We start from the raw sequence: 57671 nt of genomic DNA, 5'->3' as shown, positions 1-57671 counted from the left end.
CAACGAAATCGTGCTGCACACCGATACACACCTGCTGCCCAAGCAAAAGCTCGCCTGGGCCAGTTGGAATTACCGGCTCGGGGCCGCCGGGCACACGCGAGCCACCGTCACCTATGACATGAACATCCTGCAAGGGATCCAGAGCGACACCACGTTCTGCGTCAGCCTCAACCAGAGCGCCGGCATCAGCCCGTTCAAAGTGCTCGCCAAATACACCTATGCCCACCCGCAATTCAGCCTCAAGGCCGTGGCCGCGCAAGGACGCTGGGAAGAGTTGAACGGCGCGCAGCACACGTATTATTGCGGCGCCTACTGGGCCAACGGCTTTCACGAAGACGGGGTGGTCAGCGCCTTGCGCGTGGCCCGATCGTTGGGTGAAACCTTGTGAACAGCGCCCTCTACAGCGGCTGGATCGCCCATCGGCGGTTTGCTCCAAGAGCCCATCAATTCCGCTATCGGATCGGGCTGCTGTACCTGGACCTCGACGAACAGGAGGCCGTGCTCGGTTTGTCGCCGTTGTCGGGCGATAGCCGCTTCGCGCCCTTTTCGTTCCGCGAAAGCGACTACCTGAAAGCCTTCACCGGCACCGGCCAGCGTTTGATCGACGCGGTACGCCAGCAGGTCGGCCAGGTGCTCGGCCATGAGCCCCAAGGCACGATCTGCCTGCTGACCCAGCCCCGCAGTTGGGGCCTGGCGTTCAACCCGGTGAGTTTTTTCTATTGCCACGAAGCCGATGGCCAACTGGCGGCGATTCTCTGCGAAGTCACCAACACCCCGTGGCGCGAGCGTTATCACTACGTGTTGCCGGCCCGAGCCGTCGAAGGGCTACAGAGTCAGCATCAGCATTTCGCCGTGGCCAAGGCGTTTCATGTCTCGCCGTTTCTGCCGCGGGATCTGGAATACCGCATGAGCTTCAGCCCTGCCGCGCAAAAGCTCGGCGTGCACATGGCGGACTGGCAAGGCGAACTGAAACTGTTCGACGCCACGCTCAACCTGCAACGGGAAGCGCTGGACCGCTACAGCCTGCACCGTTACTTGCGGTGCTTTCCGTGGATGACCGCGAAAACCTGCCTGGCGATCTATTGGCAGGCCGTGCGCCTGTTGCTCAAACGTACACCGATTTTTGCTCATCAGGCTGCCGATGGCAGCGTCCAGACCGCCATCGATATCCCACAGGATCGCCGCCATGAAATCCTCTAGCGTTACGGCCAAAGCCAACCTGCTCAGCACCAACGGCTGGTCCGGCTCGCTGCTGCGTCGCGGTGTCCTGCGGCAACTGGCGCACCTTAAGCACGGGCAATTGGTGGTGATCGAGGACGGCGAACGGCACGTCTTCGGCACGCCCGGCGGCCATCTGCTGGGCGAGATTCATGTCCTGGATGCGGCGGTCTGGGGGCTGGTGGCGAGCAACGGTTCGATTGGTGCCGGTGAAGCGTTCATCCACGGTTACTGGACCTCGCCGGACCTGACGGCGGTGGTCCGGGTGTTCGTCAGCAATCTTGAGGTGCTGGATGCACTGGAAGGTGGCCTGGCCAAACTCGGCAGACCTTTCGTGCAGGGCCTGCACTGGCTCAATCGCAATACTCGCAAGGGTTCGCAGAAAAATATCGCGGCGCATTACGACCTGGGCAACGACCTGTTCGAACAGTTTCTCGACCCGACGATGATGTATTCGGCGGCGCAATTCCTCAGCCCCGATGACACCCTGGAACAGGCGCAGTTAAACAAGCTCGAACGGATTTGTCAGAAACTCGACCTCAAGCCGAGCGATCACTTGCTGGAAATCGGCACCGGTTGGGGCAGCATGGCGCTCTACGCCGCGCAGCATTACGGCTGCAAAGTCACCACCACCACACTGTCAAAAGAACAGTACGCCTTCACCGCACAACGGATCGAAGCCCTGGGTTTACAAGACCAGGTCACTTTGCTGCTGTCGGATTACCGCGACCTCACCGGTCAGTACGACAAACTGGTTTCCATCGAGATGATCGAAGCCGTCGGCCATCGCTTCCTGCCGACCTATTTCAAGCAATGCGCGCACCTGCTCAAGAGCAACGGCTTGATGCTGTTGCAGGCGATCACCATCCGCGAACAGCGCTACGAACAGGCCAGGAACAGCGTCGACTTTATCCAGCGCTACATCTTCCCCGGCGGTGCGTTGCCCTGCGTGCAGAAGATGCTGGAGATCGTCAGCCGCGACACCGACATGAACCTGCTGCACATGGAGGACTTCGGCCTGCACTACGCCCGGACCCTGCGCCTGTGGCATGAGAATTTTCGCCACGCCCACGGCCGCTTGAGCGAATTGGGCTACGACGATGCGTTCCTGCGGTTATGGGAGTTTTACCTGTGCTACTGCGAGGGCGGCTTCCTGGAGCGCACCATCGGCACCGCACAATTGCTGCTGGCCAAACCGGCTGCGATGCCGGCGCCCCTGCTCGGCCGATTCGATGCTTGAACGTCTGGCCAATGCCGCGCTGTTTCAACTCGGCTGGTTCGCCTGCGTGGTGGGCGGCAACAGTCTGTGGCTGTTGGTGGCATTGGCGGTACTGGTGATTCATCTGCTGTGGATAAGTCGTTGGGGCGATGAAGGCCGATTGATCCTCAGCGTGGTGTTATTGGGCACCACGGTAGACAGTTCATTGCGCTGGCTGGGCGTGTTCGATTTCACCGACGTCGCACCATTGATTCCGCTGTGGCTGATGCTGTTGTGGGCGCTGCTGGCGACCACCTTGCGCCACTGCCTGCTGTGGAGCGCCAATCCGTGGTGGCTGGCCAGCGTGTTGGGCGCGGTCGGCGGACCGTTGTCGTATTACGCCGGCAGCCAACTGGCGGGGGTGCAGTTTCCCTACGGCCAACTGCCCACGCTGCTGGGCATCGGACTGCTCTGGGCGCTGCTGTTTCCGACGCTGCACTTCATGGCCCAGCGGCTGGCGGCGGAAGACCGCGACTGAGCGTCCGTCAGGCCTTTCACACAGCGACGGCTCACTGCCTTACACTGCGCCCCATGAAAACCATCCCCCACACGCAAATCGCCGAACCGGCGGTCACTTGCTCGACGTGCTCGGCCTGCTGCTGCCAGCTCGAAGTCATGCTGATCACCGAAACCGGCGTGCCCGAACGTTTTATCGATACCGATGACTGGGGCGGGGAAGTCATGTTGCGTCTGGATGACGGCTGGTGCGCGGCGCTGGATCGCAACACGATGATGTGCACCATCTACGAAAAACGCCCACTGATTTGTCGCGAGTTCGAGACGGGGTCGCCGGAGTGCATGGAAGAGCGGCAGGGGATTGTGTCGGTTTACCGGTAAAACTGCATCGACTGAAATTACGCCTTCGCGGGCAAGTCGGATCGCCGCCCGCTCGCTCCTACAGGTTCGTGTCATACGCAATATCGCGAACGACGCAAAACCTGTAGGAGCGAGCGGGCGGCGATCCGACTTGCCCGCGAAGCTTTTGACCTTACAACGGCATCGTGTAGTGCAGCGAGTAGCTTTCCACACCGTCGTTGTTGCTGTTCAGACCGGCATTGGAATAGTGCGTCGCCCGAATCCCGACTTCATGTCCGCCGGCAAAGCGCAGGCCGAAGCCGAAACGGTCTTCGAATTGAAAGGCCTGGCCAATGTTGTTGTCTTCCAGCCGGGTATTGGAGAACAACGCCACGCCGATCCCCGCCTCCACATACGGCTTGACGGTTTGCCCGGCAAACTCGTAGACAAATACAGGCGCGAAGGAAACGCTGCTGGTGCTGGAGGTCTTGTCGCCGTCCCAATAGGTATAAGCGCCACTCCAGTAACCAGTCACTCGACCGACGTCACTTTGCAGCCAGCTCTTGTCCCAGTCCAATTGCATGCCCAACCGGTAGGTCATGGTCGAATCGCTGGTCTGACCGACCCCGAACTCCACGCCCGCCGCCTGTGCGGTCAAACTTTGCCCCATCAACGCGGCCGCAATCGCAGCCAAACAGAATAGTCGCTTCATTAGAAACATCCTTTTCCGAACGATTTCGTATGGTTTCTTTTTTGTTGCTCACAGACAGAGCTATAGAAGTCGACGCTTAATCAGAAGTTCACCCCAATTACTCGCATGCCCCGGCTTTTTTTCTAGTCCTTGAAGCTTTGCACAATGCCAGCCGAATTCCACAATACCGGCAGGATATTTCTGAAATGTTCCGGATCGGCACTCGTCCAGAATTGCGCGGCGCGAACGGGTCCCTCAGCGAGCAATTCGCGCTCGGCCAACAGACGTTGCAGTTGCCGCGCCACCGCGGCGCCCGTGTCGATCAGGCTGATAGTCTCTGGGATCATCTGCCTAAGCATCGGCTTTAGAAAGGGGTAATGCGTGCAGCCGAGGATTATCGTGTCGGCGCCTGCCGCCAGCAGCGGTTCGACGTAGCCCTGGAGCAGTTGGCGCAGGGTCGCGCTGTGCAAATCGCCGCTTTCAATCAGCTCCACCAGCCCGGGACAAGGCTGGGTGATCACCCGCACATCCGTGGCAAAGCGGTCGAGCAACGCCGCAAACTTGGCACTCTGCAAGGTGCCGGTGGTGGCGAGGACGCCGACCACGCCACTGCGGGTGGCCGCGGCGGCGGGTTTAACCGCCGGCTCCATACCGACAATGGGCCACTCGGGATAATCGCGACGCAGATTGGCCACGCCAGCGACGGTGGCCGTGTTGCAAGCCAGCACCAACGCCTTGGCGCCCTGCTGCTGGAAAAAACCGGCGATGGCGCTGCAGCGTTGCTGGATGAATTCCGGGGTTTTCTCGCCGTAGGGGATATTCCCGCAATCGGCGACGTACAGCAGCGACTCGTTGGGCAGCAAACGCTGGATCTCGGCCAGCACCGAAAGCCCACCGACGCCGGAGTCGAACACGCCAATCGGCGCTTCACGCATGGGCCGTACCACAGACGCTGCAACCCGGATCACGCTTGACCCGCAACTCGCGAAAGCGCGTGCCCAAGGCGTCGATCAACAACAAGCGCCCTACCAGCGGCTCGCCGAAACCGGCCAGCAACTTCAGGGCTTCGAGGGCTTGCAAGCTACCGACCAGGCCCACCAGCGGGCCGATCACCCCGGCTTCGCTGCACGTCAATTCGGCTTCGCTGCCGTGCCCGTATAAACAGTGGTAGCACGGACTTTCAGCACGTCGCGGATCAAACACCGACAACTGCCCTTCCAGGCGAATCGCCGCGCCGCTGACCAAGGGTTTGCGCGCAGCCACACACGCAGCGTTGACCGCCTCGCGGGTGGAGAAATTGTCGGAACAGTCCAGCACCAGATCCACTGCAGCAACCGCTGCGGCCAGGGAATCTTCATCCAGCGCCGCACGATGGGCGACCAGATGAATCTCGGGATTGATTGCGCTCAAACGGCGGATCGCCGAATCGACTTTGCTCACGCCGACGCTGTCGGTGTCGTGAATAATCTGGCGTTGCAGGTTGGTCAGGTCGACCGTGTCGAAGTCCGCCAGATGCAACTCACCGACACCGGCCGCTGCCAGGTACAGCGCCACCGGCGAGCCAAGGCCGCCGAGGCCGACGATCAGCACACGGCTTTCTTTCAGCCGTAATTGGCCGTCGATGTCGACGTGTTGCAACAGAATCTGTCGGCTGTAGCGCAACAACTCCTGATCATTCAGCACGGCAGGCGCCCCAGGCTGATGCGTTCGTGACCGCCCAGATCGGTGCGGCTGTGGACGTGTTCAAAACCGCGGGTCAGCAGCAAATCGCGCACCGCGTCGGCTTGGTCGTAACCGTGTTCAAGCATCAACCAGCCGCCGGCGTCGAGGTAGTCCGGGGCCTGGGCGACGATCAAACGCAGATCGTCGAGCCCGTCGACACCGGCGACCAGAGCACTGGCCGGCTCGAAACGCACATCGCCTTCCACCAGATGCGGATCGGCCGAGGCAATGTACGGCGGGTTGCTGATGATCAGTTGAAAACGCTGGCCTTCCAGAGCGCTGAACCAATGGCTGCTCAGCACCGTGGCGTTGTTCAGGTGCAGACGCTGGCGATTGCGCTCGGCCAATGCCACGGCTTCGATCACGCGATCCACGGCGGTGACGTGCCACGCTGGCCGTTCGCTGGCCAGGGCCAACGCAATGGCGCCGCTGCCGGTGCCGAGGTCGAGGACCTTGGCCGGAGTCGCGGGCAACAGGTCCAGCGCGGTTTCCACCAGCAATTCGGTGTCCGGGCGCGGGATCAGCGTGTGTGGCGCGACTTCCAGGTCAAGCTTCCAGAAACCCTGCTGGCCGAGGATGTACGCCACCGGCTCACCGCCACGACGGCGCTGCAAATAGCTGGCAAAGGTCAGCGCCGCTTCGCTCGGCACGATGCGCTCGGGCCAGGTGTGCAGGAAGCTGCGGGACTTGCCCAACGCCGCCGCCAGCAACAGTTCGGCATCCAGGCGCGCCGTCGGCGAGTCGGGTAGGTCTGCTGCACGCAACAAACTGGCAATGATCGTCATTTACTCACCTATCGCCGCCAATTGGTCGGCCTGGTATTCGGCCAACAACGGCTCGATCACTGCATCGACACCACCGGCGAGGATTTCGTCGAGGGAATACAGCGTCAGGTTGACCCGGTGGTCGGTGACCCGGCCCTGGGCAAAGTTGTAGGTGCGGATGCGCTCGGAGCGATCACCCGACCCCACCAGCAGTTTACGCTCGCTGGCGATGGCATTCGCCGCGGCGGTGGTCTGCTGGTCGTTGAGTTTGGCCGACAGCCAGGACATCGCCCGGGCGCGGTTCTTGTGCTGGGAACGTTCTTCCTGGCACTCCACGACAATACCGGTGGGCAAGTGCGTGATGCGAATCGCCGAGTCGGTCTTGTTGACGTGCTGGCCGCCGGCCCCGGACGACTTGTAAGTGTCGATGCGCAGGTCGGACGGGTTGATCTCGATCGCTTCCTGCTCGTCCGGCTCGGGCAACACGGCCACGGTGCAGGCCGAGGTGTGGATGCGGCCCTGGGATTCGGTGGCCGGCACCCGTTGCACGCGGTGGGCGCCGGATTCGAATTTCAGCTTGCCGTAGACGCTGTCGCCTTCGACCCGGGCGATGACTTCCTTGAAGCCGCCGTGCTCGCCGATGTTCTCCGAGAGGATCTCCACCCGCCAGCCACGCCGCTCGGCGTACCGCGAGTACATGCGGAACAGGTCGCCGGAGAAAATCGCCGCCTCGTCGCCGCCGGTGCCGGCGCGGATTTCGAGGAACACGTTGCGCCCGTCGTTCGGGTCCTTGGGCAGCAACATGCGTTGCAGCCGGCCTTCGATTTCGATCAGTTGCTCTTTGGCTTCGCGCACTTCTTCCACGGCCATTTCGCGCATGTCCGGGTCGCTGTCCTTGAGCAGTGCCTGGGCGCCTTCGAGGTCGCCTTGCACTTTGAGCAGCTGTTTATAGGTTTCGACAATCGGTTCGACTTCCGCGTATTCCTTGGAATAGGCGCGGAATTTGGTCTGGTCGGAAATGACTTCGCCATCGCCAAGCAGAGCGGTCAATTCCTCGAAACGGTCCTGGAGGATGTCCAGCTTATTGAGCAGTGACGCTTTCATTGCGGTCTTTTATCCGAGCTATCCGACGAGCCCTCACCGAGGGCAAAGAGTTCCTGGGCCATGGCCAGCGCATCGAGGCGGCCTTCGGCAGTCAACTTTTTCAACTGCACGCTGGGGGCGTGCAGCAATTTATTAGTCAGGCCGCGCGCCAGTTGCACCAACACGTCTTCGGCGCTGCTGCCGTTGGCCAGCATGCGCTGGGCCTTTTGCAATTCTTCGTCACGCATGCGCTCGCTTTGCTGACGATAGGCCTTGAGCACATCCACCGCCGCCAGTTCGCGCAGGCGCACCATGAAGTCGTCGGCGCCGATCGCCACCATCTCTTCCGCCGCCTGGGCAGCGCCTTGGCGGCTCTTGAGGTTTTCGGCGACCACTTCGTGCAGATCGTCGACGCTATACAGGTAGACGTCGTCCAGCTCGCCGACTTCAGGCTCGATGTCCCGGGGGACGGCGATGTCCACCATGAAGATCGGCTTGTGCTTGCGCAGCTTCAGGGCACTTTCCACCGCGCCTTTACCCAGGATCGGCAATTGGCTGGCGGTGGAGCTGATGACGATGTCGCTGCGCACCAGCTCGGCCGGGATGTCCGACAGCAACACCGCGTGGGCGCCGAACTGTTCGGCGAGGATGCTCGCGCGTTCCAGCGTGCGGTTGGCGACGACGATGCGCTTCACGCCCAATTCGTGCAGATGGCGGGCGACCAGGGTGATGGTCTCGCCGGCGCCGATCAGCAAGGCCTGGCTGCGTTGCAAGTCGCTGAAAATCTGCTTGGCCAGGCTGACCGCGGCAAACGCCACGGACACCGGGTTTTCACCGATGGCGGTGTCGGTGCGCACTTGCTTGGCGGCGTTGAACGTGGCCTGGAACAGCCTGCCGAGCAGCGGACCGATGGTGCCCGCCTCACGCGCCACGGCGTAGGCCGATTTCATCTGGCCAAGAATCTGCGGTTCGCCCAACACCAGGGAATCGAGCCCGGAGGCGACCCGCATCATGTGACGAACTGCCGCATCATCTTCGTGCACATAAGCGCTCGCGCGCAGCTCATCGAGGCTCAAATGGTGATAATCGGCCAGCCAGCGCAGGATGATGTCCGCCGAAAGGTGGTCCTGCTCTATATAAAGCTCACTGCGATTGCAGGTGGAAAGGATCGCAGCTTCGCGGCTGTCGGTGAGTCGGCAGAGCTGTTGCAAGGCCTCCACCAACTGCTCAGGGGTAAAGGCCACGCGCTCGCGGACGTCTACTGAAGCAGTCTTGTGGTTAATACCGAGTGCAAGAAAGGCCATTCAAGGTCGCTGATAGTGACGTGAAGCCGGCAATTGTCCTACTTCGACACTGACAGAACAACTACCGCCGACTATTGTCCCAATCACTTGCCTCTATAAAGGCATCAATTGAGACTCGGTTATGTTTGGCCGAAGGCTTGTGTCATGATGATCCGACCGCAGGTTAGTCGTCCTTCTCCTATATGAATAGATCTTCCGCGTTGCTCCTCGCTTTTGTCTTCCTCAGCGGCTGCCAGGCTATGGCGCCCGTTTCGTCGGACGGCACGCCGCCGACTGAAGACAGCACTCCGGCCCCTGAAAAGCCCAAGGTCTACAGCTCCTTCAGTGAAGAAACCATCTTCAGTCTGTTGAGTGCCGAACTGGCTGGCCAACGCAATCGTTTCGACATTGCGCTGGACAACTACGTGACCCAGGCCATCAACACTCAGGATCCGGGCATCTCCGAACGGGCCTTCCGCATCGCCGAATACCTGGGCGCCGATCAGGCGGCCCTGGATACCGCGCTGATCTGGGCGAGAAACGCCCCGGACGACCTCGAAGCTCAACGGGCCGCCGCCGTGCAACTGGCGCGTGCCGGGCGTTACGACGACTCCATGGTCTATATGGAGAAAGTCCTGCTGGGCAAGGGCGATACGCATTTCGACTTTCTCGCCCTGTCTGCGGCTGACACCGATCAGGACACGCGCAACGGTCTGATGAAAAGTTTTGACCGTTTGTTGCAGCGCCATCCGAAGAACAGCCAGCTGATTTTCGGCAAGGCGTTGTTGATGCAACAGGACGGCGACTCGAAAGGCGCGCTGACCCTGCTCGAAGACAATCCGCCGGACGCCGGCGAAATCGCCCCGATCCTGCTGCGCGCGCGCCTGCTGCAAACGCTCAACCGTGGCGATGAAGCCCTGCCGCTGCTGCAAAAAAGCATCAAGAAATACCCGGACGACAAACGCCTGCGCCTGACTTACGCGCGGATGTTGGTCGAGCAGGACCGCATGGACGACGCCAAGGTCGAGTTCTCCAGCCTGGTTCAGCAGTACCCGGAAGACGACGAATTGCGTTACTCCCTGGCGCTCGTGTGCCTGGAAGCCAAGGCCTGGGACGAGGCCAAGGGTTACCTGGAAGACTTGATCGCCCGGGAAAGCCACGTGGATTCGGCGCACCTGAACCTCGGCCGTATCGCTGAAGAGCGCAACGACCCGCAAGGCGCATTGATCGAGTACGCCCAGGTTGGCCCCGGCAACGATTACCTGCCGGCGCAATTGCGTCAGGCCGATATCCTGATGAACAACGGCAAGACCGCCGAAGCCCAGAGCAAACTGGTGGCCGAGCGCGACGCCCAACCCGATTACGCGATTCAGTTGTACCTGATCGAAGCCGAAACCCTGTCGGCCAACAACCAGGGCGACAAAGCCTGGGGCGTGCTGCACAAAGCCTTGCTGCAATACCCGGACGACCTGAATTTGCTCTACACCCGGGCCATGCTCGCGGAAAAACGCAATGACCTGGCGCAGATGGAAAAAGACTTGCGCCTGATCATCAAGCGCGACCCGGACAATGCCATGGCGCTGAACGCCCTCGGCTACACCCTGTCCGACCGCACCACCCGTTATGAAGAAGCCAAGGCGCTGATCGAGCATGCACACCAGCTCAATCCGGAAGACCCGGCGGTCCTCGACAGCCTCGGCTGGGTGAATTTCCGCCTGGGCAATCTCGATGAAGCCGAGCGTTTGCTGCGCCAGGCTCTGGAGCGTTTCCCCGATCAAGAAGTCGCTGCGCACCTGGGCGAAGTCCTGTGGGCCAACGGCAAGCAGCGGGAAGCCAAGCAAATCTGGGGCAAGTTCCTCAAGGACCAACCCGACAGCCCTACCCTGCGCGGCACCATCAAGCGCCTGACCGGATCAGAGACTCTTTAAGATTATGTTTTTGCGCCACGTTATCGTCTTCAGCTTCATCGCCCTGCTCGCCGGTTGCGCCGGTTTCGGTGCCCGTGAATCGGTCCAGGGCCAGGGTAATCCGGCCCAGTGGAACACCTACAAACAGCAGATGACTGCCCTCGACGGCTGGCAGATCAACGGCAAGATCGGCATTCGCGCCCCCAAGGATTCGGGCAGCGGCACGCTGTTCTGGCTGCAGCGACAGGATTACTACGACATCCGCCTCTCCGGCCCCCTGGGTCGCGGCGCTGCTCGCTTGACCGGCCGCCCGGGCAAAGTGTCGCTGGAAGTCGCCAATCAGGGCCGCTACGACGCTACGACGCCTGAAGCCCTGCTGGAAGAACAGCTGGGCTGGAAACTGCCGGTGTCCAACCTGGCCTGGTGGGTTCGCGGGCTCCCGGCCCCGGACAGCAAGAGTCGCCTGACCCTGGACGCCGACAGCCGCTTGGCCAACCTTGAACAGGATGGCTGGCAGGTCGAATACCTGAGCTACGCCGAACAAAACGGCTATTGGCTGCCCGAGCGGATCAAACTGCACGGCACCGACCTTGATGTCACGCTGGTGATCAAGGAATGGCAACCACGCAAACTGGGGCAGTGAACATGACTGCTGCGCGCTTGACGCTGCCCTCGCCGGCCAAACTCAATCTGATGCTGCACATTCTCGGGCGCCGTGAAGACGGCTATCACGAGTTGCAGACGATTTTTCAGTTTCTCGATTACGGTGATGAAATCACCTTCGCCGTGCGCGACGACGGTGTGATTCGTTTGCACACCGAATTCGACGGCGTGCCCCACGACAGCAATCTGATTGTGCGTGCCGCGAAAAAACTTCAGGCGCAATCGGGTTGTGCACTTGGCATCGATATCTGGATCGAAAAAATCCTGCCCATGGGTGGCGGCATTGGTGGCGGCAGCTCCAATGCCGCGACCACGTTGCTCGGCCTCAATCACCTGTGGCAGCTGGGCTGGGATGAAGATCGACTGGCTGTGCTGGGCCTGACACTGGGCGCTGACGTCCCGGTTTTCGTGCGAGGTCACGCGGCTTTTGCCGAGGGTGTCGGGGAGAAACTGACCCCTGTAGACCCCGAAGAACCGTGGTATCTGGTGCTCGTGCCGCAAGTATCTGTAAGTACAGCAGAAATTTTTTCAGATCCTTTGTTGACACGTAACTCTTCTCCCATTAAAGTGCGCCCCGTTCCCAAGGGAAACAGTCGAAATGACTGCTTGCCAGTAGTAGCAAGGCGTTATCCAGAGGTACGTAACGCGTTGAATTTGTTAGGTAAATTTACCGAAGCAAAACTCACTGGCACTGGAAGTTGTGTGTTTGGGGGCTTCCCAAGCAAAGCTGAAGCTGATAAAGTCTCGGCCCTTCTTACAGAGACCCTTACAGGGTTTGTAGCAAAGGGAAGCAACGTTTCGATGTTGCATCGCAAGCTGCAAAATCTGCTTTAAAGGAATCGATTACTGGGTAATCGTTGCAACAGATACAGGGGCGTCGCCAAGCGGTAAGGCAGCAGGTTTTGATCCTGCCATGCGTTGGTTCGAATCCAGCCGCCCCTGCCATTTTCCTATACTCATCCAGGTTACCCTCAGCCTTCAGGTACTGCGCGTGTCCAAGATGATGGTCTTTACGGGGAACGCTAACCCCGATCTGGCTCGGCGTGTTGTACGTCAGCTGCATATCCCTCTCGGTGACATCTCTGTCGGTAAGTTCTCCGACGGTGAAATTACTGCCGAGATCAATGAAAACGTCCGCGGTAAAGATGTCTTCATTATTCAGCCGACTTGCGCTCCGACCAACGATAACCTGATGGAACTGGTAGTGATGGCTGATGCCTTCCGCCGCTCCTCGGCTACTCGTATCACTGCTGTTATTCCTTACTTTGGTTATGCCCGTCAGGATCGCCGTCCGCGTTCCGCACGTGTGGCTATCAGCGCGAAAGTCGTTGCTGACATGCTTACCGTAGTCGGCATCGATCGTGTTCTCACGGTTGATCTGCATGCTGACCAAATCCAGGGTTTCTTCGATATTCCGGTAGATAACATCTACGGCTCCCCGGTATTGGTGGATGACATTGAAGATCAGCGCTTCGAAAACCTGATGATCGTGTCCCCGGACATTGGTGGCGTCGTGCGTGCACGTGCTGTTGCCAAATCCCTGGGCGTGGATCTCGGGATCATCGACAAACGCCGTGAGAAAGCCAATCACTCTGAAGTGATGCATATCATCGGTGATGTCGAAGGGCGTACCTGTATTCTGGTCGATGACATGGTCGATACCGCCGGCACTCTGTGCCACGCGGCCAAGGCCCTGAAAGAGCATGGCGCTGCCAAGGTTTTCGCCTACTGCACACACCCTGTGCTGTCCGGTCGGGCGATCGAAAACATCGAAAATTCCATGCTGGACGAACTGGTGGTGACTAACACCATCCCGTTGTCCGCTGCTGCTCAAGCCTGCTCGCGTATCCGTCAACTGGATATCGCGCCGGTAGTTGCCGAGGCGGTCCGCCGCATCAGCAATGAAGAATCGATCAGCGCGATGTTCCGTTAAGGGCCCTGCCCTTCTCGAATGTCTCGTTGACGAAAAGCGCCCCGCCCCGGCATTCCTGTCGGGGCGGGGCTTTTTTGCCCATATCGCCTTTAGCGCTGGTCGCAACCGCTGGGGCGAATGTGGTTATTTTGGAGATACAACATGAACGATTTTACTCTGAATGCTGAAGTGCGTTCCGACCTGGGGAAAGGTGCGAGCCGCCGCCTGCGTCGTCTCGCAAGCCTGGTACCAGCTGTAGTTTACGGTGGCGAAAAAGCCCCTGAATCCATCAGCATGCTGGCTAAAGAAGTTGCCAAACTGCTCGAAAACGAAGCGGCTTACAGCCACATCATCGAGCTGAACGTTGGCGGCAAAAAGCAAAACGTCATCATCAAAGCTCTGCAGCGCCACCCGGCTAAAGGCCACGTGCTGCACGCTGACTTCGTACGCGTAGTCGCTGGCCAGAAACTGACCGCTGTTGTGCCTGTACACTTTGTTGGTGAAGAAGCCCCGATCAAGAAAGGCGGCGAAGTTTCGCACGTTGTTGCTGAGATCGAAGTGACCTGCCTGCCGAAAGATCTGCCTGAGTTCATCGAAGTCGATCTGACTGACGCTGAAATCGGTTCGATCATTCACTTGTCCGACCTCAAAGCCCCTAAAGGCGTTGAGTTTGTTGCTCTGGCACACGGTGATGACAAGGCTGTTGCCAACGTCCACGCTCCACGTGTTGCTCCAGAAGCTACCGAAGAAGGCGCAGCAGAGTAATTCACTCTGTGAAGCCGGAGTGATCAAGTAACATCGCGGACTGGAACGTAGCGAGAAAGCGGGCGAGAACGCGGAGTTTACATAATGGTAAATGAGCACTTGTCGTCCACTTTCGCCGCACTCCCGGATTGCGGCGATGTTATCCACCACTCCAAGGAAGGGCCCCTATCGTGACTGCCATCAAACTGATCGTTGGCCTGGGAAATCCAGGCGCTGAATACGAACAGACCCGGCATAACGCAGGGGCCCTTTTTGTTGAGCGCATCGCGAACGCGCAAGGTGTGAACCTTGTGGCCGATCGCAAATATTTCGGCCTGACCGGGCGCTATTCGCACCAGGGTCAGGATGTTCGTCTGCTGATTCCCACCACGTACATGAACCGCAGCGGCCAGGCCGTGGCGGCACTCGCCGGTTTCTTCCGCATCACGCCTGAAGAAATCCTCGTGGCGCATGACGAACTCGACTTGCCTCCGGGCGTCGCCAAGCTCAAGCAGGGCGGCGGCCATGGCGGTCACAACGGGTTGCGCGACATCATCGCGCAACTGGGCAATCAGAATACCTTTCACCGCTTGCGGCTTGGCATTGGCCACCCGGGCGTTGCCAGTATGGTTTCAAATTTCGTCCTGGGTCGTGCGCCACGCGCCGAACAGGAAAAACTCGATGCCAGCATCGACTTTGCCCTCGGCGTGCTGCCGGATATCCTCGCCGGGGAATGGAACCGCGCGATGAAAAACCTGCACAGCCAGAAGGCCTGACTCACTCCTCGGGGAAAACACCATGGGATTCAATTGCGGCATCGTCGGCCTGCCTAACGTCGGCAAGTCCACCCTATTCAACGCCCTGACCAAATCCGGGATCGCGGCCGAGAACTTCCCCTTCTGCACCATCGAGCCGAACACCGGTATCGTGCCGATGCCGGATCCGCGTCTGGAAGCCCTGGCGGCCATCGTTAACCCCAAGCGCATCCTGCCGACCACCATGGAATTCGTCGACATCGCAGGCCTGGTGGCCGGCGCGTCGAAAGGTGAAGGCCTGGGCAACAAGTTCCTGGCCAACATCCGTGAAACCGATGCCATCGCCCACGTGGTCCGCTGCTTCGAAGACGAGAACGTGATTCACGTCTCCAACAGCGTCGACCCGAAACGCGACATCGAGATCATCGACCTGGAACTGATCTTCGCCGACCTCGACAGCTGCGAGAAGCAACTGCAGAAAGTCGCGCGCAACGCCAAGGGTGGCGACAAGGACGCGGTGGTCCAGAAAGGCCTGCTGGAACAATTGATCGCTCACTTCACCCTCGGCAAGCCTGCGCGCACCCTGATGAAGACCATGGGTGTCGACGACAAGGCCGTGATTCGTGGTTTCCACCTGCTGACCACCAAGCCAGTCATGTACATCGCCAACGTCGCTGAAGACGGTTTCGAGAACAACCCGCTGCTGGATATCGTCAAAGCCATCGCCGAAGAAGAAGGCGCCATGGTGGTTCCGGTCTGCAACAAGATCGAAGCCGAAATTGCCGAGCTGGAAGACGGCGAAGAGAAAGACATGTTCCTCGAAGCCCTGGGTCTTGAAGAGCCTGGCCTGAACCGCGTGATCCGCGCCGGCTACGAGATGCTGCACCTGCAGACCTACTTCACCGCCGGTGTCGAAGAAGTCCGCGCCTGGACCGTCCGCGTCGGTGCCACCGCACCCCAGGCCGCCGGCGTAATCCACACCGACTTCGAAAAAGGCTTCATCCGCGCCGAAGTCATCGCCTACGACGACTTCATCCAGTACAAGGGCGAAGCCGGCACCAAAGAAGCCGGGAAATGGCGCCTGGAAGGCAAGGACTACATCGTGAAAGACGGCGACGTGATGCACTTCCGTTTCAACGTGTAAAAACAGCTACGCAACAAAAAGCCGCGTTTGATACGCGGCTTTTTTGTGCCTGGAATCCGGGCAACACCACCAAACCTGTAGGAGCGAGGCTTGCCCGCGAAGGCGTCATCACTGACGCTAAAAGCTTCGCGGGCAAGCCTTGCTCCTACGGGTCCGCGTATTGTCAGGCCTTTTTGGTGCGCGGCAAGAAGATCGCCAACACCCCAAACAGCGGCAGGAACGAACACAGGAAGTACACGTATTCAATCCCGTGGACATCCGCCAGATGCCCCAGCAACGCCGCGCCAATCCCGCCAAAACCGAACATCAGGCCGAAGAACACCCCGGCAATCATCCCGACATTGCCCGGCACCAATTCCTGCGCGTACACCACGATCGCGGAAAACGCCGAGGCCAGGATGAAGCCGATGACCACGCTGAGGATGCTGGTCCAGAACAGGTCAACATGGGGCAGGATCAAGGTGAACGGCGCCACGCCGAGGATCGAGAACCAGATCACGGCCTTACGCCCGATCTTGTCGCCAATCGGCCCACCGAAGAAGGTCCCCGCCGCCACCGCGCCCAGGAACAGAAACAAGTGCAGCTGCGAACTGGCCACCGACAGGTCGAACTTCTCGATCAGGTAGAAGGTGAAGTAACTGGTGAAACTGGCCATGTAGAAATACTTGGAGAACACCAGCAAGCCCAGGACCACCAGCGCGCCGATCACTCGGTTTTTCGACAAGCCGTGAGTCGCGGCCTGACCCTGCTTGAGCTTGAACAGGTTCAAGTGATTGGCGTACCAGCGGCTGATGCGATAGAGCACGAACAGCGCAAACACCGCGAACAAGCCGAACCACGCAACGTGGCCCTGACCGTAAGGAATGATGATCGCCGCCGCCAGCAACGGACCGAACGCCGAACCGGCGTTACCACCGACCTGGAAGGTCGATTGCGCCAGGCCGAAACGCCCGCCCGAGGCCAGGCGCGCCACGCGAGAAGCTTCCGGGTGAAAGGTTGAAGAGCCGATGCCGATCAATCCCGCCGCCAGCAGGATCATCGGGAAGCTGCCCACCTGCGACATCATCAAAATGCCGATCAATGTGCAGACCGTCCCGGCCGGCAACAGCCACGGCTTGGGATGGCGATCCGTGTAGTAACCGACCCACGGCTGCAACAGCGAGGCGGTCAGCTGGAACGTCAGGGTGATCAGGCCGACCTGGGTAAACGTCAGGCCATAATTGGCCTTGAGCATCGGGTAAATTGACGGCAGCACCGACTGAATCAGGTCGTTGATCAAATGCGCCAGCGCCACCGCGCCGATGATGCGCATGACTAAGGGACTGCTTTGCGGCGTCGCGGATGCCGGCGTTGCGCCGGTCTGGGCATTGCTGATAGCCATGGGAATTTCCGTACTACAGATGGGTGCACACGGGCAGGTGCGCCAATGTGCCATTTTTCAGTGCAACAACGCTATCCCCTTAGCCTGCTAACGACCTCGACGTTCATCGAAGAGTGGGTGATAGCGCAACGCCATGGTCTGAATCTTGCCTTGTTTCTCCCCTTCAACGCGGCCCCCTTACAAAGGGGATCGAGAATGGGAAGTTTCGCTACAGAGTCGGCCTACAGAGCTGGCGAGGGTGAACTTTCGAGGCCTTTTAAAAGGGCACAAGTCGCGGTCGCAACGATCACGACGCACGCCAATGGTGCGTGGTGTCCAGAGGAGTCATGGGGCATGCAGGCTTTTTTATCACCGGGGATCGGGCTGCTGGGGCGTTTTGGCTTCGCGCGCAAATTTCAGCTGCTGTTTCTGCTGTTTATCCTGCCGTTGGGCGGCAGTCTGTGGATGATCGGTCAGGATTATCGGGACAAACTGCAGCTCATTTCCGGCGAACGTGCCGGGGTTCGTCAACTGCTGGCCCTGGATGCGCTGGATAACCTGCTCGCCGCCCAGCGTGACCGCGCCGCGCGCTGGCGCGCCACCGAAACCAATCGCCAGCCAACCCCCGCCACCATCGCCGCCATGGGCGCGTTCGACGCCGTGCAACCCGCCGTCGCCCAAGCCACCACGGACCTGGGCAACGCGCTGAAAACCGAAGGCGCCGAAGGTGAAACCCTGGCCCGCTATCAAGCCCTGCAAACCGCCCTCAATGGCCTGGACTCGAAAAGCCTCAGCGGCGTCGGCTGGTGGCCGGACGGTTACGATCGCTTCACCAACGCCTTGAGCGCCCTGCAAGCCTTGCGCGAACAGATCGCCATGGACAATCGCTTGACCCTGGCGCCCTGGCTGGAAACCTATTTGCTGACGCAGATCTCCACCCAACACGCGCCGGACCTGATTGAACGGGTCGGACGCCTTGCAGCGGTTGGCCAGGCGTCAGTGGTGTCCGGGCAGTTCACGCTGCAAAGCCGTCTGCAACTGCGGGACTTGCGCGGACGCATCGGTGATGCCCGCGAACAGCTTGTCAAAACGGCTAGCCTGCTGGAAGCCCGCCTGCCCAGCGCCCTGCAAACCTGGGCCGGGCAATACCATGACAGCCTCAAGCATCTCGATGGGACCTTGAAGGTCCTCGACGACGGTGTGTTCGGCGGCAGCATCAACCTCAAGCCGGACGACTTCGAACACAACCTCGACGCGCTGCTGACCGACCTCGCCTCCCTGCGCCAGCAATCCCTGGTGTCGCTGGATCAACGCCTGGATTACTACCACACCTCGGCCATTCGCCAGTTCATCCTGGTGGCGGCGATCTTTGGTTGCCTGCTGTTGGCCGCGCTGTACCTGTTCGTGTGTTTGCGGGCCTCGATCCGGCGTAGCGCCAGCGGTATCACCGTGCTGGCCGAAGCCTTGCGTGACGGCAACCTGAGCCTGCAAGTGCCGGTGCAAGGTCGCGACGAATTGGCGGCAATCAGCACCGCGCTGAACGTCGCGGTGGTGCAACTGCGCAACAGTTTGCTCGGGGTCGATCACGAGACTTTGCAGTTGAGCAACGCCGTGCGCACCCTCAACGATCATTCCAGCGGCGCCTTGGGCGAAGTCGAGGCCCAGCAAATCCAGATCAGCCAGATCGCCGCTGCTGCCACGCAACTGGCCGCCACCTCCCAAGGGGTCGCCCAGAGTTGTGAACAGGCGTCCGGCAGCGCCCAGCATACCCAGCGAATCGCCGCCGACAGCAGCCGCGACAGCCAACGCACCACGGCGAGCATTCAGCAGCTCAATCAGCGGCTCAACGACACGGCGGCAGCCTTGGGTCGGGTCAGTGAGCAGGGGCAGCAGATTCAATTGGTGGTCGACACCATTCGCGGCGTTGCCGAGCAGACCAACCTGCTGGCGCTCAACGCAGCCATCGAGGCGGCTCGCGCCGGAGAGCAAGGTCGCGGCTTTGCCGTGGTGGCCGATGAGGTACGCAGTCTGTCCCAGCGCACGCAATCGTCCACCGCGCAGATCGCCAGCACCGTCGACAGCCTGCGCAGCACGGTGAATGAAGCAGTGACCCTGATGGAAGCCGCTTGCGGCCAGGCTCAGACCGACGCTGAAGCCGTCACGGGCCTCGGCGCACGCCTGGGGGAAATCGCCAGCGCCGTGCAAAGCGTCACCGACACCCTGGCGCAAATCGCCACCGCTGTCGAAGAGCAAGCGAGCACCGCCGATGAGGTCAGCGGCAACATCCAGCAGGTCGATCAGACGGCCGTCAGGTTGCTGGAAGGCGCGCGGGCCGTGAACCTTGCGGCAGATACCTTAAGCCAGGGCAGCAAGGCCTTGAGCGCGAATACCGGGAGATTTCAGCTCAGCTGACACCCTGCCCTGCCCCGGTTTTTCGGCTCAGGACGATAAGCGGTTGAAAGTGTAGAGAAATATTTTAGATTTGCGCTTGACGCATCTGCATTACCGGTGAATAATGCGCGCCACTTGGCTACATAGCTCAGTTGGTTAGAGCATAGCATTCATAATGCTGGGGTCCGGGGTTCAAGTCCCTGTGTAGCCACCAAGTACTAAAAACGGCTTACCGAAAGGTAGGCCGTTTTTTTATGCCTCGAGAAAAGTGCTGCGCCCGATCAGGCACGCAGCGTCGACAACGCGGACAAGCCCCGCTCCCAAATTTGCCAGGTACGCAGCCAGACCATGGCCTGCCAGTCGCTGTCAGCCGGATAGAACTGCTCCAGTAAATTGAGCTTGATCCCGCGCCCCACCGCATCACTCGGATTGCCATGCAGGTGCAGCCAGTGGTCATCGCGCAAATGCCGATGAACGTCGGCCCCCGGATACGTCCCGCACTCGATCACAAACGGCATCAATCGCACGTTAGGCAAAGCATTAAGCAGCGCTTGCGAGGTGTAACCCGTCGCAGTCGCGGCCACTCCGGTTTCGCTCGTGGTGTTGGCGCCAGTGTGCAAGGTGTAGAGCCATGGGCCGTAAATCGCCTGGGCATCGTCCAGCGCCGAATAGGCCGCTTCGGTAATGGTCAGCAGCATCGGATGACCGTATTCACCCGCGCCCGTGTGCAAGTCGAAACACAGGGCGACCTCGGCGTGGGCGATGTGTTGCTGAATGATCCGGTGCAGCGTGCGGTTCGACCAGCTCGGCGCCAGGCCGCCAAAGAACAATCCATCGGGATGACTGTGCTGGCCACCCTCGACGATCGACATCACCGCCGGCCAGCCGTGCTCTTTGATCTGCGCCTCAAGCAAGGCATCCGCCCGATCACGCTCGGGGCCGTGCAACTCAGCGCAGGCATAGATTTGATGCAGCAACCCATAGGCCTGGTTATCCGGCACAGGACGTTCGAAGTTCAGGTGATTGCGGTTCAGATCGATGTTGTCTTCATTGACCCGACGCAACCACGCCGTGCCCCACGGGTTGATCAGATGGATCATCACCACCGCGACATCCGCCGGTAGCGAACGCTTACCCAAGTCTTGCAACCATTTGATCTGACAGCCCGAGCCATAGAAGCCTTCGACCCCGTGGGTGCCGCTCAGCGCGATCAGCAGCCGTTTGGCGCGCGGATCGCCCAGCACCGCCACATCGGTGCTCAACGGCTCGCCGAACGGCCCTTTGAGCGGATGCGGATACTCGGTCAAGGTCGCGCCGGCCGCCGTGGCCGCCGCGAGGAATTGTTCACGTTGCCCACGGTAACTCGGCTGGGTAGGAAACTCGGTCTGCATGTGTGCCTCTTGTTGGTTTTCTGGCCGCTGTGTTGCTCTCGACCCTACAGAAAATTCACCGACTGATGAAGGGCAAAAGTGTTGTGGCGGTCGGACGCGGTTTGCGTCGCACCCTGTCGGCCGATAAAGTCCCCGGATCTTTTATCCCACGGACGGAGTGCCCCACGTGTTCCCAGCCTTCCACTTGAGCCGCTATCGCCTGCCAGCCTTGTCGCTGATCGCCGCCGCATTAACCCTCGCCGCCTGCAACGCACCGCCCACGTCGACACTGCCCCTCGCACCGGAAGCCGGCTCGGGTTATCGCACCGACCTGCAAACCCGGCACGCCTCGAAACACATGGCGGCGGCCGCCAATCCGCTAGCGGCTGCGGCCGGGCGGGAGATGTTGCGTCAGGGCGGTTCGGCCATCGATGCGGCCATTGCGATGCAAGCCGTGTTGACCCTGGTGGAACCGCAATCCTCAGGTATCGGTGGCGGCGCGTTGATTGTGCTGTGGGACGGGAAAGCCGTGCGCACGTATGACGGTCGGGAAACCGCTCCGTCTGGCGCCACCGAGAAACTTTTCCTGCAAGCCGATGGCACGCCGATGCCGTTCACCCAGGCGCAGATCGGTGGCCGTTCAGTGGGGACGCCCGGGGTGTTGCGAGCGCTTGAGCTGGCGCATCAGAAACACGGACGCCTGCCCTGGGCGAAGCTGTTCGAACCGGCGATAAAACTCGCGGAACACGGCTTTGCCATCTCGCCGCGTTTGCATCAGCTGATTGCTTCCGACTCGTCGATGCAGCGGTCGCCGGACATGATGGCGTACTTTCTGAATGCCGATGGCAGCCCGAAAGCGGTGGGGACATTGCTGAAAAACCCGCCGCTGGCCGCCGTGCTGAAACGCATCGCCAAAGAAGGGCCGGATGCGTTGTACAAAGGGCCGGTTGCCGAAGAAATCGTCGCCAAAGTCCAGGGGCATAAAAACCCGGGCAGCCTGTCGCTGAACGATCTTCAAGGCTACAAGGCCAAGGAGCGCGCGCCGCTGTGCACCGACTACAAACGCTGGCAAGTCTGCGGCATGCCGCCACCGTCGTCCGGCGGGATTGCCGTGGCGCAGATCCTCGGCACCCTGCAAGCCCTGGAAACCCGCGACCCGCGCCTGGCCCTGGCGCCGCTCAAACCCCACAAGACCGATAAACCCGCCGGCATCGAACCCGCCCCCGAAGCCGTGCACCTGATCTCTGAAGCCGAACGCCTGGCCTACGCCGACCGCGCGCAATACGTGGCCGACACCGACTTCGTGCCCGTGCCGGTCAACGGCCTGGTAGATCCCGCTTACCTGGCCAGCCGCGCCGCCCTGATCGGCGATCGCAGCATGGGCACGGCCAAACCCGGCACGCCGCCGGGCATTCAAGTCGCTTACGCGCCGGACCGCTCGCCACTGCGCATCTCCACCTCGCAAGTGGTCGCCGTCGATGACGAAGGCGGCGCAGTGTCCATGACCACCACCGTCGAATCGGCGTTCGGCTCGCACCTCATGGTCCAGGGCTTCATGCTCAATAACCAGATGACCGACTTTTCGTTCATCCCCGAAGAGAACGGGCAGAAAGTCGCCAACCGCGTCGAACCCGGCAAACGCCCGCGTTCTTCCATGGCCCCTACCCTGATCTTCGACCGCCAGAGCGGCGAATTCCTCGCCACCGTCGGCTCCCCTGGCGGCTCGCAAATCATCGAATACGTCGCCAAATCCACCATCGGTCTGCTCGACTGGAACCTCGACCCACAAACCGCCATCAGCCTGCCCAACTTCGGCAGCCGCAACGGCCCGACCGAACTGGAACAAGGGCAGTTCAGCCCGGCGTTGATTCAGGCGCTGAAAGACAAGGGGCATGTGGTGAATGAAATCGACATGACCAGCGGGACTCAGGCGATTGTTCGGGTCAAGGATGCGCAGGGAAAGGCTTCGTTGGAAGGTGGGGCCGATCCGCGGCGTGAGGGGGAAGCGTTGGGGGATTGAGTCATACGCAGGAATGAGAAAAGGCTTACCGGGAGGTAGGCCTTTTTGATATTGCCTGCCAGACAGTTGCGCGCCGAGAGGCGGATGTCGCGGAGTGAATCGTTACCAAGCCTAGCGGCTGATCTTCAGCGCTTGCCGCGCCTGATGCTTTTCCAGCGCCAGGTCGATCAGGCGGCTGACCAGTTCGCTGTAAGTCATGCCCGTGGCCTGCCACAGCTTGGGGTACATGCTGATGCGGGTGAAGCCGGGCAGCGAGTTGATCTCGTTGATCAGCACTTCGCCGCTGTCGGTCAGGAACACATCGACCCGCGCCAGGCCAGAACAGCCCAGCACCTGGAAGGCCTCGACGGCCAGGGCGCGAATACGTTCGCTCGCTTCGACGCTGATGTTGGCCGGAACCACCACTTGGGCGGCCTGGTCGTCGATGTATTTGCTGTCGTAGGAATAGAAGCCGCTGCTCACGACGATCTCGCCACAGCCACTGGCGATCGGCTGATCATTGCCCAGCACCGCGCATTCAATCTCGCGACCGCTGACGGCAGATTCGATCAGTACTTTTTCATCAAAGCCCAAGGCCAGTTCGACCGCCACCGTGTATTCGGCTTCGTTGGTCACTTTGCTCACGCCCACCGAAGAACCCTGGTTCGCCGGTTTGACGAACAGCGGCAGGCCGAGTTTGCCTTGTACTTCAGCGAACCCGGTGCGCTTGGCACTGGCGCGGTTCAACGTCACAAAGGGCGTGACCGCGATCCCCGCGTCACGCAGCAGGCGCTTGCTGATGTCCTTGTCCATGCACACCGCAGAACCCAACACATCGGAGCCGACAAACGGCAAATCCGCCATGCGCAGCAAGCCTTGCAGGCAGCCGTCTTCGCCGAGGGTGCCATGGACGATCGGGAAGATCACATCGACGTGGCCCAGCAGTTCCTGGCTCGAGGTTTCCACCAATTGCTGACTGGCCTTGCCCGGCACCACCGCCAGTTCGCGATTGGATTGATTGAGGGCGATCAGCGCCGGGTTTTCCTGATTGAGCAGGAAGTTGGAGGGGTCGTTGAGGTGCCAGTGCCCCTGTTTGTCGATGCCGATCAGCACCGGTTCGAAGCGCGAACGGTCCAGTGCATCGACAATGTTTTTCGCCGATTGCAGCGACACTTCATGCTCCGCCGAACGGCCGCCAAAAATAATTCCTACCCGCAGCTTGCTCATTGCCTGGCCTCATGGTGAATGTGCTGTTTGATACCACGGTAACGCCGATGAGTTAAAGGCTGAAACTTCGTGCAACCTCGACGGGTCATTGCTAATACGCATCCCGCCATACAGAGGCCGCCCTTGAACGCTCCGACCGATCGTCGCAACAGCCTCTCTCTGGACGGGCTCAACTTCTTTCTCGCCGATGTGCGCGACGGGCTCGGGCCGTACCTGGCGATCTATTTGCTCGCGGTGCACCACTGGGACCCGGCCAGCATCGGCCTGGTAATGACCCTGGCCGGGATCGCCGCGTTGCTGACCCAGACGCCTGCCGGAGCGCTGATCGACCGCACTCGCCGCAAACGCGGGGTAATCATCGTGGCGGCGCTGCTGGTGACGGTGAGTTGTCTGCTGCTGCCGTTCATTACGTCGTTCACCCTGGTGGCGATGACCCAAGCCTTGAGCGCCGTCGCGGCCTCGGTGTTCGCCCCGGCCATCTCTGCCATTTCACTGGGCATCACCGGGCCACGGGCCTTTACCCGTCGCACCGGGCGCAATGAAACTTTCAATCACGCGGGCAATGCTGTCGCGGCGTTGCTGGCCGGTGGTTTTGCCTATTTGTTTGGTCCGGTGGCGGTGTTTTACCTGATGGCGGTAATGGCCCTGGCCAGCGTGATTGCCATCAGCTTCATCTCGCCCCAAGCCATCGATCACGACGTTGCCCGAGGCTTCGACCCGCAGGGCCCGGCCCATGGCGAACAGCCTTCCGGCCTGAATGCCTTACTGCACAACCGGCCGCTGCTGGTGTTCGGCATCTGCTGCGGGCTGTTCCACCTGGCGAATGCGGCGATGCTGCCGCTGGTGAGCCAGAAACTGTCCCTGGTGAATCTGCAGATGGCCACACCGCTGACATCCGCCTGCATCGTCGCCGCGCAATTGGTCATGGTGCCGGTGGCGCTGCTGGTGGGATGGAAGGCCGATGTCTGGGGGCGCAAACCGTTGCTGCTCGCCGGCTTCCTGATCCTGCCCTTGCGCGGGGTGCTGTATACCCTGTCGGATGATCCGTACTGGCTGGTGGCGGTGCAGTTGCTGGACGGCGTCGGTGCCGGGATCTTCGGCGCCTTGTTTCCGGTGGTGATCAAGGACCTGACCCAAGGCACCGGACGCTTCAATGTGAGCCTGGGCGCGCTGTCGACGGTGTTCGGCCTGGGCGCCGCACTGAGCAATGGCTTGGCCGGGCTGGTGGTTCAGCAAGCGGGGTACAGCGCGGCATTCCTCACCTTGGCGGCGATAGCGGGAGCAGCGCTGGTGTTGCTCGTGGTGGCGATGCCCGAGACGTTGAATCGCGGGTCCACCATGGCTGACCAACCGGTGGCCACTGCGCTGACCTGATCAGCGACTGGCCACCAAATGCGCGCCGAACAGCAGGTAACAACTGCCGGCAAAACGGTCCAGCCATTTGCGCGAACGCTCATAAACGCCGGCGACCCGGCGACTGGCAAACAGTAGCGCCACGCTGCAATACCAACTGAACGACAGGCTTGCCATGGTCAACACCGCCAGCGCCAGCAACATCGGTGGCGGTGAGGCCGGCATGGCCGTGGCGAAAATCGTCGCGACGAACAGCGCCGACTTGGGATTGGTCATGTTGCCCAAAAAGCCCCGCCCATAGGCCGACAGCAGCGTACACCCTGCCCCGTCCAGCGAGTCGCTTGCACCCGGCACCCGCGTCGGTTTGCGCTTGAACTGCTTCAACCCCAGATAGATCAGGTAACAGCCACCGGCAATCTTGAACGTCAGATAAAGCGTTGGCGCCGCGCTGAACAGCGACTTGATGCCCAGGCCTCCGGCCAAGCCCCACAACACCGTGCCCGTGGCGACGCCCAACGCGGAGACTACGCCGTGCCGTCGGGAACAACTGGCCGACAATTGTGCGATGTTGAAGAAGTTGGGGCCCGGCGTGATAACGGCGACCGTCCACAAAAGGGCCAGAGACAATAACGGCGCGGCGTAACTCAGGTGGCTCAGTTCCACTGGAAGAATCGCCTTCATGGCATCGGAGGATTTTGCACCTTGCAACATTTTGTCGCGCTTTTCTACTTGTCGTTGTGATGTATCGGTCAGCAGACAGACCCCTGTTCCTGGGTTAACGTGCTCTGAACCGAGTACAAGACAACAGCACCATGGCCAAGCACACGCTCCCCAACGACTGGCTTCACCGCGCGCCCAACGTTGGCGGGCTGGAGCGTATCGAGGCGTATTTTGCCGGCCACGGCTACGAGTTGCATCGTCATGACACCTACGCCATCGGCCGCACCCTGGCCGGGGTGCAGCGCTTTCAGTACCGCGGCGGCTGGCGGCACAGTCTGCCGGGTGGGACTTTGGTGCTGCACCCGGACGAGATCCACAATGGCGAAGCCGGCACCGACAGCGGCTTTCATTACCGAATGATGTACATCGAACCGGCGCTGATCCAGCAGATACTCGGCGGTCAGCCGTTGCCGTTCATCAAGACTGGCCTGTCCACCGATCCACGCTTGTTCGCGGCCACCGATGTGCTGATGCGCAGCCTGGACGACCCGCTCGACCCACTGGAGGAACAGGACGCGCTGTTCGATCTGGCGCACGCCCTGAGCACCGTTTCCGGCACACCTGGCAAACGCCAGGGCTTCGACTATGTGGCCGCGGAGCGGGCCCGGGAGTTCATGCACAGCGCCCTTGATCGCACCGTGACCCTGGAGGAACTGGCGCAGCACAGCGGGCGGGATCGCTGGAGTCTGTCGCGGGATTTCCGCCTGTTGTTCGGCACCAGCCCTTATCGCTACCTGACCATGCGGCGCCTGGACCTGGTCCGCGCGTTGCTGATCCAGGGCCAGTCGCTGGTCAGCGCCGCCCTCACCGCCGGCTTCACCGATCAGAGCCACATGACCCGCCAATTCAGCAAAACCTACGGCCTGTCACCGGCGCGCTGGATGAAAATGCATCGGCGCTGAAGCACGCACAATCGTTCAAGAATTCACATCGACAGGCTGGTTATCGTGGGCCCGGAATCAATCTGGAGTACCCCTCGATGAACACGTTAAAAAGCCTGAACTTCCTGCAGAAAATCGAGCTGATCGACCAACACTGGTCACCCCGGGTCATCGCTGAAATGAACGACTATCAGTTCAAAGTGGTAAAGCTGCTGGGGGATTTCATCTGGCACGATCACCTGGACACCGACGAAACCTTCATCGTCCTCGAAGGGCAATTGCGCATCGACTTTCGCGATGGTCATGTGTTGATTTCGGCCGGTGAGATGTACGTCGTGCCCAAGGGCGTCGAGCACAAGCCGTCGGCGGAACAGGAAGTGAAACTGCTGCTGATCGAACCCAAGGGCGTGGTGAACACCGGCAGCGAAGGCGGCGAACGCACGGCGGTGAATGATCTGTGGATTTGAAAAACAGCGCCAATGCGCAGACTGTGGCCGTCGCGATCACTTGACCGACTTCCCGGTCGACGAATAAGGACATTCCATGAGCGACTTCCCGACCCTCGAAACACCGCGCCTGCTGTTACGCGAAATCGTAACGGCCGATGCCCCTACGGTGCTGGCGATTCACGGCGATGAACAGGCGATGCGCTGGTTTGGCATGGACCCGATGACCGACATCACCCAGGCCCAGGCCTTGGTCGAGACATTCGCCGAATCGCGCACGCTGCCCAATCCCGGTATCCGCTGGGGCATCCAGTCCCGGGAGCAGAATGAATTGCTCGGCAATTGCGGCCTGTTCAAATGGAACAAACCCTGGAAAAGCTGCTCACTGGGTTTTGCGCTGGGGCAATCGGCCTGGGGCAAGGGCATCATGTCCGAAGCGCTGCAAGCCACGCTGGTTTGGGGGTTTGCACAGATGCAGCTCAATCGGATCGAAGCCACGGTCCACCCGGACAACCAAGCGTGTTTGAAGCTGCTCGAACGCTTGGGTTTCGTCCAGGAAGGTCGCCTGCGCCAGGCGGGTTTCTGGCTGGGGGAACATCACGATTTGCTGCAACTTTCATTGTTGCGCGCAGAGTTTGCACCCTCGCCGATCCGGGGGACTTAGTCAGACTCGCTCAGGGCCTTGCCATCCACCGGGTCACCGATCTTCAAGAAGTGCCCACCGGCGACATGGTGCAAGGTGCGCAACGCATCGTGCCCCTCGAAGTGCCAGCGGCCGTCGCTGAATACACGCTCATCGGCCTGGGCGGCAATCACTTCGGCCAGAAACAGGTCGTATTGCTGATGATTGTGCGGCTCCGGCAGCAGCCGGCATTCCAGCCATGCGACGCAACCTTCCAGCATCGGCGCATCGATCAGCTCGCCGCTGAAGGTCTGCAAGCCATAGGCCTGGAACTTGTCCTGGCCTTGGCCTTGCTTCAATTCCAGGCCCGACGTCGAGCCCACGGTTTGCACGATATCGGCCTGCGCGGCACAGGGCACGTTCACCACGAATGTCCCCGAGGCTTCCAGCAGTTGTCGGGTCCAGGTGGACTTGTCCAGCACCACCGCGATTTTCGGCGGTTCAAAGTCCAGCGGCATGGCCCAGGCCGCGGCCATGATATTGCGCTGGCCGTCGTGGGCCGCGCTGACCAGCACGGTCGGCCCGTGATTGAGCAGGCGATAGGCCTTGGACAACGGAACCGGACGGCGATGGGAAACGGTCATGGGTGTCTGCTCCTGGGAAAAGCGCCGATTGTAGCGGGATCCCCCGGGCAAACATCAAGTCGCCAATTGATTGGCAAACTGGCCCACCGCGTTCACCACTTTCTGCGCGCCGTCGCGAATCTCGACGATGACCGTGCCCGCCTCCGCCGCCAGCGCCAGACCTTGTTCTGCCTGGACTTTGCCGTCGGTCATCAGGCTGACGGCATTGCGCGCCATGTCCTGGTTCTGCCGCACCACGCCGACAATTTCATCGGTGGCCTGGCTGGTGCGTGACGCCAGTTGCCGGACCTCGTCCGCCACCACCGCAAACCCTCGGCCCTGCTCACCGGCCCGCGCCGCTTCGATGGCCGCGTTGAGCGCCAACAAGTTGGTTTGCTCGGCAATGCCGCTGATGGTCTTGACGATGGTGCCGATCACCAACGATTGCTCGTTCAGCGCTTCGATGCCCTCACCGGCGGTTTGCATGTGTTTGGCCAGGTCGCGCATCACGTCCACCGCCTGAGTCACCACCGCCGTGCCGCGCTGGGCGCAGTTATCGGTTTGCAGCGACGTGCTGTAGGCAATGTTGGCGGCCTCGGCGACGGCTTGCTCCTGATTGATCTGATCGGTAATCACCGTGGCGAACTTCACCACTTTGTAGAGTTTGTTGTTGGCGTCGACCACCGGGTTGTAGGACGCCTCCAGCCAGACCTCGCGACCGTGACTGTCGATGCGTTTGAAACGGTCGGCGATAAACTCGCCATTGTTCAGACGGCGCCAGAAATTCTGATACTCGGCACTGTTGTACTCCTCAGGTGTACAGAAGGTGCGGTGATGTTTGCCCTGGATCTGCGCCAGGCTGTAACCCATGCCGTTAAGGAAGCGCTCGTTGGCGCTCAGCACATTGCCGTTGAGGTCGAACTCGATCACCGCCGTCGAACGCACCAGCGCACCGATCAGGTTCTCGTGTTCGCGAGACGCTTCGATGGTGCGGGTCAGGTCACTGGAGTAAATCGAGAAATGCTTGATCCGCCCGTCCGCCGAGCGCACCGGCTGCAGGATTGAGCGCAGCCACGCCTCGGCACCATTGCCGCGCGACAAACGCACGGTACCGGCGAAATGCTCACCGCGAGTCAGCGCATTTTTGAAGCGCCGATGGAATTCGTCGGACTTCACATGCGTCGGCACGATGTCTTCGATGTGCCGCCCGATCAGGTCATTGCTCTTGTAGAGCATCTCGCCAAGAAAATTCTGATTGACCGATTGCACCCGCCCATCAGGATCGAGGGTCAGGACCATCATCTCGCTTTCCAGGCTGTCCTTCACTTGCAGGAGGCTGGAGAGTTCTTCGCGAAGAGCGGACAGCTCCTGCTTCAAGCGTTTGTTGAACATGGGAAGGCACCGATGGGCAGGGAAAGAAAGCGGGATACAGCCTAGCCATCGGCCTTGTGGATATTTTCTGAAGAGTGGTTGAGGGTTGTCCTACAAAAATAATGGCGACGGAGCCTCTGTGAACGTTGCGTCAGATCGGTGGAGTAAACCTCCTTCAGGAATGCATCACAAACCGGGCTTCAAGCTTGTTCAATAACTCAAAGGTGTTCATGTAGGGAACTCCAAATACTTCACAAACATTTGGAATAGTGAATTTGCGTTTGATTTGCGGGTTATAGGCTTCGTGCGTCACGACCACTGCTCCTGTCGACATGGCCTTGGCTATGAGCCACGGGTCAGCGCCTGCAAGAAAGTCCTCTAGTGCGCCGGGTTTCATAAGCGGGATTTGTTCAGCCATTTTCGATGCGATGCTTGCGAAGGCAGCCTGCGTATTGGCATCACTGGCCTCATCGAAAATTTCAGCATTCTCTTTCACCCACTGAGTCAGTTCATCGTTACCTTTCGATAACTCGTCTCGCACCTGGACGATACTGGCGATCTCCAGTGCTTGGTGCTGATGAATCAGCCAAGACCAATAGCCCGGGCAGATGGACATGCCGTAGTAACGATTTTTAGCTTCAATCAGCGTGTTGGAGTCCAGCAAATGCTTCATGTAAGCAACCTGCCGGCATACGTTTTCAGCTTGGATGGTTGAATGCCCAGCAACTTTCCTGCTTCACGCAGCAACAGCCTTCCGCTTTGGGTTTCAGCGATGACGGCCTTGCTGAAGCGCACGCTGTTTCTCGTTGAGGCCGTTCGGTAATAGCTACCTCCGCCACTTTCCTTGTCCCGGTAGGCTTGCAACACCTGTTGATAATGAGCGACATAGTGCTCAGTCGATATGAAGCCAAGATCCCTGGCACGCCGCGCAATGACCAAGTGACTGACCCGAAAACCGGCGGCCAAGGGCGCAAGATTGCTCGTCCACTCCCGATCTGAATCCCATGCGGTCTGGAAGGCATCCTGCGGAACCAGAAACTCACCGGCAACCGCATTACAGAAAGCTTCTTCATTGTGATCACTGTGGCTACTGCCGTCGGATATACCCGAGCTGCCGATCCAGATGTGGGCCAGTTCATGCATCAATGTGAACAGCCTGGCGGTTGGCGCATCGGCGCTGTTGATAAAAACCACTGGAGCCAAACGGTCACTGATGGCAAAACCACGAAACTCACTGACATCCAGTTTGCGATGAGTATTGCCCAAGGCAACGCCACTGCGCATGACCAGAATGCCGACGGACTCGGCAGCGTTTATCAAGTCACGCAGGTAGTCGTCATGATTCTGGTGTTTAACATCCTCACTGATACGCAGCACCTCGCGCAGGTCGGTGACCACATCCAGAACAGACGATCGAATGGAAAAACGGCCGACAAACGGCAACGGCGAGACGCCATGATCCTTCAGGTAGTCGAGATACCAATGCTGCTTACGCAAGACATCCTTGATCGTGTCGATGAGGTTCAGGCTGGGTGGCGAAGGCGATACACCGCCAAGGGTACGTAAGTCAGGCAAAGGAAGATGCTCTGCGGGCGGCTCCTTCAAAAAAAGAAAACCGAACGGCACGTGCGCAATGGACGCCCACTTTTGCGCCTGATTGAAGGTTGGAAGACTCTTGCCTGCCTCCCAGTCTCTGATTCTTTCGGACTTTACAGGCAGCCCTTTGGCGATCTGTATTTCAGACAGGCCTGCGCGTAGCCGAGACCACGACAAGAGTGCGGGATTGATAAAAGCGAATTGGCTCATAAGTGATGTGCGCAACCTTGGAAGGAGCGTGTTTGAGATGGCGTAACTATAGGAGTCCGGTTTTAAGCCCGTCAATTGAAGGCCTGTAGCCTGTAGGACCGCGGTATAGACCGGTTATGAACCGTCCTGCACACGCTTCGGAAATGACGTTCAATTCGCCAGGAATTGCCTTACAACGAGAGCCATTTTCAGCCACTAACTCGAGAAACCCGCCGTGTCGCGGTAAAATCTCCTCCCCAATAAGAGGAAAGAGGCTACGCCCATTACCAGCTCCCTTCGCAAAACCCACCGCTCTAGCCCGGCCACATCAGGTATTCTCCAGCTAAATTGCAACAACATGCTGCACCGGTATCTACCCGATAAGGAGTTCCGTTTTGGAGTTATCGACTGCTTGCCGCCGCATCCGGGGCCGCTGATTGCGGTCAGCGCGTTGCACGCCGACCTCGGCCTGACCATGTTGCTGGGCTTGAGTATCGCGATTGCGGCGGTGATTCTGGCCGGTCCGCTGTACGGCAACTGGCTGTCCAAGCGCATGCACGTGGAAGAGCCGGCAGAACTCGGCGCGCTATTCAGCGCCCCGCCCAAGGCCCCGCGCCAGCCGAGTTTCGGCATGTCGTTGCTGATCATTCTGTTGCCTGTGTTGCTGATGCTCGGCAGCACCTTGGCGAAAGTCGCCATGAGCCCGGAAAGCACCGCCGCCCTGACCTTGAAATTCCTCGGTGAGCCTCTGGTGGCGCTGGGCATTGCAGTGATGGCGGCGGTGATCTGCCTCGGCTGGGCCAATGGCATGCGCCGCGAAGAAGTCGGCGGCACGTTGCGCAAAAGCCTGGCGCCGATTGCCGTGTTACTGCTGACCATCGGTGCCGGTGGTGGCTTGAAGCAAACGTTGCTCGATGCCGGCGTCAGCCAGACCATCAGTAAAGTCGCCGAAGGTGCGCACATGCCCTATCTGCTGCTGGCCTGGCTGATTGCGGTGGCGTTGCGTCAGGCCACCGGTTCGGCGACGGTCGCGACCACTACCACGGCGGGGATCCTGGCGCCGATGATGGCAGGGCTGGCGGCGACGCAAAGCTCATTGGTGGCGCTGGCGATTGGCGCCGGCTCGGTGTTTTTCTGTCACGTGAACGACGCGGGGTTCTGGATGGTGCGCGAGTACTTTGGCTTGCAGCTCAAGCAGACAATCTGGGTCTGGTCGATCCTGCAAACCATCGTGTCGGTGGTGGGGTTGGTAGGGACGTTGTTGTGGTGGCATTGGCTGACTTGATGGTCGCCTCGCCCGTCCCCGATATCGCTACAGACAAGGCGCCACGGAACGACTCTCGACCTTGGGCATGCGCGTGCCGAAATACGCCGTGCTGCTCACGCCCACCGCGCCCATCACCGCGCAGAAGATCACGCAGATCCACGGGCTCCACGGCATCAGGCCGATCAGCAACAGCGGTGTGATACTCGCCCAGGCGGCGTAGGCAATGTTGTAGGTGAAGGAGATCCCCGAGACGCGAATCCGCGCCGGGAACAGGCTGACCATTACCGACGGCACCGCGCCGACCACGCCACAACTGAGGCCGGCAATCGCATAGGCCAGACCGATCCAGTCCCCCCCGATGATCAGGCAGGTGTAGAGCACGCCAATGCCCAGCGGCAGTAGCAGGCTGTAGAGCATCACCGTGCGCCAGGCGCCGATGCGGTCGACCAGCAAACCGGCGAGCACGCAACCGATGTTCAGGAACACGATGCCTAACGCACTCAGGGCGAAGGTGTGGCTGGCGGTCATGCCGAAGGTTTTCTGCATCATGGTCGGAGTGATGACGACGAACACCACCACCGCCGACGTCAGCACGCAGGTGAGGATCATGGCCGGCAACATCGCCAGACGATGCTCGCGCAGCACCGTGCGCAGCGGCAGTTCGACCGCTTCATCGCGGCGGGCCTGCATGGCCATGAACACCGGGGTTTCGCTGAGCCAGCGCCGCAGCCAGACACCGATCACACCAAACACGCCACCGAGCAGGAACGGGAAGCGCCAGGCGTAATCGAGAATTTCAGCCGGCGTAAAAGCCTGGGCCAGGAAAGTCGCGGTCAGTGCGCCGATCAAGTAGCCGAATGTCAGCCCGGCCTGGAGAAATCCAAGCGCATAACCGCGATGGCCGGCCGGCGCGTGCTCGGCGACGAACACCCAGGCGCTCGGCACTTCACCGCCCACCGCCGCGCCCTGGAGGACGCGCAGCGCCAACAGCAGCAAGGGCGCGAAGTAACCGATCTGCGCGTAGGTCGGCATGATCCCGATCAGCAGGCACGGCAGCGCCATCATCAAAATGCTTAGGCTGAACACCTTCTTGCGCCCCAGTTTGTCGGCGAAGTGCGCCATCAGGATCCCGCCCAGCGGCCGCGCCAGGTAACCGGTGACGAAGATCCCGAAACTTTGCAGCAAGCGCAGCCATTCAGGCATTTCCGGCGGGAAGAACAGCTGGCTGAGGGTCAGGGCGAAAAACACGAAAATGATGAAATCGTAGATTTCCAGCGCCCCGCCGAGCGCCGCAAGGCCCAGGGTCTTGTAATCCGAACGGGTAAACGGCACCGGGCGCGTTTCGGTATTGGCAGTCATGAAAAGAACTCTGGCATGGGCAAAAAACCAAGGCGCCCATGGTCTACGCAAATGCGCCGGTGGACAACCCGATCAGCGCCCTGGGTTGGTTTTTAGCGGTTCTCTGTGCATTGAATTCGGCCCCACGACACCAATAATCGGGGGCTTTCCAACCCACAGGAAAGCCGCCATGAGCAGCCATACCCGCAGCAAACGCCTGACCGTTCCCCAATTGGTGGCCATGAAAGGCCAACAGAAAATCGTCTCGCTGACCGCCTACACCCGCTCGATGGCCGAGTTGATGGACCCGTTTGTCGACTTCGTGCTGATCGGCGACTCCACGGCCATGGTCGGCTATGGCCGCACCTCGACCCTGGACATGAGCCTGGAAGAAATCATCGGCCACACCCGCGCAGTGGTCGCCAGCACGCGATTGGCCTGCGTGATTGCCGACATGCCGTTCGGCAGCTATCAGGAATCACCCCAGCAGGCCTACCGTAATTGCGCCGAAGTGCTGGCCCGCACCGGTTGCGACGCGCTCAAGCTCGAAGGCGGCAAGGCCTTGGCCGGCACTGTGGAGTTTCTGGTGCAGCGCGGCATTCCGGTGATGGCGCATATCGGCCTGATGCCGCAATACGTCAACGTCATGGGCGGCTTCAAGGCTCAGGGGTTGAACGACACGACCGCCGCCGCCATCGAGGAAGATGCCCGCGCTCACCTCGCCGCCGGTGCGTTCAGCCTGTTGCTGGAAGGCGTGGCCGAACCGCTGGCCCGGCGCATCAGCGATTTTTCCGCAATGCCGATCATTGGCATCGGCGCCTCACCAGCCTGCGACGGGCAAGTGCTGGTGACCGAGGACATCCTCGGTCTGGGCGGCGACTATGTGCCGCGCTTCGTCAAACCCTATGCAGATGTCGGCGCGTTGATCAGCCAGGCGTTCGAGTGTTTCGCCGATGAAGTGCGCAACGGTCAGTTTCCACAGATGCAGCATTGTTATGGCGTGAGCTGACGCTCCCGCTCAATGGCTGCGGCCAGGGTCTTCACGGCCAGGCCGATGTCCTTGCTCCAATCCACGGTGTAGCTCAGGCGCAAGCAATCGCGCCACAACCCCTGTTGGCTAAACATTTCGCCGGGCGCAATCACAATGCCTTTGGCCAACAGGCGCTCGAACACCCGGCGCATGTCCACCGGGTGGACGGATTGCGCCCACAGCGTTGCGCCCCCCGCCGCTGCCACCACGTTGAGCTGGTCGGCGGCGTGCTCCTGGAGCAGGCGGGTCATTTGCGTCATGCGTTCATGGAGCAGGCCGCGCAACACCTGAGTGTGCTGATCGACGCGTCGCGAACCGTACAAGCGGGCCAGGGCTTTCTGCCGGATCGGCGACAGGCGAAACGCGCGGTCGAGGCACTGGCGCTGCATCGCAGCCTCCTGGCCACGGATCAACACATAGCCGAACGGTGCTTCCGAACCGATGACCTTATCGAAGGTAGAAAACACCACCAACCGCTCGGGATCGGCGAAATCCCGATAGCGCGGCTGCTCCGGCAGGAATCCGAATTCGCCATAGCTGTCGTTCTCGAACAACCAGACACCCCGTTCACTCAGCCATTCGCACAGCTGCTGTTTGTCGGCCGCTGGCATCAGGCTGCCGTGGGGAAGGCTCACGGTCGATGAGAACACCGCCAGCGCGACGGTTTCACGCTGCAACAGGTCGTGAACCTGCTGCAGGTCAAAGCGGCCATCGACGTGCAGCGGTACCTCGATCACGCGGATATGCGCAGCGTGCAACTGGCGCAAGATCGCCCAGGAACACGGCGACTCGACCAATGCCACGGTCCCGCGCAGGTTCAGTGCGGCCAATGACATGTCCAGCACACTGCGCAGATCGGCGCCGATGAACACCTGTTCCGGCCGCCAGTAATGCGCGGTCGAACGGGTGTAGCGCTCCGCCAGCACCGTGCGCAGTTCGATCTCGCCGAAGGGCTGATACAACGGCACCGCCGAACGCGGGTATTGGCGCGACAGTTCGCGCTCGGTCATCAGCAACGGGTTTTCCAGGGACAGCAACATCGATGGCGCATCGCTGCTCAGCGCCAGCATGCCGGGCTGGCGCGCGTAGGCGTAAATGTTGTCGAGCAGGTTGGCGGCCGGTGTCGGCGGTTGCATCGAGCCGGCCCGGCAGAAGTACCCGAGCTTGGGTCGAGAAAAAACCCGGCCCTCATCTTCAAGCAAGGCGTAGGCAGATTTGGTGGTGGACACCGAGACGTTCAGGCGCAACGCCAACTGACGCAATGACGGGAGCTTCCACTCGCCCTCGGTCCGGGTCGAGTCGATCAGCTCGACCAAGTAGCGGTACACGGCCTGATAAGCGAAGGGGCTTTCCTTGTTCAATCGCGGTCATTCCTTGAGGTAGGCACGGCGCAGCATCCTCCCATGATGCGCGGGGTGCAATGTGTGTCCCCCGCTAAAACAGCGCCGCAAAAAAACCGTGATTGATTTACTGTTGGCACCTGACCAGCCGGGCCTTTGCGGCCCGGAACATCACCATAATCATAAAAATCCGAGGTACTCCCGTGGCCGCTGATATCGACGATAGCCGCTATGCCCGTTTTGCCCTGCGCTGCTCCAGTTTTGCCGAACGCTGGTTCCCCGATTCCTGGGTGTTCGCCGCTCTGGCAGTGATCATCGTGGCCGTGGCGACGATGGCCATGGGCGCCAAACCCACCGACGCCGCCATGGCCTTCGGAGACGGGTTCTGGAGTTTGATTCCGTTCACCATGCAGATGGCGTTCGTGGTGATTGGCGGTTATGTGGTCGCCAGTTCGCCACCGGCGGTGAAGCTGATCGACCGCCTGGCGCGGATCCCGAAAAACGGCCGCTCCGCCGTAGCCTGGGTCGCACTGATTTCGATGGTCGCGTCGTTGCTGAACTGGGGTTTATCGCTGGTCTTCGGTGGTTTGCTGGTCCGCGCCCTCGCCCGCCGCACCAATCTGAAAATGGATTACCGCGCTGCCGGTGCTGCGGCGTATCTGGGTCTTGGCGCGGTGTGGGCGCTGGGGCTGTCATCGTCCGCCGCGCAATTGCAGGCCAACCCGACCAGCCTGCCGCCGTCGATTCTGTCGATCACCGGCGTCATCCCGTTCACTCAAACAATCTTTCTCTGGCAGTCCGGCGTGCTGTTGCTGGCGCTGATTGTGGTCTCGCTGATCATCGCCTACGCCACCGCCCCCGGCCCGAACAGCGCGCGCGATGCCAAGGCTTGCGGGATCGACCCGAGTTTCAACCTGCCGCCGCTGCAACCGCGCACCCGCCCCGGCGAATGGCTGGAACACAGTCCGTTGCTGACGATTTTGCTGGTGCTGTTGGCCGGCGGTTGGCTGTTCCATGAGTTCTCGACCAAACCGGCGATCAGCGCGATCTCCGGCCTGAACACCTACAACTTCCTTTTCATCATGCTCGGCGCCCTGCTGCACTGGCGCCCGCGCAGCTTCCTCGACGCGGTGTCCCGGGCGGTGCCGACCACCACCGGCGTGCTGATCCAGTTCCCGCTGTACGGCTCGATCGCCGCGCTGATGACCACCGTCAAAGGCACCGATGCCCAGACGTTGGCTCACCATATCTCGACCTTCTTCGTACAGATCGCGTCCCACGACACCTACGCGCTGTTGATGGGCGTGTACTCGGCAATCCTCGGCTTCTTCATCCCGTCCGGCGGCGGTAAGTGGATCATCGAAGCCCCGTACGTAATGCAAGTGGCCACGGACCTGAACTACCACCTGGGCTGGGCCGTGCAGATCTACAACGCCGCCGAAGCCCTGCCGAACCTGATCAACCCGTTCTACATGCTGCCGCTGCTGGGCGTGCTGGGGCTGAAAGCGCGGGACTTGATAGGGTTTTCATTCGTGCAGTTACTGGTGCATACGCCGCTGGTGCTGTTTCTGCTGTGGGCGTTGGGAACGACGCTGGTTTATACGGCGCCGGTGATGCCTTAATCGAGTTGGCTGCACCTGCTCGGGGGAGTGGGTGCGGTCAGGTTTGATCGGTAGGTAACACTTTCAACAATTCGGGCAACGCTGTCTGAACCGTGTCCCACACCACTTCAAGATTGATATCGAAATAGCCGTGAGCAATGCGATTGCGCATACCGCGCATGCTGCGCCATGGCACTTGGGTATTCTGAGAAGCGAACTCCCCGTAGCGATCCATAACCTTGGTCGCCGCCTCGCCAATGATGATGAGGCTCATGATGACGGCTTGTTGAGTACGCTTGTCGTCGAAAAACTCTTCCTTGCTCAGCCCTTCGACAAAAGTCAGCGCATCGGCCGCTGCCTCGCGCATATGGTCAAGGAGTCGCCAAGTCGGTTCTCGGTCATACGGGCCGTGCCTGATCAAGCACCTGCTGACGAAACTTCAATGGAAGGTCGCCCGGTGTCAGCAGGTCAACCGTAACGCCGAGCAAATCCTCAAGCTCAACCTGAAGACCGCCGAGATCAAACAGCGTGGCGCCGGGCAGAGCATCTACCAGCAGATCAAGATCACTTCCCTCTTTATCCGTACCGAGCAGCACCGAGCCAAATACTCGAGGGTTGGACGTACGGAATCGACCGACGACCTCTCGCACGGCTGCACGTTGTAGATCAAGCGCTGTAGAGGGTTTCATGATTCACCTTAACCAGGTCCGGTATCGCGCCAGTCTAGCAGCGCTTGAGGATGGTAAACACCGTGCACCAATACTGGATACGTGGCCAGGGCCGTTCCTCGCCACTACGCCACAGTTCCCATGCCTGCCTTGCACCTGCAGATCGGATCCAACTTCGTGTAACCTCCCCGTCACATCGCGCTGCTAGCGTCCCGCCGAAACAACTCGCAACAAATTGCCACAATTCTGCAAGAAAACAGGAGCCGGAATGAACGACGAAAAAGATGGAAACGACATCCCCTCCCCTGAAACCGATCAACCCACCGATACCAGTCGCCGCCGTTTCCTGGGTGGTGTAGCGGTATTGGGTGTCGGGGCGACGTTGAGCGCCTGCGGCACCAAAGACAACGAGCCCGGTAAACCGGTCGAACGCCCGCTGACGCCCGCCGAGCTGGACAAGGCCCTGCGCGAAAACGTGAAAAACGTGGTGGTGATCTACGGCGAAAACCGCAGCTTCAATAACCTGTTTGCGGATTTCCCGGGGGTCGAGAAACCGTTGTCGGCGCTCAAGCCCGATGATTACGTACAGAAAGATCGTGACGGTAAAGTGCTGGCGAACCTGCCTCCGGTTTGGGGTGGCCTGAACCAGGTCGGCCCGCAAACCCTCGATGGCGTGGTCTACCCTGCCGGTACGCAGTATCAGGAACACTTGCCCAACGCGCCCTACGCCCTCAAAGGCCCGCAAGGCGAAGACCTGCCGCTAAGCCTGGTGACCCGCGATCTGTGGCATGTGTTCTATCAGAACCAGATGCAGATCAACGGCGGCAAGAATGACGGCTTTGTCGCCTGGGCCGATTCCGGTGGCTTGACCATGGGGCATTACACCCAGACTCGCTACTCCTTGCGTTTGTGGGACGTGGCCCGGGAATTCGTGCTCTGCGACAACTTCTTCCAGGGCGCTTTCGGCGGCTCGTACCTGAACCATCAATACCTGATCAGCGCCCAGGTGCCGTTCTACCCGGATGCCGCCAATTCGATCGCCAAGCCGCAGATCGCCACGCTGCAAAGCGAAGACCCGACCGACAACCGCCTCAAGCCGCTGGACGCCTCCCCCGCCAGCGCCATGACCGGCCCGCCGCAGTTCGGGCCAAGCCTGCTGACCCCCGACGGCTACGCGGTGAATACCATGGCGCCGCCCTATTGGCCGACCTGGATCCGCGACCCCGAGCGCCCGGACTACGCCAAGCCGTTGCCCAGCGTGCTGGTGCCGCAAACCCACGAACACATCGGCGACAAGCTGTCGAAAAAGAACGTCGACTGGGCCTGGTACGGCGGTGCGTGGCAAGCCACGATCGATGAGTACAAGGATTCGGGCGCCATTCCAAAGATTCCCAACTTCCAGTACCACCATCAGCCGTTCAACTACTTCAAGCGCCAAGGCCCGGAAAACCCGGCCGAGCGCGCCAAGCGCCTGCGCGACGGTGGCTTGGGCGATGAGTCGAGCACCAACAAGTTCCTGGCCGACGCCGAAGCCGGCAAGCTGCCGGCGGTGACGTTCTACAAGCCCCAGGGCAACCTGAACATGCACGCCGGGTACGCCGACATCGCCTCGGGCGACCGTCATATCGTCCGCGCCCTCAAAGTGCTGCAACAAAGCCCGCAATGGAAAAACATGGTGGTGGTGATCACCGTTGATGAAAACGGCGGCTGGTGGGACCACGTTGCGCCGCCCAAGGGCGATCGCTGGGGCCCGGGAACGCGGATCCCGGCGCTGGTGATTTCGCCGTTTTCGCGCAAGGGCACGGTGGATCACACGGTCTACGACACCGCGTCGATCCTGCGATTGATCACGCGCACGTTCCAGCTGGAAACCCTCGACGGGATCAAAATGCGCGATGACGCGATGATTGCCCGGGGGCAAAAGCCGATGGGGGATTTGACCAATGCCCTGCATTTTTCGGGCTGATTGAAAGCAAGATCAAAAGATCGCAGCCTTCGGCAGCTCCTTGGCATGTCGTCGGCTGCGATTTTTTGCGTGGGTACTGGACCGCTCGACACATCTGGTTTCAGTATGTACCCGCCCCCGCCTACGAGGGCCCACGCTGAAAAGGATCTGAGCATGTTCAAACTCGCAGGACTTACCCTCGCCGCCCTCACCCTGAGTGCCGCCGCCCACGCCGATGTCGATCTCAAGCTGGGCAGCACCGAACGCGTCACCCGGCTCTTCGCCTACCCCAACAACTGCAACGTGATCTGCTTTCGCAACTGGACGCTGGAGCAGACTGTCGAGCATTACCTGACCCAGAGCGTGCAGCGCGATGGCTACAGCGCCGCGAAAGTCCGGGTAAAAACTGATAACCATCAGCTCTACGCCGAAATTCACCGGCGTACCCAAGGGGTATGACAAACCCCTCGCAGCCTTGTTGGATGCCGGTGATCTGGCCTACAACGGCGCCAAAAAGCTCAACATGGATGGCAAATGGGCTTATAGCTGGTACCTGTTCCTGCCATTGGGCATGGCCCTGGAAAACCGCAAAAGTGTCGAGTTGCTGCACTTCCCGCCGGATTACTCGTTGACCCAGGCCCAGGACTATCTGGAGTCCGCCACCACCGATCGCTGGGCCACGCTGCTGGTCGATAACGGCATTCCGGCCGCCCAGACCCCGGCCTACCAGACCATCATCGACATCGCGCCGATTGCCGCGCCATCCAGCGCCGGCAAGGACCTGGAAGGCGTCTACGACTACTTCAAGGACTATCAGACCACCATGGTCAAGGAAGTCAGCCAGAACGCCAAAGGTGCAGCGTTGCCGATGGTCGCCTTCGGCGCGCCGGTACGTAACTGGATCAAGCAGCAATACGGGGCGACCGTGGGTGTATTGGGCCTGGCCACCATCAGCCCAAGCGCCGGGGTGAAAGTGCCGGTATTAGGCTCTAACCACCCGAGCTACATCTGGTACGCCGCCGACCCGGACAGTTACACCGGCCCCGATGCCCAGGCCAAGGCGGATGCCGCCGGCCTGACGGTCATGGGCCAGGACCTGAGCGCCGCGTGCTGGCAGGCGGGGATGGGCAGCAAACCGGGCAGCGATCCAGCGGCGCAGCTGAAAAGCTGCACCCAGACCTGGCAGGTGACCCAGAAAGAAAAAACCTGTGAGCTGTTCTACACCTCGATCCGCAACCTGACGCCGGCCGACGCAGCGGCCAAGTGCGCCACACCGCCGGTCAAATCGCAGCTGCAACAACTGCAAGCCCCGGCCCCAGCGCCAGCGGTCCCTGCACCGCACCTCTGAAACGCGGGAAGCCTTTTGTGCGTCAGCCAATGCTGACGCGCAAAAGCGCCTATTTCGCCTGTCAGTTCTGACAGTAGACCGGGTGTTAGATTTGCGAGAGGCTTGAGGCGTACCCAAGTGTTGCAGGGCTGACAGGATCGTCGGCTTCCGGAGGTCGCAACACCTTTGCCGACAAGGATCGTTATGAAACTCCAGACGCTGGACGGGATGTGCGCGCCCCCCACCCATGGCCTCTATCCCTTTGCAGAATTACCCATCCGCCTTGGATTTCCGTCCCAGGCTGATTTCGAACTCATCCTGGATGCCCACGGCTCGGCAGAGGCCGTCGCGGCACTCCGACAGTTCCCACGGATCAGCCGAATCTGCCGGGCTTCAGGGCATCTACTGCCCTATCGCTGTCGGCATACACGGCAACTGGCCCCCGGCATCCACGTCTACGACCCGCACTTGTGCGGGTTGCTGCGTCATTCCTGCGACCCCAACGTGTTTCTCGACATGAGCGAGCTGTGGTTATGGGCGCTGCAAGACATCAACCGTGGCGACCGGCTGACGATGGATTACGCCTCCACCGAAGACAAACTCCTGCGCCAGTTCGCCTGTCAGTGCGGTTCGGCGGAGTGTCGCGGCTGGATCACCGGCTACGATGAACCGCCGAACGCCGACGGCCAGTTGTTTTTGCAACACTGGCGTCGGCGCAGCCTGTGCTGAACGGCGTTACACCGCCCCGACCGGACGCAGGCGATATTGCGGCGGCAGTTGCTCGAAACCGCTGATGGTCGCGTTCAGGCTTTTCCAGCGACCGTCCTTGATGCCGTAGATGCAACCGTGGATCGACAAGCTCTGCCCGCGATGCCAGGCGTTTTGCACAATGCTGGTGTGACCAACGTTGGCCACTTGCTGGACCACGTTCAGCTCACAGAGACGGTCAACCCGTTCTTCTTCGGTGGGCAACTTGGCCAGTTCTTCGCGTTTCTCGTAATAAAGATCGCGAATCGAGCGCAGCCAGCCATCGATCAGGCCCAGTTGGCGGTCCTGCATCGACGCCCGCACGCCGCCACAACCATAGTGGCCGGTGACCAGGATGTGTTTGACCTTGAGCACATCCACCGCGTACTGAATCACCGACAGGCAATTGAGGTCGGTGTGCAGCACCACGTTGGCGACGTTACGGTGCACAAACAGATCGCCGGGCAGCATGCCCACGATCTCGTTCGCGGGTACCCGTGCGTCGGAGCAACCGATCCACAGGTATTCCGGGGTCTGCTGGCGGGCCAGTTTGGCGAAGAAATCAGGATCTTCTTTGGTGATCGCGTCAGCCCAGCGCTCGTTGTTATCAATCAGATCTTGTAATTCGTTCATGCAAGGAAGCCTCAAGAATGATGCGCAGCTTTGACAGACGACCGCCCGTCTGGGTCACGCGCGTGATGTAGATAGCCGGTATTCCAGGTCGGCGGAATTCTCAGGAGTACAGTGGGTCCACCCTAGTAAGGCCCACAGTATGAGGAATTGCCATGACTGAATCACGACGTCCGTACGATGCGGTACAACCGGAGCCCATCGACGACAACGAAGACCGCATGGGTTCGATGCATGAGCTGGATTTCGACGAGGAAGAACCGAGCGCCAAAATCGGCGACGAGTTACCGGAAAATGAACGCGAACGCCTGATGCCCAGGGAACGTGTGCGCGAAGCCGGCATGACCGGGGCCTCGACCGATGACCATGAGTCCACCGACGATGACATGAGCCCCGAGACGTTGATTCTTGAAGATGGCGCACGGGATGCCGGTGAGGCGGGTGAAGTCGATCCGGCTGATTGGGATTTGAGCAATGTCGATGAGGCCGACATTGGCGGAGGGAATGGATTGGATGAGGCGGAGATGGCGCGGCGGGATCCGTTGGACGGGAATCGTTGATTTCTGGCGCCTGACAGTACGCCTTCGCGGGCAAGCCTCGCTCCTACAGGTTTGGCGGCGTTTTTGTGATGGCCATCCCACTGTAGGAGCAAAGCTTGCTCGCGATAGCGCCCTCAAGATCGCCATCGCGAGCAAGCTTTGTTCCTACGGCGAAGCTTTTAAATCTCAATCGACCAGTGTGCAGGCCATGACGACAGCGTCTTCGCGGCCGCCGACCGCCGGGTAGTAATCCCGACGCCGACCAATCTCGTTAAACCCATACCGCTCATACAACCGGAATGCCCCACGGTTGCTGTCGCGCACTTCCAGGAAGCACTCCCGCGCCTTGGCGTCATACGCCCGGGACATCAAATGCTCCAGCAACGTCAAACCCAGGCCACGGCCCTGATTCTCCGGTTTGACGGTGATGTTCAGCAGATGCGCTTCATCGAGAATAATCTGCACCACCCCGTGGCCGACCTGCTGCGAGCCTTCGAACATCAGCCAGATCTGGTACTTGCCCAGGCCATCGAGAAAAATCCCGCGGGTCCACGGGTGACTATAGGCCGCGTATTCGATCTTCAGTACAGCGTCCATATCCGCCTCGGTCATCGGGCGGAACGATACAGCGTCACTCATTCGATTCTTTCCAACGCGCCATCAGCCGACGCATGGCTTGCCAGACATCAGCCTTACGCTGTGGCTCTTCCATTAATAATTCCAGGCCCGGCAGGGCCCAGACCGAGCCCAGGCCTTCGACCTGGAGTTCACGGTTGAAGGATTCGGCGTTCGCCTCCCCGGCAAACCGCACGGCCGGCAGGCCGATCAGCCACAGGCACACGCAGGGTGCGTCTTCGATCCGGGCCGAGAGAAAGCCCTGGACGAAATCCCGCGCCGCTTCCGGCCCCTGGTCCATGGTGCCGCGGACCAACAGCGGCCAGCGTACCGGTTCGCCGACGATCTGCGGGCTGTCCGGCAGACCGGCGGCGCGCAGCATGTCCTTGAGCAACATGTACGCGGGATCGCGAGTCTGGAACGGTTCACCTGTGGGTAACTCCACCAGCAGCAGGCAACGCCCTGCCCGCAACAATTGCAGGGCAAAGCGCGGCGGCGGCACGACGGGGGCCTTGGCCACCACCGGCGCGGCCTCTTCTTCGGCCTTGGCGTTGGTGCGCGTGCTGGCCAACGATGGCCGCGGCACCTCGATTTTCACCCGCTCGGCGGGTTTGACCACCGGTGCCACGGGTGCCTCAGCCACAGTCGCCGGCACCACCGGGGCGACGACCAACGGTTCAGGCGCCTCCAGCAACTCGGGGCGTGAGGGCGCGGCAAAGGGCAATTCGGTGCGCGGCAGCCAGTTGACCACCTGCATGGCGGTCAAATAAGCGCGGCGACGGGACTCGATAAGCAAAGGTCGGCCACTTGTGGATAACTAAAAGTGCGCTGATTCTACCGCTCTTCGCTCAAGATCGCCCGCCCTTGATCGATACTCTTGCCCACAGAAACAGCGACTGCCCGTCCCGCGAGTGAATCGCAACGGGCGTGATGCAGTACAATCGCCGCTTTTATTCGACAACCAGCCGGCCATCCCGATGATCGAACCCAAGCGCGTCTTGCGCGCCCTCGCTGAACACTGGGCACTTCTGGAGCCACTGTGCGAGCACTTCGACCAAGGCACTTTGAGCCTCAACGAATTGCGTTCACAGTTGGCCGCCCAGCAACTGGACAGTACGCCGCAGGACATCACCAGCCTGCTGGACGTGTGGATCCGCCTCGACATCCTGGTTCCTGTGGCGAAAAGCCCGAACCGTTTCGAGCTCAATGCGCAGATCCACGACTTCCTCGCCTACCTGCGCCGTGAGCACCGGCTGGGCCTGTGCCTGGAAATCGAAGCCTATCTGCGCCACCTCGAACGGCTGGCCGGTTACATCCAGGACGCCTTCGACATCCGCGACGGCCACGACCTGGCGCGCCAATTGCGCTTGCTCGACATGCGCGTGCGGGACGTATTGAAGAAACTCGCCAACGACGAACAGGCCCTGGTGGCGGTCGCCGAACGGGCGAAGACCAGCGACCGGCAGATCCCGCTGCGTCAGCGCTACGCCGAAGTGCTGGCGACCTGGGACGAATACGTCGAGCCGATGATCCAGTTGGTGAACGCCGACGGCGCCTTCGAACAAGGCGTACGCAAGGTCGAGAACGTGCTGTTGCGCATGCTCACCGAACAGCAGCGCCTCGGCCATCTGGTCGACGACGACATGCTGCTGCGCACTCACGCGCGCATCCTCGAAATGCAGACCAGCGCCCAGCTCACCTTGCGTCACGCCCGAGAACTGCTGCTGCCGCTGCGTGAAGAAGCGCGCCGTCACAACGCCGTGACCCGTGGCGCGGCGCTGGCCTTGTCAGCCATTCGTCGCAAAGGCATCGATGCGGTGCCCCAAGCAGCGATGCCGATGTTCACGCGTCCGCAAAGCACCTTCCTGGGCAGCGCCAGTCAGGTTGAAGCCTACGTTTATGCGCTGGCCCGTTTCGAGCCGAAACCGGCGCGTTTCCCCAAGGCCCACAAGACCCAGAAAGGTGAAGCTCCGCGCGCGCCACGCACAGTTCGGGAAATGCTCGAACGCTGCGAAGACGCCCTGCCGATGCCGGACCTGATGACCTGGCTGCTGGAGCAGGAACCGGACGGCGCCACCGACGAATTGCTGTATTGGTTCTCGCGCCTGTCCCGGGAAAAACGCTTCACCCGCGAGCGTCTGGAACGCCGCGATTACCACACTCATGAGCACCAGGTCAGCCTGCGCTCCTTCGCCCTGCTCTCGGCCTGCGACAGCGCCGCCGAGGATTCTGCGAGCACCCCAAATGCATCTTGATCTAAACGAACTCTCCCAACTCGCGCCGATTTTTCGCGAGTTGTTCAAGGGCTACCACGTCAGCCGCCGCGACCCGGAGCTATACGCGCAACTGTCGAACTTCCAGGACCAGTACCGCACGCTGTTCAAGGCGTTGGGCTTTGAACTGGTGTGCGACACCCGTGGCTTCTACTACTTCGTGCCGGACCTCGCGGCGGCGGCGGTGAACAAGACCGCACAACGCCTGGCGCTGTTCACCTTCATCCTCGTCGAGCATCTGGCCGACCAGGGCCGCGATCCGGTCGCCGTACTGGATGGCGGCAGCCTTGGCCGCGATGAATTGCCATCGCTGCTGGAAAAATACCGCGACCTGTTCATCCAGGCTGAAGTGCAGACCGTCGAAGAGCTCGAAGAAAAAATCATGCGCCGCATGACCCAACTCGGTTTCGCCGGTGAAGAAAACGGCATCTACCGTTTCCTGCCGCCGATGCACCGTTTCCTCGATGTGTGCCTGTCGGTGCAGCAGGACCGCGATCTGGCGGCCAGCCTGCACAGCGTGTTGCCGCTGCCGGTTCCAGTGCTGATCGATGACGACAGCGACGAAAAGCTGCTGCAAACCGATGACCCGCTTGATCTGAGTGACTTCGAAGAAGAAAGCGAAGAAGACGCCATGGCCCGCGCCATTGCCGAAGAACAGGAGACCGACGCATGAGTAAGGAACGCTACGGCATTCGCCGCTTCGCCCTGTTGAACACCGCCGGTTACAGTCTCGGCCTGTTCCCGCTGGAAGAACCGCTGTCGGTGTACGGCGCGAACAACCTCGGTAAATCCGCCTCGATCAACGCCTTGCAGTTCCCGATTCTGGCGCGCATGTCGGACATGAGCTTCGGCAAGTACAGCCTGGAGCAATCCCGGCGCTTCTACTTTGCGTCGGACACCAGTTACATCCTGGTCGAAGTCTCGCTGCCCCACGGTCCGCACGTGATCGGCGTGGTTGGTCGCGGCCCGGGTGGTGGTTTCGGTCACCAGTTCTTTGCCTACGCCGGCAAGCTGGACCTGGCCCACTACCAGAAAAACGACACCTGCCTGCGCCAGAAAGAGCTGTTCACCAACCTTGAACGCGAAGGCTTGAAAGCCTACGAACTCAAGCCCGATGAACTGCGGCGTTTGCTGGTCGGCGGTCACACCTCGATTCCTCTGGACCTGACGCTGATCCCGCTGCGTTCCACCAGCGAACAGAGCCTCAAGACCTTCCGTGCGTTGTTCATCAACCTGCTGCACATGCGCGAAATCACTGCGGCCAAGCTCAAGCAGTTGTTCCTCGATGCCTTCGAGCACAGCCTGCGTTCCGGTAGCGTCGATTACATCGCCGCGTGCGAAGAAGCGTTCCGCGATGTACGACGCATGGAGCAGGACTACAACTCGCTGGTCACCGCCGGCCCGTTGGTTGAAGCGCTGGCCTCCGGAGTTGCCCAGCGCAATATCCTGCGCGGCAAGTTGCACCGCATCTCGCCGCTGCTCGATTCGTTGCTCGGCACCTGGTCGGACTACGCCAGTGCGCGCAAGGAAGAGCTGACCATCCAGGCCGAGCACTACCGCAACGAGCAGGACGCCCTGCAAAACGATCAGCGTGGCGGCACTCAGGAACTGATGCGTCTGGAGCGGGAAATCACCGGGATCCAGCGCTGGCTCGGCGAATTGTCGGTGCTCAAGCATCGCTTCGCGTTGGTCACTGACGTTAAAGTCCTGGAACAGCAACTGCTGGCAGCCAAGGATGCCCACGATGAGCTGGCCGGTGCCTTGGCCCAGTCGCGACAGTTCAGCGCCGAAGACCTCGACGAGCGTCTGCGGGATCTGGAAAAACGCCTGAAGTCGGTGAAGCAGCAACTCGATCACGCCGACAACAACAGCTACGCCCGCCTGCGTGAAGAGTTTTCGCAACAGGACGTCGAGCGCCTGATGCGCCTGTTCAACAGTGCGCTGTTCAGCCTGCCGCTGGGCGAGCACGGAATTACGCTGGACGAGGACGGTCAGTGGGTCAAATCCCTGGAGCTGATCCTCGATGGCTTCAAGGGCGAGCGTTTCGAAGTGCCGGGTTTGGCCATCGACATCTCGCACATCGAGCCGCCCGCGCTGCAAGCCTTGGCTGACCGCGCCGCGTTACGTGATCAGAAAGAGCGTCTGGAAAAAGAGCTCAAGCAACTGAAAACCCAAGCTGCCGTGGTCGCTGACCGCGCCGCGAGCAAGACCCAGACCGAAGCGCTGTACCAGCAAGTGCTGGATGCGCAAAAAGCGTTGGAAGATTTCCGTCGCTCACAAACCCTGAGCGCCGAAGAAGACGACAAGCTTGAGCAACTGGCGCAGATGGAAGCGGCCCAGGAAGAATTGAAACGTTCAAGCGATGCGTTCACCGAGCGTGTCCAGCAACTGTCGGCCAAGCTGCAACTGGTCGGTCGGCAGATCGGCGATATGGAAGCCAAGCAACGCACCCTCGACGACGCCCTGCGCCGCCGTCAGTTGTTGCCGGCAGACCTGCCGTTCGGTACGCCATTCATGGACCCGATCGACGATTCCATGGACAACCTGTTGCCGCTGCTCAACGACTATCAGGACAGCTGGCAGGGTTTGCAGCGCAGCGATGGTCAGATCGAGGCGCTGTACGCGCAGGTCCGCCTCAAAGGCGTGGCCAAGTTCGACAGCGAAGACGACATGGAGCGTCGCCTGCAACTGCTGATCAACGCCTATGCGCACCGCACCGACGAAGCCCTGACCCTCGGCAAGGCGCGGCGTGCCGCCGTTACGGACATCGCCCGGACCTTGCGCAACATCCGCAGCGACTACGACAGCCTCGAGCATCAACTGGCGCTGTTCAACCGCGAGATCAACAAGCGTCAGGTGTCCAACCTGCAGAGCTTCCGTATCGTCCTCGCGCCGAACAAGGAAGCCCTCAAGCACATCGACCAGATCATCCACAGCGCCGGCCAATACGAAGAAGGCGAAACCCTCTCCGTGTTCGACCTGAGCCAAAGCGCCGATCAGGACAACAAGAACGAAGAAGCCAAGGAATACCTGGCGCGGTTGGTGGCGGCGAACCACAACCAGCTCGGGCTCAAGGACTTGTTCGAGCTGGCGTTCGAAATCACCAAGGTCAACGGTCAACCGGTGATCCACACCGACATCGACGGCGCGGCGTCCAACGGCACCACCATGACCATCAAGGCGCTGACCAACATGTACTTGTTGCTGCACTTGATGGACCGCGACCAGGCCGGTCGCGTGCGCCTGCCGTACTACCTCGACGAGGCGGCGGACATTGACGAGAAGAACCAGGCAGCCTTGCTCGAAACCAGCCTGCAACTGGGCTTCGTGCCGATCCTGGCGAGTGTGAAGCCGCAGGTTTGCGCCAGTGTCGCGATTGATCTGGAAGGTGGCAGCGGGCCGAACGGGATCTATATCGATGAGGCGGACTGGAAGTACATTCGTCGTCACGATGAGGTCAAGGCGACTGTGAATGTCGAAGCGGATGAGCCGGAGCTGGATGCGGTCTGATGCTTGATTGAAGGTCATGAAAAAGGCCGCGATCCATTGGATCGCGGCCTTTTTCACATCTATTGCCTGGGTTTACTTGCCGAGTGAAATCTTCGGCGCCCAGGTCAGCCATTCATCTTCGAACTTGTCGAACAGCGGGAACGTCTGCTCTGGCCGGGCCGGCGTGCCCATGCGTTCACCGTCCGGTGTGGCAAAAGCGATGCCGCCCTGGATCAGGGTCTCCAGCGATTCGGTTCGCACCGTCGCGCCTTTGAACAGGCCAAAGTCCAGGCCAAAGCCACTGGTGTTCCAGAACCGCGTGCCACTGCGCACCAAGGGCGCGTACTTCGGCTCGATCAGGATGTGCACCAGCACGCGATCTGCCGTCGAGCCCAGCTCATAACCTGTCACCTTGCCGACGGTGATTTCGCGATAGGTCACCGGCACACCGGTTTTCAGCGAACCACGGCGGGCGGCGCTCAATACCAGGCTCAACCCGGCTTCAACCTTGGCGGACTCCGGCGGATTGGCCAGTGCGACAAAGTTCTTCTGCGGACCGAGGTTCTTCGCTGCCGGTTGCACTTCGATGTATTGGCCGGTGACCAGGGTTTCGAGGTTCGAGGTCTTGATCAATCCCAGCTCTGGCTTGACCACCCAGAACTGACTGCCGACCCGCGCAATGCGTTCCGGCACTTCGGTAATCCGGGCGGTCAGCATCACCGACTGCAAATCATCCGTGAGGTCGACGTCCTCGATCTTGCCGACATCCAGTCCTTTGAAGCGGATGGGCGTGCCGGTGCGCAAACCGTCAGCGCGATCGACTTTGATGGTGACCACCGCGCCTTTCTGGTTGGCTTCGTCATGACTCGGGAACAGACGGAAACGCGGGATTTTCTTTTGCAGCGGCGCCTTGGCTTCCGGGGTTTCGAAAGCAATACCGCCGGCCATCAGGCTTTGCAGCGATTCACTCTTGACCTGGATGCCACCGGTCAGCCCACCGCTGAGGGTGATGCCGCTGGCGTTCCAGAACCGCGACGAGGCGTTGACCAGCCCTTCGTATTCTTTCTCGATGTGAACACCAATCACCAATTGTTTCTTGGTCTTGGAGAACTGATAACTCTGGACCGAACCGACCTTGACCTGCTTGTAGAGCACCGGGCTGCCGACTTCCAGGGAACCGAGGTTCTCGGTAAACAGCACCATATGCAGGCCCGGAGAACGCAGGTCCAGCGGCGGCGCCTTGGCCCGTGCCACGAACTCGCGTTGTGGCGCGCTGCCCTTGTCGCCCGGGCGAATCGCGATGTAGTTACCTTTGACCAGGGCTTCCAGGCCGGTGATACCCGCCAGGGAAATCGACGGTTTGACCACCCAGAACTGCGTACCGGTCACCAGGTAATCCTCGGCCAGTGGATCCAGCGTCAATTCAGCGGTGGCGGCGGACAGGTCCGGATCAATCTTCAGCGCCTTCAGGTTGCCGACCTGGATGCCTTTGTACATGACGGGCGTACGGCCGGCCTGCAGGCCTTCAAAGTCGCTGAGCTTGACCTTGACCCGGATACCGGCAGCCGCCGCATCGAAGTCTTCATAGAGTCGGAACGGCAGGCTCGGATCGGTCGGAGGGCTGTCCTTGCGGTTTTCTGGCGTGGCGAACGCGATACCGCCGGCGACGATGCTGGCCAGGGATTCGCTGCGGATTTTCACCCCGGACAGGTTGGCGTCGATGCTGATGCCGCTGGAGTTCCAGAAACGCGTGTGTTTGCGCACCAGGCTGGCGTAGGTCGGCTCGATGAACACTTTGAGCTCGACGGTGCTTTGGTCTTCGGACAGCAGGTAGCTTTTGACCTGGCCGACCTTGATCTGCTTGTAGAACACCGGGCTGCCGCGGTTTAACGACCCCAGGCGGTCAGCCTTGATGGTCAGATGCAGACCGGGCTTGGAGTCTGACAGCGGCGGCTCTTCGGCCAGCGCTTTGAACTTGCGGGTCGGTTCGCCTTCACCGGGACTGACGGCGACATAATTGCCCGAGACCAGGGTTTCCAGACCGGTGATACCGGCCAGGCTTACGCTCGGCTTGACCAGCCAGAAACGGGTGCTGGTCTTGAGGTATTGCTCCACGTCTTTGTTCATCTCGATGGTAGCGATCACGCCTTTGGAGCTGCCTTCATCATCGAGTTTGAGGGTCTTCACCTTACCGACCGACATGCCTTTGTAGACCACTTCGGTCTTGTTGGCCTGAATGCCCTCGCCGCTTTCGAAGCGAACCTGAATCTCGATACCGGTTTCGTTGTAGGCACGCCAGCCGAGCCAGCCGCCAATGATCAGGGCGATCAATGGCAGGACCCAGATAGCTGACCAGTTCGAGGCCGGTCGGGTTTTCGCTGTAGGCAAATCAGTCATGGTCGTCGTCCGACTCCGTGTTATCCCAAATCAGTCGGGGATCGAAAGTAACTGCGGCAAGCATCGTCAGAATCACCACACTGGCAAAGGCGATGGCGCCAAGATTGGCTTCGACGCTGGCAAGCCGTCCGAAATTCACGACCGCCACCAGGATGGCGATCACAAAGATATCCAGCATCGACCAACGGCCGATGAACTCGATAAAGCGGTACATCACAATTCGCTGGCGTGCCGACAATGGCTGGCGGCGCTGCACCGAAAACAGCAGTAACGCGATACCGACGAGTTTGAACGTTGGTACCAGAATGCTGGCGATAAAAACCACAGCCGCGATCGGAATCATCCCGTGCTGAACCAGTTGGATCACACCGGACATGATGGTGCTGGGATCGCCCTTGCCCAGGGAGCTGACGGTCATGATCGGCAGCACATTAGCCGGGATATAGAGAATCGCGGCGGTGACCAGCAACGCCCAGGTGCGCATCAAACTGTTCGGCCGACGGGCATGGACCAGCGCACCGCAACGGGTGCACTCCTGCTCGTCGGTGTCGGCTTCCTGCTTGTTCAACTCGTGGCATTCGATACAAATCAGAATGCCTGCATCAATCGCCCGCATGGGCATCTTCTCCTGACAAAGCCTGCCAGATCTGGTGAGGCGACATCACAACCTCCAACCACACCTGGACCAACAACAAACTGATAAAGCACGCCAGGCCAAGACCGACGGTGATGGCTGCCATATCTGCCAGTTTGACGATCGCGACCAGCACGCCCATGAGGTAAACCTCAAGCATCCCCCAGTCCCGAAGGTGGTGGTAAATGCGGTAAAGCAACAATCCGTAACTGCGCCCGATATTGAAACGAATGCTCAGGAGCACAAGCAACTGACAGAGTAATTTGAGCAGCGGGATCCCCATGCTGCACAGGAACACAACGACTGCGACACCTTGCATGCCGGTATTGAACAGGCCGACAACGCCGGTCCAGACAGTGTCTTGCGACGATTGTCCGAGTAGATTGAGTTGCATGATGGGCAAAAAGTTCGCCGGCACATACAACAACAATGCGGCGATGACCAAAGCGAGGCTGCGCTGAACGACGTTGTGCCGATGAGCATAGAGCTCATAACCACAACGTGGGCAGAGGGCTTTCTCACCATGGGCGAGTTCGGGCTTGCGCATCAGCAGGTCGCACTCATGACACGCTACCAAGTCGTCCAGCGGTAAATCTGACAGCCTTGGGGTGTCAACCGGATCTGGCATAAAAGGCTCTTGCTCCGAAAAAGGTGGGCCTATTCTAGTGTTCTGAATCGAAAATAACTGTGCAAATTTGTGCGGCTGGTTTAGTGCGCTTTTTGGCAGGCAAAAACAAAACCCCTACCTGCATACGCAGATAGGGGTTTCGGAATTTAATCTTGACGATGACCTACTCTCACATGGGGAAACCCCACACTACCATCGGCGATGCATCGTTTCACTGCTGAGTTCGGGATGGGATCAGGTGGTTCCAATGCTCTATGGTCGTCAAGAAATTCGGGTACTGAGTCGCGGCCAGCTGGCCTCGCTTCAGCAAATTGGGTATGTGATAGCTTTCGGTGTTTGTGAATCTTTCGAACTTTCGGTTCGTTTCGTCTTCACACACCGCAATCTGCTCTTTCGACGCAAATTGCTTGGGTGTTATATGGTCAAGCCTCACGGGCAATTAGTATTGGTTAGCTCAACGCCTCACAGCGCTTACACACCCAACCTATCAACGTCGTAGTCTTCGACGGCCCTTCAGGGGACTCAAGGTCCCAGTGAGATCTCATCTTGAGGCTAGTTTCCCGCTTAGATGCTTTCAGCGGTTATCTATTCCGAACATAGCTACCCGGCAATGCCACTGGCGTGACAACCGGAACACCAGAGGTTCGTCCACTCCGGTCCTCTCGTACTAGGAGCAGCCCCTCTCAAATCTCAAACGTCCACGGCAGATAGGGACCGAACTGTCTCACGACGTTCTAAACCCAGCTCGCGTACCACTTTAAATGGCGAACAGCCATACCCTTGGGACCGGCTTCAGCCCCAGGATGTGATGAGCCGACATCGAGGTGCCAAACACCGCCGTCGATATGAACTCTTGGGCGGTATCAGCCTGTTATCCCCGGAGTACCTTTTATCCGTTGAGCGATGGCCCTTCCATACAGAACCACCGGATCACTAAGACCTACTTTCGTACCTGCTCGACGTGTCTGTCTCGCAGTCAAGCGCGCTTTTGCCTTTATACTCTACGACCGATTTCCGACCGGTCTGAGCGCACCTTCGTACTCCTCCGTTACTCTTTAGGAGGAGACCGCCCCAGTCAAACTACCCACCATACACTGTCCTCGATCCGGATAACGGACCTGAGTTAGAACCTCAAAGTTGCCAGGGTGGTATTTCAAGGTTGGCTCCACGCGAACTGGCGTCCACGCTTCAAAGCCTCCCACCTATCCTACACAAGCAAATTCAAAGTCCAGTGCAAAGCTATAGTAAAGGTTCACGGGGTCTTTCCGTCTAGCCGCGGATACACTGCATCTTCACAGCGATTTCAATTTCACTGAGTCTCGGGTGGAGACAGCGCCGCCATCGTTACGCCATTCGTGCAGGTCGGAACTTACCCGACAAGGAATTTCGCTACCTTAGGACCGTTATAGTTACGGCCGCCGTTTACCGGGGCTTCGATCAAGAGCTTCGCGTTAGCTAACCCCATCAATTAACCTTCCGGCACCGGGCAGGCGTCACACCCTATACGTCCACTTTCGTGTTTGCAGAGTGCTGTGTTTTTAATAAACAGTCGCAGCGGCCTGGTATCTTCGACCGGCATGGGCTTACGCAGTAAATGCTTCACCCTCACCGGCGCACCTTCTCCCGAAGTTACGGTGCCATTTTGCCTAGTTCCTTCACCCGAGTTCTCTCAAGCGCCTTGGTATTCTCTACCCAACCACCTGTGTCGGTTTGGGGTACGGTTCCTGGTTACCTGAAGCTTAGAAGCTTTTCTTGGAAGCATGGCATCAACCACTTCGTGTTCTAAAAGAACACTCGTCATCAGCTCTCGGCCTTAGAATCCCGGATTTACCTAAGATTCCAGCCTACCACCTTAAACTTGGACAACCAACGCCAAGCTGGCCTAGCCTTCTCCGTCCCTCCATCGCAATAACCAGAAGTACAGGAATATTAACCTGTTTTCCATCGACTACGCTTTTCAGCCTCGCCTTAGGGACCGACTAACCCTGCGTCGATTAACGTTGCGCAGGAAACCTTGGTCTTTCGGCGTGGGTGTTTTTCACACCCATTGTCGTTACTCATGTCAGCATTCGCACTTCTGATACCTCCAGCAAGCTTCTCAACTCACCTTCACAGGCTTACAGAACGCTCCTCTACCGCATCACCTAAGTGATACCCGTAGCTTCGGTGTATGGTTTGAGCCCCGTTACATCTTCCGCGCAGGCCGACTCGACTAGTGAGCTATTACGCTTTCTTTAAAGGGTGGCTGCTTCTAAGCCAACCTCCTAGCTGTCTAAGCCTTCCCACATCGTTTCCCACTTAACCATAACTTTGGGACCTTAGCTGACGGTCTGGGTTGTTTCCCTTTTCACGACGGACGTTAGCACCCGCCGTGTGTCTCCCATGCTCGGCACTTGTAGGTATTCGGAGTTTGCATCGGTTTGGTAAGTCGGGATGACCCCCTAGCCGAAACAGTGCTCTACCCCCTACAGTGATACATGAGGCGCTACCTAAATAGCTTTCGAGGAGAACCAGCTATCTCCGAGCTTGATTAGCCTTTCACTCCGATCCACAGGTCATCCGCTAACTTTTCAACGGTAGTCGGTTCGGTCCTCCAGTTAGTGTTACCCAACCTTCAACCTGCCCATGGATAGATCGCCCGGTTTCGGGTCTATTCCCAGCGACTAGACGCCCTATTAAGACTCGCTTTCGCTACGCCTCCCCTATTCGGTTAAGCTCGCCACTGAAAATAAGTCGCTGACCCATTATACAAAAGGTACGCAGTCACCCAACAAAGTGGGCTCCCACTGCTTGTACGCATACGGTTTCAGGATCTATTTCACTCCCCTCTCCGGGGTTCTTTTCGCCTTTCCCTCACGGTACTAGTTCACTATCGGTCAGTCAGTAGTATTTAGCCTTGGAGGATGGTCCCCCCATATTCAGACAAAGTTTCTCGTGCTCCGTCCTACTCGATTTCATGACTAAGAGATTTTCGCGTACAGGGCTATCACCCACTATGGCCGCACTTTCCAGAGCGTTCCGCTAATCTCAAAGCCACTTAAGGGCTAGTCCCCGTTCGCTCGCCACTACTAAGGGAATCTCGGTTGATTTCTTTTCCTCAGGGTACTTAGATGTTT

General features: G+C 60.0%; 49 protein-coding genes, 2 tRNA genes, 2 rRNA genes and 4 pseudogenes (2 of these 57 running past the window's edge). 30 read left to right on the top strand and 27 right to left on the bottom strand.

Translation table 11 applies throughout. The annotated features are described in order from the left end of the window. The 5 genes in view from ACZ89E_RS27930 to ACZ89E_RS27910 are tightly spaced (at most 53 nt apart) and all read left to right on the top strand, a layout consistent with a single transcriptional unit that may run on beyond the window. Positions 1 to 388, top strand: the final stretch of a protein-coding gene (locus tag ACZ89E_RS27930; protein ID WP_149661134.1) for an NAD(P)/FAD-dependent oxidoreductase. It extends 860 nt beyond the left edge of the window; only the last 388 of its 1248 coding nucleotides appear in the window; its start codon lies beyond the left edge, outside the window; its stop codon occupies positions 386 to 388. Then, positions 385 to 1200, top strand: coding sequence for a DUF1365 domain-containing protein (locus ACZ89E_RS27925; RefSeq protein WP_476256805.1), 816 nt, complete (start codon positions 385 to 387; stop codon positions 1198 to 1200). The genes ACZ89E_RS27930 and ACZ89E_RS27925 overlap by 4 nt, the downstream gene beginning before the upstream one ends. Continuing rightward, the gene (locus tag ACZ89E_RS27920; RefSeq protein ID WP_149661136.1) at positions 1187 to 2458 is read left to right on the top strand and encodes an SAM-dependent methyltransferase; all 1272 of its coding nucleotides are present in this window, start codon (positions 1187 to 1189) and stop codon (positions 2456 to 2458) included. Before ACZ89E_RS27925 ends, ACZ89E_RS27920 begins: the two co-directional genes overlap by 14 nt. Further along, positions 2451 to 2954: a DUF2878 domain-containing protein gene (locus ACZ89E_RS27915; protein WP_149661137.1), complete on the top strand. Its 504-nt coding sequence runs from the start codon at positions 2451 to 2453 to the stop codon at positions 2952 to 2954. The genes ACZ89E_RS27920 and ACZ89E_RS27915 overlap by 8 nt, the downstream gene beginning before the upstream one ends. Before the next feature lie 53 nt (positions 2955 to 3007). Beyond that, entirely contained in the window at positions 3008 to 3313 is a 306-nt protein-coding gene (locus tag ACZ89E_RS27910; protein ID WP_149661138.1) for a YkgJ family cysteine cluster protein, read from the top strand. A gap of 151 nt (positions 3314 to 3464) precedes the next feature. Here the strand turns inward: ACZ89E_RS27910 and ACZ89E_RS27905 are convergent, their stop codons facing one another. The 6 genes from ACZ89E_RS27905 to hemA form a co-directional block, all read right to left on the bottom strand. Further along, entirely contained in the window at positions 3465 to 3983 is a 519-nt protein-coding gene (locus ACZ89E_RS27905) for an acyloxyacyl hydrolase (protein ID WP_149661139.1), read from the bottom strand. Between the two features lie 122 nt (positions 3984 to 4105). Further along, complete coding sequence (murI, locus tag ACZ89E_RS27900; RefSeq protein WP_463258461.1) at positions 4106 to 4897, bottom strand: glutamate racemase; 792 nt, start codon at positions 4895 to 4897, stop codon at positions 4106 to 4108. Then, positions 4890 to 5645, bottom strand: coding sequence for a molybdopterin-synthase adenylyltransferase MoeB (locus ACZ89E_RS27895; RefSeq protein WP_476256804.1), 756 nt, complete (start codon positions 5643 to 5645; stop codon positions 4890 to 4892). Before ACZ89E_RS27895 ends, murI begins: the two co-directional genes overlap by 8 nt. Then, positions 5639 to 6469, bottom strand: a complete 831-nt coding sequence (gene prmC / locus ACZ89E_RS27890; RefSeq protein WP_476256803.1) for a peptide chain release factor N(5)-glutamine methyltransferase — start codon at positions 6467 to 6469, stop codon at positions 5639 to 5641. Before prmC ends, ACZ89E_RS27895 begins: the two co-directional genes overlap by 7 nt. Next, entirely contained in the window at positions 6470 to 7552 is a 1083-nt protein-coding gene (prfA, locus tag ACZ89E_RS27885; RefSeq protein ID WP_149661143.1) for a peptide chain release factor 1, read from the bottom strand. After that, complete coding sequence (gene hemA, locus ACZ89E_RS27880; protein WP_149661144.1) at positions 7549 to 8835, bottom strand: glutamyl-tRNA reductase; 1287 nt, start codon at positions 8833 to 8835, stop codon at positions 7549 to 7551. The genes prfA and hemA overlap by 4 nt, the downstream gene beginning before the upstream one ends. Before the next feature lie 182 nt (positions 8836 to 9017). On the opposite strand from hemA, the gene ACZ89E_RS27875 reads away from it, so the two are divergent. The 8 genes from ACZ89E_RS27875 (at position 9018) to ychF (ending at position 15939) form a co-directional block, all read left to right on the top strand. After that, positions 9018 to 10742, top strand: coding sequence for a tetratricopeptide repeat protein (locus ACZ89E_RS27875; protein ID WP_149661145.1), 1725 nt, complete (start codon positions 9018 to 9020; stop codon positions 10740 to 10742). A gap of 4 nt (positions 10743 to 10746) precedes the next feature. After that, positions 10747 to 11364 carry a lipoprotein insertase outer membrane protein LolB gene (gene lolB / locus ACZ89E_RS27870; RefSeq protein ID WP_463258464.1) on the top strand — a complete coding sequence of 206 codons (618 nt, stop codon included), beginning with the start codon at positions 10747 to 10749 and terminating at the stop codon, positions 11362 to 11364. Between the two features lie 2 nt (positions 11365 to 11366). Then, positions 11367 to 12218, top strand: a complete 852-nt coding sequence (gene ispE, locus ACZ89E_RS27865) for a 4-(cytidine 5'-diphospho)-2-C-methyl-D-erythritol kinase (RefSeq protein ID WP_149661179.1) — start codon at positions 11367 to 11369, stop codon at positions 12216 to 12218. A 36-nt stretch (positions 12219 to 12254) separates the two neighbouring features. After that, positions 12255 to 12329, top strand: a tRNA-Gln gene (locus ACZ89E_RS27860). Positions 12330 to 12375: 46 nt separating this feature from the next. Continuing rightward, complete coding sequence (locus ACZ89E_RS27855; protein WP_003208392.1) at positions 12376 to 13317, top strand: ribose-phosphate pyrophosphokinase; 942 nt, start codon at positions 12376 to 12378, stop codon at positions 13315 to 13317. A 141-nt stretch (positions 13318 to 13458) separates the two neighbouring features. Next, positions 13459 to 14061: a 50S ribosomal protein L25/general stress protein Ctc gene (locus ACZ89E_RS27850; RefSeq protein ID WP_149661147.1), complete on the top strand. Its 603-nt coding sequence runs from the start codon at positions 13459 to 13461 to the stop codon at positions 14059 to 14061. A 170-nt stretch (positions 14062 to 14231) separates the two neighbouring features. Continuing rightward, positions 14232 to 14816: an aminoacyl-tRNA hydrolase gene (pth, locus tag ACZ89E_RS27845; protein ID WP_008153430.1), complete on the top strand. Its 585-nt coding sequence runs from the start codon at positions 14232 to 14234 to the stop codon at positions 14814 to 14816. Positions 14817 to 14838: 22 nt separating this feature from the next. Next, positions 14839 to 15939 (top strand): redox-regulated ATPase YchF, encoded by a 1101-nt coding sequence (gene ychF, locus ACZ89E_RS27840; protein WP_149661148.1) that lies wholly within the window; start codon positions 14839 to 14841, stop codon positions 15937 to 15939. Positions 15940 to 16102: 163 nt separating this feature from the next. Here the strand turns inward: ychF and ACZ89E_RS27835 are convergent, their stop codons facing one another. Beyond that, positions 16103 to 17320 carry an MFS transporter gene (locus tag ACZ89E_RS27835; protein WP_149661149.1) on the bottom strand — a complete coding sequence of 406 codons (1218 nt, stop codon included), beginning with the start codon at positions 17318 to 17320 and terminating at the stop codon, positions 16103 to 16105. Between the two features lie 333 nt (positions 17321 to 17653). On the opposite strand from ACZ89E_RS27835, the gene ACZ89E_RS27830 reads away from it, so the two are divergent. Together ACZ89E_RS27830 and ACZ89E_RS27825 are read left to right on the top strand one after the other, a co-directional pair. Continuing rightward, entirely contained in the window at positions 17654 to 19711 is a 2058-nt protein-coding gene (locus tag ACZ89E_RS27830) for a methyl-accepting chemotaxis protein (RefSeq protein WP_476256802.1), read from the top strand. A 116-nt stretch (positions 19712 to 19827) separates the two neighbouring features. After that, positions 19828 to 19904 (top strand) — tRNA-Met (locus ACZ89E_RS27825). A gap of 67 nt (positions 19905 to 19971) precedes the next feature. Here ACZ89E_RS27825 and ACZ89E_RS27820 read toward each other — a convergent pair. After that, a complete protein-coding gene (locus tag ACZ89E_RS27820) occupies positions 19972 to 21081 on the bottom strand; it encodes a DUF2817 domain-containing protein (protein ID WP_476256801.1) in 1110 nt (369 codons plus the stop codon). A gap of 166 nt (positions 21082 to 21247) precedes the next feature. Between ACZ89E_RS27820 and ggt the strand changes: the two genes are divergently transcribed. Further along, on the top strand, positions 21248 to 23080 hold the full coding sequence (gene ggt / locus ACZ89E_RS27815; RefSeq protein ID WP_476256800.1) for a gamma-glutamyltransferase: 1833 nt from the start codon (positions 21248 to 21250) through the stop codon (positions 23078 to 23080). A 111-nt stretch (positions 23081 to 23191) separates the two neighbouring features. On the opposite strand, the gene ddlA is transcribed toward ggt, so the two are convergent. Continuing rightward, entirely contained in the window at positions 23192 to 24286 is a 1095-nt protein-coding gene (ddlA, locus tag ACZ89E_RS27810) for a D-alanine--D-alanine ligase (RefSeq protein ID WP_476256799.1), read from the bottom strand. Between the two features lie 123 nt (positions 24287 to 24409). Between ddlA and ACZ89E_RS27805 the strand changes: the two genes are divergently transcribed. Further along, entirely contained in the window at positions 24410 to 25660 is a 1251-nt protein-coding gene (locus ACZ89E_RS27805) for an MFS transporter (protein WP_463258468.1), read from the top strand. Here the strand turns inward: ACZ89E_RS27805 and ACZ89E_RS27800 are convergent, their stop codons facing one another. Next, a complete protein-coding gene (locus ACZ89E_RS27800; protein ID WP_476257075.1) occupies positions 25661 to 26302 on the bottom strand; it encodes a LysE family translocator in 642 nt (213 codons plus the stop codon). It lies immediately after the preceding gene. Between the two features lie 149 nt (positions 26303 to 26451). On the opposite strand from ACZ89E_RS27800, the gene ACZ89E_RS27795 reads away from it, so the two are divergent. The 3 genes from ACZ89E_RS27795 to ACZ89E_RS27785 all read left to right on the top strand — a co-directional run bounded on the left by ACZ89E_RS27795 (position 26452) and on the right by ACZ89E_RS27785 (position 28350). Then, the gene (locus ACZ89E_RS27795; protein WP_476256798.1) at positions 26452 to 27261 is read left to right on the top strand and encodes an AraC family transcriptional regulator; all 810 of its coding nucleotides are present in this window, start codon (positions 26452 to 26454) and stop codon (positions 27259 to 27261) included. A gap of 77 nt (positions 27262 to 27338) precedes the next feature. Further along, entirely contained in the window at positions 27339 to 27707 is a 369-nt protein-coding gene (locus tag ACZ89E_RS27790; protein WP_149661156.1) for a cupin domain-containing protein, read from the top strand. Between the two features lie 76 nt (positions 27708 to 27783). Beyond that, the gene (locus ACZ89E_RS27785; RefSeq protein ID WP_476256797.1) at positions 27784 to 28350 is read left to right on the top strand and encodes a GNAT family N-acetyltransferase; all 567 of its coding nucleotides are present in this window, start codon (positions 27784 to 27786) and stop codon (positions 28348 to 28350) included. On the opposite strand, the gene ACZ89E_RS27780 is transcribed toward ACZ89E_RS27785, so the two are convergent. The 5 genes and pseudogenes from ACZ89E_RS27780 to ACZ89E_RS27760 form a co-directional block, all read right to left on the bottom strand. Next, on the bottom strand, positions 28347 to 28952 hold the full coding sequence (locus tag ACZ89E_RS27780) for a flavin reductase family protein (RefSeq protein ID WP_149661158.1): 606 nt from the start codon (positions 28950 to 28952) through the stop codon (positions 28347 to 28349). The two genes, ACZ89E_RS27785 and ACZ89E_RS27780, sit on opposite strands and share 4 nt — an antisense overlap. Positions 28953 to 29006: 54 nt before the next feature. Continuing rightward, a pseudogene (locus ACZ89E_RS27775) lies at positions 29007 to 29438 on the bottom strand (methyl-accepting chemotaxis protein); the annotation flags it as partial. A 156-nt stretch (positions 29439 to 29594) separates the two neighbouring features. After that, a pseudogene (locus ACZ89E_RS27770) lies at positions 29595 to 30230 on the bottom strand (PAS domain-containing protein); the annotation flags it as partial. Positions 30231 to 30477: 247 nt separating this feature from the next. After that, entirely contained in the window at positions 30478 to 30975 is a 498-nt protein-coding gene (locus tag ACZ89E_RS27765; RefSeq protein ID WP_149661160.1) for a DUF4411 family protein, read from the bottom strand. Continuing rightward, positions 30972 to 32108 carry an ImmA/IrrE family metallo-endopeptidase gene (locus ACZ89E_RS27760; RefSeq protein ID WP_476256796.1) on the bottom strand — a complete coding sequence of 379 codons (1137 nt, stop codon included), beginning with the start codon at positions 32106 to 32108 and terminating at the stop codon, positions 30972 to 30974. Before ACZ89E_RS27760 ends, ACZ89E_RS27765 begins: the two co-directional genes overlap by 4 nt. Positions 32109 to 32499: 391 nt before the next feature. On the opposite strand from ACZ89E_RS27760, the pseudogene ACZ89E_RS27755 reads away from it, so the two are divergent. Then, a pseudogene (locus ACZ89E_RS27755) lies at positions 32500 to 33372 on the top strand (GntT/GntP/DsdX family permease); the annotation flags it as partial. 27 nt (positions 33373 to 33399) lie between these two features. On the opposite strand, the gene ACZ89E_RS27750 reads toward ACZ89E_RS27755, so the two are convergent. Continuing rightward, positions 33400 to 34713 carry an MFS transporter gene (locus ACZ89E_RS27750; protein ID WP_476256795.1) on the bottom strand — a complete coding sequence of 438 codons (1314 nt, stop codon included), beginning with the start codon at positions 34711 to 34713 and terminating at the stop codon, positions 33400 to 33402. Positions 34714 to 34882: 169 nt separating this feature from the next. On the opposite strand from ACZ89E_RS27750, the gene panB reads away from it, so the two are divergent. Further along, positions 34883 to 35701, top strand: coding sequence for a 3-methyl-2-oxobutanoate hydroxymethyltransferase (panB, locus tag ACZ89E_RS27745; protein ID WP_149661163.1), 819 nt, complete (start codon positions 34883 to 34885; stop codon positions 35699 to 35701). On the opposite strand, the gene ACZ89E_RS27740 is transcribed toward panB, so the two are convergent. Further along, positions 35686 to 37083 (bottom strand): aminotransferase-like domain-containing protein, encoded by a 1398-nt coding sequence (locus ACZ89E_RS27740; protein WP_476256794.1) that lies wholly within the window; start codon positions 37081 to 37083, stop codon positions 35686 to 35688. The two genes, panB and ACZ89E_RS27740, sit on opposite strands and share 16 nt — an antisense overlap. Positions 37084 to 37265: 182 nt before the next feature. On the opposite strand from ACZ89E_RS27740, the gene ACZ89E_RS27735 reads away from it, so the two are divergent. Continuing rightward, complete coding sequence (locus ACZ89E_RS27735) at positions 37266 to 38684, top strand: short-chain fatty acid transporter (RefSeq protein ID WP_476256793.1); 1419 nt, start codon at positions 37266 to 37268, stop codon at positions 38682 to 38684. A gap of 37 nt (positions 38685 to 38721) precedes the next feature. Here ACZ89E_RS27735 and ACZ89E_RS27730 read toward each other — a convergent pair whose 3' ends face one another. Together ACZ89E_RS27730 and ACZ89E_RS27725 are read right to left on the bottom strand one after the other, a co-directional pair. Beyond that, the gene (locus tag ACZ89E_RS27730) at positions 38722 to 39030 is read right to left on the bottom strand and encodes a HepT-like ribonuclease domain-containing protein (protein WP_476256792.1); all 309 of its coding nucleotides are present in this window, start codon (positions 39028 to 39030) and stop codon (positions 38722 to 38724) included. A gap of 31 nt (positions 39031 to 39061) precedes the next feature. Then, entirely contained in the window at positions 39062 to 39352 is a 291-nt protein-coding gene (locus ACZ89E_RS27725) for a nucleotidyltransferase family protein (protein WP_149661167.1), read from the bottom strand. A gap of 247 nt (positions 39353 to 39599) precedes the next feature. Between ACZ89E_RS27725 and ACZ89E_RS27720 the strand changes: the two genes are divergently transcribed. The 3 genes and pseudogenes from ACZ89E_RS27720 to ACZ89E_RS27710 all read left to right on the top strand — a co-directional run bounded on the left by ACZ89E_RS27720 (position 39600) and on the right by ACZ89E_RS27710 (position 43332). Beyond that, complete coding sequence (locus tag ACZ89E_RS27720; RefSeq protein WP_476256791.1) at positions 39600 to 41297, top strand: acid phosphatase; 1698 nt, start codon at positions 39600 to 39602, stop codon at positions 41295 to 41297. A 153-nt stretch (positions 41298 to 41450) separates the two neighbouring features. Further along, positions 41451 to 42624, top strand: a pseudogene (locus ACZ89E_RS27715) (hypothetical protein). Between the two features lie 183 nt (positions 42625 to 42807). Beyond that, entirely contained in the window at positions 42808 to 43332 is a 525-nt protein-coding gene (locus ACZ89E_RS27710; protein WP_149661170.1) for an SET domain-containing protein-lysine N-methyltransferase, read from the top strand. A 6-nt stretch (positions 43333 to 43338) separates the two neighbouring features. On the opposite strand, the gene can is transcribed toward ACZ89E_RS27710, so the two are convergent. Beyond that, entirely contained in the window at positions 43339 to 43983 is a 645-nt protein-coding gene (can, locus tag ACZ89E_RS27705; protein ID WP_133840222.1) for a carbonate dehydratase, read from the bottom strand. Positions 43984 to 44135: 152 nt separating this feature from the next. On the opposite strand from can, the gene ACZ89E_RS27700 reads away from it, so the two are divergent. Further along, on the top strand, positions 44136 to 44540 hold the full coding sequence (locus ACZ89E_RS27700) for a serine kinase/phosphatase (protein ID WP_463258476.1): 405 nt from the start codon (positions 44136 to 44138) through the stop codon (positions 44538 to 44540). A gap of 165 nt (positions 44541 to 44705) precedes the next feature. Here ACZ89E_RS27700 and rimI read toward each other — a convergent pair whose 3' ends face one another. Further along, positions 44706 to 45158: a ribosomal protein S18-alanine N-acetyltransferase gene (gene rimI / locus ACZ89E_RS27695; RefSeq protein WP_149661172.1), complete on the bottom strand. Its 453-nt coding sequence runs from the start codon at positions 45156 to 45158 to the stop codon at positions 44706 to 44708. Next, the gene (locus ACZ89E_RS27690; protein WP_149661181.1) at positions 45151 to 45891 is read right to left on the bottom strand and encodes a P-loop NTPase family protein; all 741 of its coding nucleotides are present in this window, start codon (positions 45889 to 45891) and stop codon (positions 45151 to 45153) included. The genes rimI and ACZ89E_RS27690 overlap by 8 nt, the downstream gene beginning before the upstream one ends. A 220-nt stretch (positions 45892 to 46111) precedes the next feature. Between ACZ89E_RS27690 and mksB the strand changes: the two genes are divergently transcribed. The 3 genes from mksB to mksF are packed head-to-tail and all read left to right on the top strand — an operon-like array spanning position 46112 to position 50917. Continuing rightward, positions 46112 to 47389: an Mks condensin complex protein MksB gene (gene mksB, locus ACZ89E_RS27685; protein ID WP_476256790.1), complete on the top strand. Its 1278-nt coding sequence runs from the start codon at positions 46112 to 46114 to the stop codon at positions 47387 to 47389. Further along, entirely contained in the window at positions 47379 to 48080 is a 702-nt protein-coding gene (gene mksE, locus ACZ89E_RS27680) for an Mks condensin complex protein MksE (RefSeq protein ID WP_038981553.1), read from the top strand. Before mksB ends, mksE begins: the two co-directional genes overlap by 11 nt. Then, positions 48077 to 50917 (top strand): Mks condensin complex protein MksF, encoded by a 2841-nt coding sequence (gene mksF / locus ACZ89E_RS27675; protein ID WP_149661174.1) that lies wholly within the window; start codon positions 48077 to 48079, stop codon positions 50915 to 50917. The genes mksE and mksF overlap by 4 nt, the downstream gene beginning before the upstream one ends. Before the next feature lie 72 nt (positions 50918 to 50989). Here the strand turns inward: mksF and ACZ89E_RS27670 are convergent, their stop codons facing one another. The 5 genes from ACZ89E_RS27670 to ACZ89E_RS27650 all read right to left on the bottom strand — a co-directional run. After that, positions 50990 to 53293: a PqiB family protein gene (locus ACZ89E_RS27670; protein ID WP_463258478.1), complete on the bottom strand. Its 2304-nt coding sequence runs from the start codon at positions 53291 to 53293 to the stop codon at positions 50990 to 50992. Continuing rightward, positions 53286 to 53909, bottom strand: coding sequence for a paraquat-inducible protein A (locus ACZ89E_RS27665; protein WP_149661176.1), 624 nt, complete (start codon positions 53907 to 53909; stop codon positions 53286 to 53288). The genes ACZ89E_RS27670 and ACZ89E_RS27665 overlap by 8 nt, the downstream gene beginning before the upstream one ends. Further along, complete coding sequence (locus tag ACZ89E_RS27660; protein WP_476256789.1) at positions 53896 to 54555, bottom strand: paraquat-inducible protein A; 660 nt, start codon at positions 54553 to 54555, stop codon at positions 53896 to 53898. The genes ACZ89E_RS27665 and ACZ89E_RS27660 overlap by 14 nt, the downstream gene beginning before the upstream one ends. Before the next feature lie 150 nt (positions 54556 to 54705). After that, positions 54706 to 54821, bottom strand: a 5S ribosomal RNA gene (gene rrf / locus ACZ89E_RS27655). Between the two features lie 152 nt (positions 54822 to 54973). Further along, positions 54974 to 57671: ribosomal RNA gene (locus tag ACZ89E_RS27650) — 23S ribosomal RNA — on the bottom strand (it continues 194 nt past the right edge of the window).

It is taken from the genome of Pseudomonas sp. TE3899 (assembly GCF_056279105.1).
Note: the sequence above shows the minus strand (reverse complement) of the source record. Positions and strands in the feature narration are given on the sequence as shown.

Coding starts and splice junctions, on each gene's coding strand:
- ACZ89E_RS27700 (WP_463258476.1), top strand. CDS start 44,136: ATGACTGAATCACGACGTCCGTACGATGCGGTACAACCGGAGCCCATC.
- can (WP_133840222.1), bottom strand. CDS start 43,983: ATGAACGAATTACAAGATCTGATTGATAACAACGAGCGCTGGGCTGAC.
- ACZ89E_RS27875 (WP_149661145.1), top strand. CDS start 9,018: ATGAATAGATCTTCCGCGTTGCTCCTCGCTTTTGTCTTCCTCAGCGGC.
- mksE (WP_038981553.1), top strand. CDS start 47,379: ATGCATCTTGATCTAAACGAACTCTCCCAACTCGCGCCGATTTTTCGC.
- ACZ89E_RS27780 (WP_149661158.1), bottom strand. CDS start 28,952: ATGACCGTTTCCCATCGCCGTCCGGTTCCGTTGTCCAAGGCCTATCGC.
- ACZ89E_RS27785 (WP_476256797.1), top strand. CDS start 27,784: ATGAGCGACTTCCCGACCCTCGAAACACCGCGCCTGCTGTTACGCGAA.
- ACZ89E_RS27760 (WP_476256796.1), bottom strand. CDS start 32,108: ATGAGCCAATTCGCTTTTATCAATCCCGCACTCTTGTCGTGGTCTCGG.
- ACZ89E_RS27720 (WP_476256791.1), top strand. CDS start 39,600: ATGAACGACGAAAAAGATGGAAACGACATCCCCTCCCCTGAAACCGAT.
- hemA (WP_149661144.1), bottom strand. CDS start 8,835: ATGGCCTTTCTTGCACTCGGTATTAACCACAAGACTGCTTCAGTAGAC.
- ACZ89E_RS27835 (WP_149661149.1), bottom strand. CDS start 17,320: ATGGCTATCAGCAATGCCCAGACCGGCGCAACGCCGGCATCCGCGACG.
- lolB (WP_463258464.1), top strand. CDS start 10,747: ATGTTTTTGCGCCACGTTATCGTCTTCAGCTTCATCGCCCTGCTCGCC.
- ddlA (WP_476256799.1), bottom strand. CDS start 24,286: ATGAGCAAGCTGCGGGTAGGAATTATTTTTGGCGGCCGTTCGGCGGAG.
- ACZ89E_RS27920 (WP_149661136.1), top strand. CDS start 1,187: ATGAAATCCTCTAGCGTTACGGCCAAAGCCAACCTGCTCAGCACCAAC.
- ACZ89E_RS27710 (WP_149661170.1), top strand. CDS start 42,808: ATGAAACTCCAGACGCTGGACGGGATGTGCGCGCCCCCCACCCATGGC.
- ACZ89E_RS27820 (WP_476256801.1), bottom strand. CDS start 21,081: ATGCAGACCGAGTTTCCTACCCAGCCGAGTTACCGTGGGCAACGTGAA.
- ACZ89E_RS27750 (WP_476256795.1), bottom strand. CDS start 34,713: ATGACTGCCAATACCGAAACGCGCCCGGTGCCGTTTACCCGTTCGGAT.
- ACZ89E_RS27660 (WP_476256789.1), bottom strand. CDS start 54,555: ATGCCAGATCCGGTTGACACCCCAAGGCTGTCAGATTTACCGCTGGAC.
- ACZ89E_RS27665 (WP_149661176.1), bottom strand. CDS start 53,909: ATGCGGGCGATTGATGCAGGCATTCTGATTTGTATCGAATGCCACGAG.
- ACZ89E_RS27915 (WP_149661137.1), top strand. CDS start 2,451: ATGCTTGAACGTCTGGCCAATGCCGCGCTGTTTCAACTCGGCTGGTTC.
- ispE (WP_149661179.1), top strand. CDS start 11,367: ATGACTGCTGCGCGCTTGACGCTGCCCTCGCCGGCCAAACTCAATCTG.
- ACZ89E_RS27790 (WP_149661156.1), top strand. CDS start 27,339: ATGAACACGTTAAAAAGCCTGAACTTCCTGCAGAAAATCGAGCTGATC.
- ychF (WP_149661148.1), top strand. CDS start 14,839: ATGGGATTCAATTGCGGCATCGTCGGCCTGCCTAACGTCGGCAAGTCC.
- prmC (WP_476256803.1), bottom strand. CDS start 6,469: ATGACGATCATTGCCAGTTTGTTGCGTGCAGCAGACCTACCCGACTCG.
- murI (WP_463258461.1), bottom strand. CDS start 4,897: ATGCGTGAAGCGCCGATTGGCGTGTTCGACTCCGGCGTCGGTGGGCTT.
- panB (WP_149661163.1), top strand. CDS start 34,883: ATGAGCAGCCATACCCGCAGCAAACGCCTGACCGTTCCCCAATTGGTG.
- ACZ89E_RS27850 (WP_149661147.1), top strand. CDS start 13,459: ATGAACGATTTTACTCTGAATGCTGAAGTGCGTTCCGACCTGGGGAAA.
- ACZ89E_RS27690 (WP_149661181.1), bottom strand. CDS start 45,891: ATGCAGGTGGTCAACTGGCTGCCGCGCACCGAATTGCCCTTTGCCGCG.
- ACZ89E_RS27670 (WP_463258478.1), bottom strand. CDS start 53,293: ATGACTGATTTGCCTACAGCGAAAACCCGACCGGCCTCGAACTGGTCA.
- ACZ89E_RS27795 (WP_476256798.1), top strand. CDS start 26,452: ATGGCCAAGCACACGCTCCCCAACGACTGGCTTCACCGCGCGCCCAAC.
- ACZ89E_RS27910 (WP_149661138.1), top strand. CDS start 3,008: ATGAAAACCATCCCCCACACGCAAATCGCCGAACCGGCGGTCACTTGC.
- mksF (WP_149661174.1), top strand. CDS start 48,077: ATGAGTAAGGAACGCTACGGCATTCGCCGCTTCGCCCTGTTGAACACC.
- mksB (WP_476256790.1), top strand. CDS start 46,112: ATGATCGAACCCAAGCGCGTCTTGCGCGCCCTCGCTGAACACTGGGCA.
- ACZ89E_RS27725 (WP_149661167.1), bottom strand. CDS start 39,352: ATGAAACCCTCTACAGCGCTTGATCTACAACGTGCAGCCGTGCGAGAG.
- ACZ89E_RS27830 (WP_476256802.1), top strand. CDS start 17,654: ATGCAGGCTTTTTTATCACCGGGGATCGGGCTGCTGGGGCGTTTTGGC.
- ACZ89E_RS27905 (WP_149661139.1), bottom strand. CDS start 3,983: ATGAAGCGACTATTCTGTTTGGCTGCGATTGCGGCCGCGTTGATGGGG.
- rimI (WP_149661172.1), bottom strand. CDS start 45,158: ATGAGTGACGCTGTATCGTTCCGCCCGATGACCGAGGCGGATATGGAC.
- ACZ89E_RS27730 (WP_476256792.1), bottom strand. CDS start 39,030: ATGCGCGAGGCAGCGGCCGATGCGCTGACTTTTGTCGAAGGGCTGAGC.
- prfA (WP_149661143.1), bottom strand. CDS start 7,552: ATGAAAGCGTCACTGCTCAATAAGCTGGACATCCTCCAGGACCGTTTC.
- ACZ89E_RS27765 (WP_149661160.1), bottom strand. CDS start 30,975: ATGAAGCATTTGCTGGACTCCAACACGCTGATTGAAGCTAAAAATCGT.